The 57671-nt window shown below is 53.3% G+C and carries 48 protein-coding genes (2 of these 48 only partly in view); 20 read left to right on the top strand and 28 right to left on the bottom strand.

Going from position 1 to position 57671, the window contains the following annotated elements; translation table 11 throughout:
* From trpS to RYZ59_RS05875, 12 genes are all read right to left on the bottom strand, one after another.
* Nucleotides 1-617, bottom strand: partial view of a tryptophan--tRNA ligase gene (gene trpS, locus RYZ59_RS05930; protein WP_148361397.1) — the 5' portion only. 388 nt of this gene lie to the left of the window's left edge; only the first 617 of its 1005 coding nucleotides appear in the window; the start codon lies at nt 615-617; the stop codon falls past the left edge of the window.
* A complete protein-coding gene (gene gph, locus RYZ59_RS05925) occupies nt 610-1368 on the bottom strand; it encodes a phosphoglycolate phosphatase (RefSeq protein ID WP_318045288.1) in 759 nt (252 codons plus the stop codon). The genes trpS and gph overlap by 8 nt, the downstream gene beginning before the upstream one ends.
* The gene (gene rpe, locus RYZ59_RS05920; RefSeq protein WP_040231743.1) at nt 1361-2038 is read right to left on the bottom strand and encodes a ribulose-phosphate 3-epimerase; all 678 of its coding nucleotides are present in this window, start codon (nt 2036-2038) and stop codon (nt 1361-1363) included. Before rpe ends, gph begins: the two co-directional genes overlap by 8 nt.
* A 17-nt stretch (nt 2039-2055) precedes the next feature.
* Entirely contained in the window at nt 2056-2892 is an 837-nt protein-coding gene (gene dam, locus RYZ59_RS05915; protein ID WP_137361508.1) for an adenine-specific DNA-methyltransferase, read from the bottom strand.
* Nucleotides 2893-3009: 117 nt separating this feature from the next.
* Nucleotides 3010-4314, bottom strand: a complete 1305-nt coding sequence (gene damX / locus RYZ59_RS05910; protein WP_202037568.1) for a cell division protein DamX — start codon at nt 4312-4314, stop codon at nt 3010-3012.
* Nucleotides 4315-4410: 96 nt separating this feature from the next.
* Nucleotides 4411-5499: a 3-dehydroquinate synthase gene (gene aroB / locus RYZ59_RS05905; RefSeq protein WP_318045294.1), complete on the bottom strand. Its 1089-nt coding sequence runs from the start codon at nt 5497-5499 to the stop codon at nt 4411-4413.
* A 57-nt stretch (nt 5500-5556) separates the two neighbouring features.
* Entirely contained in the window at nt 5557-6078 is a 522-nt protein-coding gene (gene aroK, locus RYZ59_RS05900; protein WP_003023552.1) for a shikimate kinase AroK, read from the bottom strand.
* Nucleotides 6079-6482: 404 nt separating this feature from the next.
* The gene (gene hofQ, locus RYZ59_RS05895) at nt 6483-7721 is read right to left on the bottom strand and encodes a DNA uptake porin HofQ (protein WP_318045296.1); all 1239 of its coding nucleotides are present in this window, start codon (nt 7719-7721) and stop codon (nt 6483-6485) included.
* Nucleotides 7633-8037 carry a HofP DNA utilization family protein gene (locus RYZ59_RS05890; protein ID WP_318045298.1) on the bottom strand — a complete coding sequence of 135 codons (405 nt, stop codon included), beginning with the start codon at nt 8035-8037 and terminating at the stop codon, nt 7633-7635. The genes hofQ and RYZ59_RS05890 overlap by 89 nt, the downstream gene beginning before the upstream one ends.
* Nucleotides 8027-8494, bottom strand: a complete 468-nt coding sequence (locus RYZ59_RS05885; protein ID WP_318045300.1) for a hypothetical protein — start codon at nt 8492-8494, stop codon at nt 8027-8029. The genes RYZ59_RS05890 and RYZ59_RS05885 overlap by 11 nt, the downstream gene beginning before the upstream one ends.
* Nucleotides 8478-9017, bottom strand: a complete 540-nt coding sequence (locus RYZ59_RS05880) for a PilN domain-containing protein (RefSeq protein WP_318045303.1) — start codon at nt 9015-9017, stop codon at nt 8478-8480. Before RYZ59_RS05880 ends, RYZ59_RS05885 begins: the two co-directional genes overlap by 17 nt.
* Complete coding sequence (locus tag RYZ59_RS05875) at nt 9017-9796, bottom strand: DNA utilization protein HofM (RefSeq protein WP_318045306.1); 780 nt, start codon at nt 9794-9796, stop codon at nt 9017-9019. Before RYZ59_RS05875 ends, RYZ59_RS05880 begins: the two co-directional genes overlap by 1 nt.
* A gap of 120 nt (nt 9797-9916) precedes the next feature.
* Between RYZ59_RS05875 and mrcA the strand changes: the two genes are divergently transcribed.
* Nucleotides 9917-12469 carry a peptidoglycan glycosyltransferase/peptidoglycan DD-transpeptidase MrcA gene (gene mrcA / locus RYZ59_RS05870; protein WP_202037561.1) on the top strand — a complete coding sequence of 851 codons (2553 nt, stop codon included), beginning with the start codon at nt 9917-9919 and terminating at the stop codon, nt 12467-12469.
* A 112-nt stretch (nt 12470-12581) separates the two neighbouring features.
* Here the strand turns inward: mrcA and nudE are convergent, their stop codons facing one another.
* Nucleotides 12582-13142, bottom strand: coding sequence for an ADP compounds hydrolase NudE (nudE, locus tag RYZ59_RS05865; RefSeq protein WP_115602375.1), 561 nt, complete (start codon nt 13140-13142; stop codon nt 12582-12584).
* Between the two features lie 322 nt (nt 13143-13464).
* On the opposite strand from nudE, the gene igaA reads away from it, so the two are divergent.
* The 4 genes from igaA (at nt 13465) to hslO (ending at nt 17646) form a co-directional block, all read left to right on the top strand.
* Nucleotides 13465-15600, top strand: a complete 2136-nt coding sequence (gene igaA / locus RYZ59_RS05860) for an intracellular growth attenuator protein IgaA (protein ID WP_318045311.1) — start codon at nt 13465-13467, stop codon at nt 15598-15600.
* A gap of 62 nt (nt 15601-15662) precedes the next feature.
* On the top strand, nt 15663-16331 hold the full coding sequence (yrfG, locus tag RYZ59_RS05855; RefSeq protein ID WP_048213552.1) for a GMP/IMP nucleotidase: 669 nt from the start codon (nt 15663-15665) through the stop codon (nt 16329-16331).
* A 10-nt stretch (nt 16332-16341) separates the two neighbouring features.
* Nucleotides 16342-16743 carry a ribosome-associated heat shock protein Hsp15 gene (gene hslR / locus RYZ59_RS05850; RefSeq protein WP_048213553.1) on the top strand — a complete coding sequence of 134 codons (402 nt, stop codon included), beginning with the start codon at nt 16342-16344 and terminating at the stop codon, nt 16741-16743.
* Nucleotides 16744-16767: 24 nt separating this feature from the next.
* The gene (gene hslO, locus RYZ59_RS05845; protein WP_005121631.1) at nt 16768-17646 is read left to right on the top strand and encodes an Hsp33 family molecular chaperone HslO; all 879 of its coding nucleotides are present in this window, start codon (nt 16768-16770) and stop codon (nt 17644-17646) included.
* Between the two features lie 93 nt (nt 17647-17739).
* Here the strand turns inward: hslO and RYZ59_RS05840 are convergent, their stop codons facing one another.
* Nucleotides 17740-19458 carry a DUF4153 domain-containing protein gene (locus RYZ59_RS05840; RefSeq protein WP_318045318.1) on the bottom strand — a complete coding sequence of 573 codons (1719 nt, stop codon included), beginning with the start codon at nt 19456-19458 and terminating at the stop codon, nt 17740-17742.
* A gap of 378 nt (nt 19459-19836) precedes the next feature.
* Here RYZ59_RS05840 and pckA point away from each other — a divergent pair, with 378 nt between their 5' ends.
* The 3 genes from pckA (at nt 19837) to nadS (ending at nt 22248) form a co-directional block, all read left to right on the top strand.
* Entirely contained in the window at nt 19837-21459 is a 1623-nt protein-coding gene (gene pckA, locus RYZ59_RS05835; RefSeq protein ID WP_318045321.1) for a phosphoenolpyruvate carboxykinase (ATP), read from the top strand.
* 122 nt (nt 21460-21581) lie between these two features.
* On the top strand, nt 21582-21899 hold the full coding sequence (locus RYZ59_RS05830) for a type II toxin-antitoxin system RelE/ParE family toxin (RefSeq protein ID WP_318045324.1): 318 nt from the start codon (nt 21582-21584) through the stop codon (nt 21897-21899).
* A gap of 52 nt (nt 21900-21951) precedes the next feature.
* On the top strand, nt 21952-22248 hold the full coding sequence (nadS, locus tag RYZ59_RS05825) for a NadS family protein (RefSeq protein WP_003837894.1): 297 nt from the start codon (nt 21952-21954) through the stop codon (nt 22246-22248).
* A gap of 60 nt (nt 22249-22308) precedes the next feature.
* On the opposite strand, the gene envZ is transcribed toward nadS, so the two are convergent.
* On the bottom strand, nt 22309-23661 hold the full coding sequence (envZ, locus tag RYZ59_RS05820) for a two-component system sensor histidine kinase EnvZ (protein WP_137383523.1): 1353 nt from the start codon (nt 23659-23661) through the stop codon (nt 22309-22311).
* Complete coding sequence (ompR, locus tag RYZ59_RS05815; protein ID WP_001157751.1) at nt 23658-24377, bottom strand: two-component system response regulator OmpR; 720 nt, start codon at nt 24375-24377, stop codon at nt 23658-23660. The genes envZ and ompR overlap by 4 nt, the downstream gene beginning before the upstream one ends.
* 225 nt (nt 24378-24602) lie before the next feature.
* Between ompR and greB the strand changes: the two genes are divergently transcribed.
* The 7 genes from greB to RYZ59_RS05780 all read left to right on the top strand — a co-directional run bounded on the left by greB (nt 24603) and on the right by RYZ59_RS05780 (nt 31937).
* Complete coding sequence (gene greB, locus RYZ59_RS05810; RefSeq protein ID WP_137383524.1) at nt 24603-25076, top strand: transcription elongation factor GreB; 474 nt, start codon at nt 24603-24605, stop codon at nt 25074-25076.
* Between the two features lie 98 nt (nt 25077-25174).
* On the top strand, nt 25175-27505 hold the full coding sequence (locus RYZ59_RS05805) for a Tex family protein (RefSeq protein WP_137383525.1): 2331 nt from the start codon (nt 25175-25177) through the stop codon (nt 27503-27505).
* 431 nt (nt 27506-27936) lie between these two features.
* Nucleotides 27937-28164: a ferrous iron transporter A gene (gene feoA / locus RYZ59_RS05800; protein WP_115257296.1), complete on the top strand. Its 228-nt coding sequence runs from the start codon at nt 27937-27939 to the stop codon at nt 28162-28164.
* A gap of 18 nt (nt 28165-28182) precedes the next feature.
* Nucleotides 28183-30501: a Fe(2+) transporter permease subunit FeoB gene (feoB, locus tag RYZ59_RS05795; protein WP_318045333.1), complete on the top strand. Its 2319-nt coding sequence runs from the start codon at nt 28183-28185 to the stop codon at nt 30499-30501.
* 11 nt (nt 30502-30512) lie between these two features.
* Nucleotides 30513-30749: a [Fe-S]-dependent transcriptional repressor FeoC gene (gene feoC / locus RYZ59_RS05790; protein ID WP_038634895.1), complete on the top strand. Its 237-nt coding sequence runs from the start codon at nt 30513-30515 to the stop codon at nt 30747-30749.
* A gap of 38 nt (nt 30750-30787) precedes the next feature.
* A complete protein-coding gene (locus RYZ59_RS05785) occupies nt 30788-30997 on the top strand; it encodes a hypothetical protein (RefSeq protein WP_202037554.1) in 210 nt (69 codons plus the stop codon).
* Entirely contained in the window at nt 30987-31937 is a 951-nt protein-coding gene (locus tag RYZ59_RS05780) for an Rpn family recombination-promoting nuclease/putative transposase (RefSeq protein WP_318045337.1), read from the top strand. The genes RYZ59_RS05785 and RYZ59_RS05780 overlap by 11 nt, the downstream gene beginning before the upstream one ends.
* A gap of 44 nt (nt 31938-31981) precedes the next feature.
* On the opposite strand, the gene bioH is transcribed toward RYZ59_RS05780, so the two are convergent.
* Nucleotides 31982-32752, bottom strand: a complete 771-nt coding sequence (gene bioH / locus RYZ59_RS05775; protein WP_318045339.1) for a pimeloyl-ACP methyl ester esterase BioH — start codon at nt 32750-32752, stop codon at nt 31982-31984.
* Nucleotides 32753-32789: 37 nt separating this feature from the next.
* On the opposite strand from bioH, the gene gntX reads away from it, so the two are divergent.
* The 3 genes from gntX to gntT all read left to right on the top strand — a co-directional run bounded on the left by gntX (nt 32790) and on the right by gntT (nt 35812).
* Nucleotides 32790-33473 (top strand): DNA utilization protein GntX, encoded by a 684-nt coding sequence (gene gntX, locus RYZ59_RS05770; RefSeq protein WP_318045341.1) that lies wholly within the window; start codon nt 32790-32792, stop codon nt 33471-33473.
* Between the two features lie 58 nt (nt 33474-33531).
* Complete coding sequence (nfuA, locus tag RYZ59_RS05765; RefSeq protein ID WP_271448667.1) at nt 33532-34107, top strand: Fe-S biogenesis protein NfuA; 576 nt, start codon at nt 33532-33534, stop codon at nt 34105-34107.
* Nucleotides 34108-34495: 388 nt separating this feature from the next.
* Nucleotides 34496-35812 carry a gluconate transporter gene (gene gntT / locus RYZ59_RS05760; protein WP_003023507.1) on the top strand — a complete coding sequence of 439 codons (1317 nt, stop codon included), beginning with the start codon at nt 34496-34498 and terminating at the stop codon, nt 35810-35812.
* A 124-nt stretch (nt 35813-35936) separates the two neighbouring features.
* Here gntT and malQ read toward each other — a convergent pair whose 3' ends face one another.
* Nucleotides 35937-38024 (bottom strand): 4-alpha-glucanotransferase, encoded by a 2088-nt coding sequence (malQ, locus tag RYZ59_RS05755; RefSeq protein WP_318045343.1) that lies wholly within the window; start codon nt 38022-38024, stop codon nt 35937-35939.
* A 9-nt stretch (nt 38025-38033) separates the two neighbouring features.
* A complete protein-coding gene (gene malP, locus RYZ59_RS05750) occupies nt 38034-40427 on the bottom strand; it encodes a maltodextrin phosphorylase (RefSeq protein ID WP_318045344.1) in 2394 nt (797 codons plus the stop codon).
* A gap of 629 nt (nt 40428-41056) precedes the next feature.
* Here malP and malT point away from each other — a divergent pair.
* Complete coding sequence (malT, locus tag RYZ59_RS05745) at nt 41057-43762, top strand: HTH-type transcriptional regulator MalT (RefSeq protein WP_202037548.1); 2706 nt, start codon at nt 41057-41059, stop codon at nt 43760-43762.
* Nucleotides 43763-43803: 41 nt separating this feature from the next.
* Here the strand turns inward: malT and RYZ59_RS05740 are convergent, their stop codons facing one another.
* The 3 genes from RYZ59_RS05740 to glpE all read right to left on the bottom strand — a co-directional run bounded on the left by RYZ59_RS05740 (nt 43804) and on the right by glpE (nt 45838).
* Nucleotides 43804-44562: a DeoR/GlpR family transcriptional regulator gene (locus tag RYZ59_RS05740; protein WP_003023499.1), complete on the bottom strand. Its 759-nt coding sequence runs from the start codon at nt 44560-44562 to the stop codon at nt 43804-43806.
* Nucleotides 44563-44577: 15 nt separating this feature from the next.
* Nucleotides 44578-45408, bottom strand: coding sequence for a rhomboid family intramembrane serine protease GlpG (glpG, locus tag RYZ59_RS05735; protein WP_202037547.1), 831 nt, complete (start codon nt 45406-45408; stop codon nt 44578-44580).
* Between the two features lie 103 nt (nt 45409-45511).
* Nucleotides 45512-45838 (bottom strand): thiosulfate sulfurtransferase GlpE, encoded by a 327-nt coding sequence (glpE, locus tag RYZ59_RS05730; protein ID WP_005121614.1) that lies wholly within the window; start codon nt 45836-45838, stop codon nt 45512-45514.
* 202 nt (nt 45839-46040) lie between these two features.
* On the opposite strand from glpE, the gene glpD reads away from it, so the two are divergent.
* On the top strand, nt 46041-47549 hold the full coding sequence (gene glpD / locus RYZ59_RS05725; protein WP_318045349.1) for a glycerol-3-phosphate dehydrogenase: 1509 nt from the start codon (nt 46041-46043) through the stop codon (nt 47547-47549).
* A gap of 91 nt (nt 47550-47640) precedes the next feature.
* On the opposite strand, the gene glgP is transcribed toward glpD, so the two are convergent.
* The 6 genes from glgP to asd all read right to left on the bottom strand — a co-directional run.
* Nucleotides 47641-50088, bottom strand: coding sequence for a glycogen phosphorylase (glgP, locus tag RYZ59_RS05720; protein ID WP_318045351.1), 2448 nt, complete (start codon nt 50086-50088; stop codon nt 47641-47643).
* A 19-nt stretch (nt 50089-50107) separates the two neighbouring features.
* Complete coding sequence (gene glgA, locus RYZ59_RS05715; protein WP_318045353.1) at nt 50108-51541, bottom strand: glycogen synthase GlgA; 1434 nt, start codon at nt 51539-51541, stop codon at nt 50108-50110.
* The gene (glgC, locus tag RYZ59_RS05710) at nt 51541-52836 is read right to left on the bottom strand and encodes a glucose-1-phosphate adenylyltransferase (protein ID WP_202037544.1); all 1296 of its coding nucleotides are present in this window, start codon (nt 52834-52836) and stop codon (nt 51541-51543) included. The genes glgA and glgC overlap by 1 nt, the downstream gene beginning before the upstream one ends.
* Before the next feature lie 14 nt (nt 52837-52850).
* Nucleotides 52851-54827 (bottom strand): glycogen debranching protein GlgX, encoded by a 1977-nt coding sequence (glgX, locus tag RYZ59_RS05705; RefSeq protein WP_318045355.1) that lies wholly within the window; start codon nt 54825-54827, stop codon nt 52851-52853.
* Complete coding sequence (gene glgB, locus RYZ59_RS05700; RefSeq protein ID WP_318045357.1) at nt 54827-57010, bottom strand: 1,4-alpha-glucan branching enzyme; 2184 nt, start codon at nt 57008-57010, stop codon at nt 54827-54829. Before glgB ends, glgX begins: the two co-directional genes overlap by 1 nt.
* Nucleotides 57011-57280: 270 nt before the next feature.
* Nucleotides 57281-57671, bottom strand: the final stretch of a protein-coding gene (gene asd / locus RYZ59_RS05695) for an aspartate-semialdehyde dehydrogenase (RefSeq protein ID WP_137381955.1). Its footprint extends 716 nt past the window's final position; the window shows 391 of its 1107 coding nt (coding positions 717-1107); its start codon lies off the right edge, out of view; its stop codon occupies nt 57281-57283.

The raw sequence follows: 57671 nt of genomic DNA, 5'->3' as shown, positions 1-57671 counted from the left end.
ACGTTGTTGCGGTTGTCATCCGACTTGGACATTTTCTTCGTCGGCTCCAGCAACGACATCACGCGCGCGCCGGATTTCGGAATGAACGGCTCAGGCACTTTGAAGATGTCGCCATACAGGGCGTTGAAGCGCTGGGCGATATCGCGGCTCAGTTCCAGATGCTGTTTCTGATCTTCACCAACCGGTACCTGGTTGGTCTGATACAACAGAATATCCGCCGCCATCAGCACCGGGTAATCAAACAACCCAGCGTTGATGTTCTCTGCATAACGTGCGGATTTGTCTTTGAACTGGGTCATACGGCTCAGTTCACCGAAATAAGTGTAGCAGTTCAGCGCCCAGCCTAACTGTGCATGTTCCGGCACGTGCGACTGGACGAAGATGGTGCTTTTTTCAGGATCGATACCACACGCCAGGTACAGCGCCAGCGTATCCAACGTGGCTTTACGCAGTTGCTGGGCATCCTGACGAACGGTGATAGCATGTTGGTCAACGATGCAATAAATGCAATGGTAGTCATCCTGCATGCTCACCCACTGACGCAGCGCACCCATATAGTTGCCAATGGTCAATTCACCTGAGGGCTGTGCGCCACTAAAAACGATGGGCTTAGTCATTTTTTGATTCCTGATTTTCGCTATGCGGAAGCCCGAGAGCGGGCAGTAGTTCATTAATACGGTCGTAAATAACGTCGGGCTGGCTCAGCGCGATCGACTCACCGTAGTTGTAGCCATAGGTCAGGCCAACGGACGGACAGCCAGCAGCTTTTGCCGCCTGAATATCATTGCGTGAATCCCCTACGAAGAGCATTTGCTCAGGCTTGATGCCAAGCTTGCTTGCCACCAGCAGCAGCGGGTCCGGATGCGGTTTTTTGTTCTGTACGTCATCACCACCGATGACCACGCTAAAGTATTTGGCAATATCCAGCGCATCAAGTAACGGCGCGACAAACGGCGTCGGTTTGTTGGTCACCAGACCCAGCGGCAATCCGTTGGCATGCAGTGCGCCCAACGTGTCGGCGACATCAGGGAACAGGAACGTCCCCTCTTCGGCGACATCGCCGTAATATCTGTCGAACAGCTTGCGCAGAATTCGCACCTGTTCCTCGGCGGGAATATCATCATCAACGGGCGGTTTACCCATCGTTTTACGTAAGGTCGCACGCTCCTGACGAGACCAGGCAAGCGCACGCTCCATCAACACATCGGCACCGTTGCCAATCCAGGTGATAACGCGTTCTTCACCGGCAACCGGCAGTTCCAGCGCATACAGCGCCATATCCACCGCAGCGGCTAATCCCGGCGCGCTGTCGACCAGCGTGCCGTCGAGGTCAAATGCTACGCCTCGAATGTCCTGAAAGTTATCCATGACTTACCTTCGCCAGTTCATTGCGCATTTCATCAATGACTTTTTTGTAGTCTGGTTGGTCGAAAATAGCAGAGCCTGCGACAAACATATCCGCACCGGCAGCCGCAATTTCACCAATGTTGTTCACCTTGACGCCGCCATCCACTTCCAGACGAATGTCATAGCCAGACTCATCAATACGACGACGTACTTCGCGCAGCTTATCCAGCGTTTGCGGGATAAAGGACTGTCCACCAAAACCTGGGTTAACAGACATCAGCAGGATCACATCCAGCTTATCCATGACATAGTCCAGATAGCTCAGCGGAGTGGCCGGGTTGAACACCAGCCCCGCTTTACAGCCATGCTCTTTGATCAGCTGCAAAGTACGATCGACGTGTTCGGAGGCTTCCGGGTGAAAAGTAATGATGCTGGCACCGGCCGCTGCGAAGTCAGGGACAATACGATCGACCGGCTTCACCATCAGATGAACATCAATCGGAGCGGTGATACCATATTTACGCAGCGATTTCAGTACCATCGGGCCGATGGTCAGGTTTGGCACGTAGTGGTTGTCCATGACGTCGAAGTGAACGACATCAGCACCTGCGGTCAGCGCTTTCGCGGTGTCCTCACCCAGGCGGGCAAAATCAGCCGACAGAATTGAGGGGGCAATCAAATACTGTTTCATCCGCTTCTCCTTGAGAATTATTTTTTCGCAGGCGTTGCGACTCCTGGTTTGTACAGCGCCAGCAGTTCGTTCACCTTTTTACGTGTGCCGCCGTTGCTGCTTATACTGCGCCGCACTTTGACCTGAAAATGTTTCGCCGCTCGATACCATTCACGGGTATCCGGCGTGTCATGATTCGAAATTAACACCGGGATCTGCTTACTGACCAGCTTTTCTGCCATCTCGGCCAGGTGCGCCTGCTCTTTCGGGCTAAAGCTGTTGGTATGATACGCGGTGAAATTTGCCGTCGCCGAGAGCGGTGCATATGGCGGGTCACAGTAGACCACAGAGTTGGTATCCGCACGATCCATGCACTCTTCATAGGAGAGGCAATGGAACTCTGCATTTTGCGCTTTTTCGGCAAAATGGTACAACTCGGCTTCCGGGAAGTAGGGTTTTTTATAACGACCAAAGGGGACATTAAACTCACCGCGTAGGTTATAACGGCATAACCCGTTATAGCCAAAACGGTTGAGATATAAGAACAGCACTGCACGTCGGAACGGGTCCTGGCAGGCATTAAATTCTTCCCGGAACTGGTAGTACACCTCAGCCTGATTCGTTTCAGGCATAAACAGCTCACGTGAAGCCTGCACGTACTCATCGGTACGCGTCTTCACGATGTTATAGAGACTGATAAGGTCGCTGTTGATATCGGCAAGAATATAACGAGAAAAGTCGGTGTTGAGAAACACCGACCCGGCACCCACGAAGGGTTCAATCAGGCACTCACCCTGAGGTAAATGCCGTTTGATATCATCAAGCAGGGGGTATTTCCCCCCTGCCCATTTCAAAAAAGCGCGATTTTTTTTCATGCTGACTAACTAATTACACCTTCTCCGGCTGTGGAGAAAGCTCCGACAGCATCCTGCGCTTTAGTCTTTGTCCCGCAATTGGGCGAAACAGCAAACCATTGCAGAACATATCCTATCTTACTTCAAATCGGCCTGAACCTGGTGCAGCGGTTTTGCCCACGGGTTTTTCGCCTGAATGTCGGCGGGTAACGTAGACACTGCACGTTTCGCATCTTCTTTAGACGCATACACACCCGTCACCAGAACATACCACGGTTGACCGTTACGCGTCGTCTGGTACACCACGTAGTTCTTCAGGTTCTCTTTCTTCGCCCAACCATTCAGGTTGTCGTAGTTAGAGGAACTGCTGAGCTGCAGCGTGTAGTGACTGGATGGCGCTGATTTTAACGCACCAACGTTCCCTGCACTTTTCGCACCACCCGCAACCGGTGTTGCTGTCGTTGGTGCAGGTGTTGCAGTCTGCTGAGCTGGCGCGGTGCTTGCCGTTGCTTTTGGCTCAGTTGACGCTTTAGGTGTAGCGGTTACCACTGGCGCTTTCGTTGTTGTCGTCGGCGCGGTCGCAGTCACAGTCGGTTTCGCCTGAGCGACAGGTTTCGGCTCTGCCGGCGTCGCTTTTACCGTGGTCTGCGGCTTGCTCTTCGGCTCAATAACAGCCTGTTTGCGTTCCTGATGTGCAGCTGCGGTACGTTCTGCTGGCTCAGTCTTCGCCGTCTGACGCCCTGCATTGCCATTGCGAACGGGTGCTACGGTAGCAGGTTCAGTTGGCAGCGTAGAGTTGACGACGACGTTGTTAACCTGTGCCTGACCTTGCGGCTGCGTCAGCGCATTGTTCAGATCGCCCTGAACTTCAACGCGCTGCTGACCTTCTGCTGTGGCAGGCGCCTGGCCTTGAGTCGGGGTAGAGGAAATCGGCGGCAGAGAAACATCCTGCTGCGTATTGCCAGCGGTCTGCTCAGCACCCGTCGCAGGCATTGTGGTGTTCGCCTGATCCGTCGCATTGCTGCCAGAAAGATCGATGCTCTTCTCACCAGACGCAGCCTGCTCGCTGGAAGAGGAAGATGAGGGGGCCTTCAGTGCGGAACCGATACCGACAATCAGCAGCAGCAGTACCAGAACACCCACACCCATCATAATGTACTGACGGGAGGCTGGTTTACTGACCGCTTTTTTACGCTTGCGTGGGCGACGTTCTACACGTTCTTCATCCACAACATCGTCATCAGATTCATAGTCTTCTTCAATGTCCTGCTCTTCATCACGCTCTTTACGTGCGCGCGCAGGACGGCGATCGTCGGCATCCAGATCAACATCATCAAAATTGATTTGCGGCTCATTATCGCGTTCAGACGATTGACGAGAACGACCAGTACGACGATCGCTGGGATCGGGTTTCAGCTCGTCTTCTGGTTTGAATTCATCCATTTAACACCCCACTCAAAGGTTAATGCTTACGACTTTGCACATAACCTGAAGCTAAAAGACTTACGCTTTACAACGCAAGCCTGACCTTTCTTGTTGTTACGCCTGCTGGCAATCAGCAATCGCGTTAAGAACCACCTCGTGCGACACTCCGCCGCGGACTTCACTCTTCCCTATTGCCTGCGGAAGCACTAAACGAATCTCTCCCGCCAACACTTTTTTATCTCGCAGCATGTGCGGCAAATAAGCCTGTGTAGACATTTCACGCGGCCCATTTACCGGTAAACCTGCGCGCTGCAACAGCGTAATAATGCGCTGCGTTTCAGCGGAGGTAAACTGGCCCAAACGTTCTGACGTGCGGGCAGCCATTACCATACCTGCTGCGACAGCTTCACCATGTAACCAATTGCCATAACCCATTTCAGCTTCGATAGCATGGCCAAACGTGTGTCCCAGATTCAGTAAAGCACGTAAGCCCATTTCGCGCTCGTCCGCTGCGACGACTTCTGCTTTCAGCTCACAACAACGGCGAATACAGTACGCCATTGCCAGACCATCCAGACGTAATAATGCGTCCAGATTTTCTTCCAGCCAGCTGAAAAATTCACCGTCAAGGATGATGCCGTATTTGATAACCTCCGCCAGGCCCGATGCCAATTCACGCGCAGGAAGCGTTTTCAGACAGTCGAGATCCACCACCACGGAAGCCGGTTGGTAAAACGCGCCAATCATGTTTTTACCGAGGGGATGGTTTACAGCGGTTTTACCGCCGACGGAGGAGTCAACCTGCGACAACAGCGTTGTCGGGACTTGAATAAAACGAACACCACGCTGATAGCTGGCTGCTGCAAAACCGGTAAGATCGCCAATCACGCCGCCGCCAAGTGCGACCAGCGTGGTATCGCGACCATGCGGTTTTTGCAGTAACGCAGTGAAGACCGTATCCAGCACCGTCAGGCTTTTATACTGCTCGCCATCGGGAAGGATTACGCTATCAACGTTAACACCCGTCTGTTCAAGTACGCCGCGAACCTTATCGAGATAAAGGGGAGCCAGGGTTTCGTTGGTCACCAACATAACCTGATCGCCCGATTTCAGCGGTAAGAATGAAGCTGGCTCATTAAACAAACCAGCCGCGATGGTGATAGGGTAACTACGTTCCCCGAGAGTGACTGTAATCCTCTCCATTACGCGACATCCACCTTAGTTACTTGTACCCGCAGACGAGTGTGTATTCAGCCAGAATTAGTTGCTTTCCAACATATGAATAATCTGGTTTGCTACGACTTTCGCGCTCTGATCGTCGGTGCGAATGGTCACGTCGGCAATCTCTTCATACAGAGGATTGCGTTCGTCAGCCAATGCTTCCAGAACTTCACGCGGCGGCGATTCTACCTGCAGCAGCGGGCGTTTCTTGTCACGTTGAGTACGTGCAAGTTGTTTTTCAATTGTCGTTTCAAGATAGACCACGACGCCACGCGCGGAAAGACGGTTACGTGTTTCACGTGATTTTACAGAGCCACCGCCAGTTGCCAGCACAATACCCTGTTTTTCCGTCAACTCGTTGATGACTTTTTCTTCGCGATCACGGAAGCCGTCTTCACCTTCTACATCGAAGACCCAGCCCACATCAGCTCCGGTTCGTTTCTCAATCTCTTGATCAGAATCGTAAAATTCCATATTGAGTTGTTGAGCTAACTGGCGCCCAATAGTGCTTTTTCCGGCACCCATAGGCCCAACCAGAAAGATATTGCGTTTCTCTGCCATTTTTTCGGTACTACTAAGACTATTCGTTAATGGTAAACCCGCTTCGCAGACACCCAGCGCAGCAGGACATGAACTGAAACCTCATAAGATATTGCGAGAGTCAGACTGAAAATTATCTCAATACTCAAGCGGGTTTGGCAACTGAATAAATCACCAAACCTTACGCATTTCTGGTCGTGGCAGGCATGCTACCCTGCAAACATCTGACCTGACGACGTGTCGTGTAGCCAAATGACGCCAAATAAGCCTATGACACACCACCGGAAAGGCGAAGCGTATTCACTGCTGCATAAGTAAAGAAAAGTCCCGACACTCAAATCGGTACTCCTTGTATGCTAAATACACCCGCACGTCAAATCCCTGAAACGTGTTCAGCGCAAAAACAACGGGTTTTCATGCATAAGTTATTGTGTTGGGACCAGTCTGGGCGTGATAAAAACCACTAACTCACGCCGCTCATCTTCTTTACCATCATGACGAAAAAAATGGCCGAGCAACGGAATGTCGCCGAGTAACGGCACACTGTCAGCTGCTGATTTATTTTTATGTGAAAAAATCCCGCCCAACGCGATCGTTTCACCGCTCTTAACCTCTACCAGGGTTTCAATTTCCTGCTTATCGATGGCCAGCACTTCGCCATCCGCTTGCTGTAGCACCTGTCCGGGAACATTCTGGCTAATATGCAGCTTCAGTCTGATCCGCCCTTTCTGCAGCACGGTCGGCGTTACCTCCATCCCCAGCACCGCTTCTTTAAATTCGACGGAAGTCGCGCCGCTTTCACCGCTGGAGACCTGATACGGGATTTCACTGCCCTGCTTAATACTGGCAGGTTGCAGATGAGAAGCCAGTAATCGAGGACTGGCAATAATATCAAGCTGCTGTTTTTGCTCCAGTGCGGACAACTCAAGCTCCAGCAAACGACCATTAATGCGGCCAATATTAAATCCCACCCGCGATGTTGCAGTAGACACGGCAAGATCGCTGGCAAGCGTGGTGACATTCCCCACAGCCCCTGGCTGCTGCACATCTGCCAGCGACCACTTCACCCCCAGCTCACGCAAACTTTTTTCATTAATCGTGACGATATGCGCCGCCAACTCGACCTGTTCAACGGGCAAGTCCATTTGCGCCACCCACTGTTCCAGTATGTTTAGCGCAACAGGGTTGTCTCGCAGCAGTAGGCGGTTGGTTCGTTTATCGACCGTTATACTTCCTTTAGCACTCAGCAGTTTTTCACCGGCTTTTGCCAGCTCCGTAGCATCTGCGTATTGCAAAATTATACTGCGATGTTCCAGCGGCAAGCCGGCCTGAATCCGCGCTTGTTCACTCTCCTGACGGGCTGTATTTTCGTTTTGCCAGCGTACAGTATGCACATGCAGGATGTTTCCCTCCTGGCGTAACACCAGTCCGGCGCTTTTGACCACCGTCTGCAATGCCTGTTTCCACGGCACATCCGTCAGATGCAATGACAGCACGCCACTGACATCCGGTGACACCACCAGATTTTTCTTCTCCTGCACCGCCAGCGCCTGCAGCACCTGGACAACGGGAACATCATCCACCACCAGCGTCACGTTTTGTGCCTTCCCGGCCAGCACGCTGGGTATTACGGTCATCAGCACGATGACTATCCACCGCTTCATTCGCCTCTCCTTGTCGTTGCCACTGCCACCGTGATGGCTCGCAATCGTTCCCTGTATCGATAGTTACGCTTTGGGCTGTCACCTGAGATACCCTCCAGATGCTATTCAGTACATCTCGCTGCTCGACCCTCCGCCATTTGTGTTGACCATCCTGCATAAAACCAATTGAGCGTCCCCCCTGGATCACCGCCCCCTGATAACGCCATGCCGACAACTCAGTCATCCGGCAGTGATCCTCTGGCGGCTGAAAGGGATTGCGCATGCCGGTCAGCAGCAGCACGCTAAAACACGCGAACAGCCAGCGCTTAGTCATCATTCAGACGCTCCAGCTGTATCGTCAACAACACATCAGCATCTTCTGTACTAAGAGAAAACTGGCTCGTACTCATCCCCTGTTCCGCCAGTTGGGTAAACATCTGTGGGACCGTATCCCACGCAGTTTTCAGCGCCAGTTCGCCTCCCCGTACGGAGGGCTGCCAGTGGATCAGACGTGTAAGAGAGCTTTGATAGACCAATGGGGAAAAAGGAACCGGCCTCGCTTCAGTGGGAGAAAAGGGTTTCCCAACCGATGACGCCAACAGATACAGATTGCGCCATTGATCTTGAATCGCCACGCGTTGGCGGACTAATGCTGCCTGCTGCGCTTTCCGTTGCTGCTCTACAGGATAAAGGCACAACAGCGCAGCCGCGATCAGGACCAATATCCAGCCGCCCCAGCACAAAAGTCGAAACCGCGGCGTCTGCGCTAACCAGCCATCACAAAGCGTCTGCATGCATAACGCTCCGTATCAGACGATAGTGAAACTGCCAGCGTCCCTGCGCATCTTGTCGCGTTTCCCCTGAGCTTCCCAACTGAAACCCAGGGTGTTTACGTAATTGCGTCTCCAGTCGATGAAGCGCAGCAACGTTCAGCGTCAGCCCCGTCAGCTCCAGCGTATCCTGCTGCCAGGTCATTCCTGTTAACCACGCCTGTTCTGGCAGTAACGCGGCCATCCCTTGTAAAACAGACTGCCAGCTTCGCATCTGTTCACGCCGTTTTTCTCTTTGTTGCGCCTTCTGCCATTGTTGTTGACGCTGTTGCAGGCGCGGCTTGAGTGCTATCAGGGTTTCAGCCCGTATTTTTTCGGCATCAGCCAACAGTAATTCGACCCTATTATCTACGCGAGAAAGCGCGTAATAACCCAATGCGATGCCCACAATAACCAGTAAAGATCCACTCAATAACGCTCCCCACCATTGCAGACAGGCATACCGCCGCGACTGACGCCAGGGCAAAAGATTGATGGTCGCCGTCATCAGTACACACCTCCCATCGCCAGCCCAAGCGCAACAGCAAAGTTGTGGCTTTCCGTAGGAATCGGTGGCTGGCGGACGGACACCGCATTTAAGGGATCAAAGCCACCGGCGTCACATAGCGCAATATCCGCAGGGTAAAGAGATAATGCCGCGGCAAGCGCACCGATATCGTCAATTTCCCCCGTCGATTTACGTCCCCATGCCGTGCGGCTCGCCCAGAGCCATTGGGTATCGTCACGCCATGCCAGACATGATTGATGCTTGGGTAAATAAGGAATTAATCGCTGCAAGGCGCTGGCATCCGGCGTAATGGCCGTAACTTGTACCTTCAGGGGATGCATCAGCGTCAGGAGTGCCGATATTTCTTTGCTTTGTGCCGCCGTCACGTTGAACGCCGGGCTTAGCGTGTCTTCGCTATAATCAAACTGCAGCGCATCCTGCTCCATATCCAGTTCGCGAGCCATTGCCCCAGACAACCATGCCGTTTGCTCTGGTTCGCGCAGGGTCATTGCTGGACGGGGTAACTTTTTTTGTAACGTCCTGTTGGCAGGAAAAGAAAGGTGAATATGGTGCCTGTGCGGTAGCTCACGGCTCCACGGCAGGAGCACCGCAGTAAGCTGTTCCGGCTCACGAATGTGGCCATCGACGATAACCTGATGTGCCAGCGGCATACGCCACCAGCGTTGTAGCACCCAACCGGACGCGTCACGAACGATAGCGACAGCCAGCACGTCATGTAGCTGAATATGCAGACCAATTTTCCATATACGAAAAGCCATTGCTGATGATCTCCTTATCACCCGTTCCTTCAACGGGTATATCAATGCGTCTGGCTTGCCTTTATACTACCGCGCGTTTGTTTATAAACTGCCCAAATGCCACTAAATGGGAAATCTCCAGTGAAGTTCGTAAAGTATTTATTAATCCTTGCAGTATGTTGCATCCTGCTGGGAGCAGGCTCGATCTATGGCCTCTATCGCTATATCGAGCCACAATTACCTGACGTCGCGACGCTAAAAGATGTGCGTCTGCAGATCCCAATGCAGGTTTACAGTGCTGATGGCGAACTCATCGCGCAATATGGCGAGAAACGTCGAATTCCGGTTACGCTGGATCAAATGCCGCCGGTAATGGTTAAAGCCTTTATCGCTACAGAAGACAGCCGCTTCTATGAGCACCACGGGGTGGACCCGGTGGGGATCTTCCGTGCGGCCAGCGTCGCGTTGTTCTCCGGCCACGCCTCACAAGGGGCAAGTACCATTACCCAGCAGTTGGCGAGAAACTTCTTCCTGAGTCCGGAACGGACGCTGATGCGTAAGATTAAAGAAGTGTTCCTGGCTATCCGTATTGAGCAATTGCTGAGTAAAGACGAGATCCTCGAGCTTTATCTGAACAAGATCTATCTGGGGTATCGCGCCTATGGCGTGGGTGCTGCCGCGCAGGTCTATTTCGGCAAGACCGTTGATCAACTCAGCTTAAGTGAAATCGCAGTGATCGCCGGTCTGCCAAAAGCGCCGTCAACCTTCAACCCGCTCTATTCGATGGACCGGGCAACTGCGCGCCGTAACGTTGTACTGTCGCGTATGTTGAGCGAAAACTACATCACTCAGGCCCAATACGATCAGGCGCGTAGTGAAGCGATCGATGCCAACTATCACGCGCCGGAAATCGCTTTCTCAGCCCCTTATCTGTCTGAGATGGTGCGCCAGGAGATGTATAACCGTTATGGTGAAAAAGCCTATGAAGACGGGTATCGCATCACCACCACCATTACGCGTAAAGTCCAGCAGGCCGCCCAGCAGGCGGTACGTAACAACGTGATGGATTACGACATGCGCCACGGCTACCGCGGCCCATCTAACGTGTTGTGGAAAGTGGGTGAAAGCAGTTGGGACAGCAAAAAAATCACCGATACGCTGAAAGCGCTGCCGACTTATGGTCCGCTACTGCCGGCGGTTGTTACCAGCGCTAACCCACAGGAAGCGACCGCAGCGTTGGCGGATGGAACCTCGGTCTCATTACGTATGGAAGGCATGCGCTGGGCGCGTCCTTATCGTTCGGATACGCAGCAAGGCCCGACGCCGCGTAAAGTAACCGATGTGGTTCAGGCCGGTCAGCAAATATGGGTACGCCAGGTTGGCGACGCCTGGTGGCTGGCGCAAGTGCCGGACGTTAACTCCGCACTGGTTTCGATTAATCCGCAAAACGGCGCAGTGCTGGCACTGGTGGGTGGTTTTGATTTCAACCAGAGCAAATTTAACCGTGCGACCCAGGCATTACGCCAGGTAGGTTCGAACATCAAACCCTTCCTCTATACCGCCGCGATGGATAAAGGCCTGACGCTGGCAAGTATGCTGAATGACGTACCGATTTCCCGTTGGGATGCCGGTGCAGGTTCTGACTGGCAGCCGAAAAACTCACCGCCGCAATATGCTGGCCCTATCCGCTTACGTCAGGGTCTGGGTCAGTCGAAAAACGTGGTGATGGTTCGTGCCATGCGCGCAATGGGTGTGGATTATGCGGCAGAGTATCTGCAGCGTTTCGGCTTCCCGGCACAGAACATTGTGCATACTGAATCACTGGCGCTGGGTTCAGCCTCGTTCACTCCGCTGCAGGTTGCTCGCGGTTACGCGGTAATGGCAAACGGCGGATTCCTGGTCGACCCGTATTTCATCAGTAAGATTGAAAGCGATATGGGTGGCGTTATCTTTGAGGCGAAGCCAAAAATTGCCTGCCCGGAATGTGATATCCCGGTAATTTATGGCGATACGCAGAAGTCTAACGTGCTGGAAAACAGTAACGTTGAAGATGTTGCGGTATCTCAGGAACAACAAAACGCCGCCGTGCCAATGCCACAGCTGGAACAAGCTAACCAGGCGCTGGTCGCACAAAGCGGAACGCAAGAATACGCACCACACGTCATCAACACGCCGTTGGCCTTCCTGATCAAGAGCGCGTTGAACACCAATATCTTTGGTGAGCCAGGCTGGATGGGAACCGGCTGGCGTGCCGGACGTGATTTACAGCGCCATGACATCGGCGGGAAAACCGGGACAACCAACAGCTCGAAAGATGCATGGTTCTCCGGCTATGGCCCAGGGGTTGTGACCTCGGTATGGATCGGGTTTGATGATCATCGTCGCGATCTCGGACATACGACGGCATCCGGCGCGATCAAGGACCAAATCTCCGGCTACGAGGGCGGTGCGAAGAGTGCACAACCTGCGTGGGATGCCTACATGAAGAGTGTATTAGAAGGTGTCCCTGAGCAGCCGCTGACGCCACCACCGGGTATCGTTACCGTCAATATCGATCGTAGCACCGGCCAACTGGCGAACGGTGGTAACAGCCGTGCGGAGTATTTCATTGAAGGTACTCAGCCAACGCAACAGGCGGTACATGAGGTGGGGACAACCATTATCGATAATGGTGAGACGCACGAGTTGTTCTAATCTTTTGCCGGATGACGCTTCGCTTATCCGGCCTACATTTTCGGCGCAATCATTTGATATTGCTGGATGTTGTAGGTCGGATAAGGCGTCAGCCGACATTCGGCAACATAAACTACAATCGCCCTTGCCCTTTCAGCCATTCACGAACCAGGAACAGCGCGCTGACATTACGCGCTTCGTGGAAGTCAGGGTCTTCTAACAGATCCATCAAATGCGCCAGCGGCCAGCGCACCTGTGGCAATGGCTCGGGCTCATCACCTTCCAGCGACTCAGGATAAAGATCCTCTGCGACCACAATATTCATCTTGCTGGAGAAATAGGAAGGCGCCATGCTGAGTTTTTTCAAAAACGTCAGGTCCTTCGCACCGTAGCCCACTTCTTCTTTCAATTCCCGGTTAGCCGCTTCAAACACGCTTTCACCGGGATCGATTAACCCTTTGGAAAAACCAAGTTCGTAGGATTCGGTTCCGACCGCATATTCGCGAATGAGGATCAGGTGGTCATCCACAATCGGCACAATCATTACCGCTTCGCGCGTGGATGGGCGCATACGCTCATAAACACGACGTACGCCGTTGCTGAACTCAAGGTCCACGCTTTCGACTTTAAATAGCCGGGATTGTGCGACGGTTTCCACTTTCAAAATCGTGGGTTTTTGTAATGATTTGCTCATCATGAGGATCTTTGCTGTGAAATCTGGGGTTATTGTGCGATATACAGCACGGTTTCGGCAATGTGAATTGCCGTTTATTTACATTTATGTAACGTACTAAAAGTTAATCCCTATTTCAAATTAAAAGTCAATAGGTTGAAATAACTCCAGGAATTTGCTGATATTCCATTTTTGGTGATTTTGCTATTATTCGCATTTATTGGGCTGTACTTAAAGATGCTCAAGTTCAACTCCACACTTGCCGATAGCCAACCACAGAATCACGAATATTGAACAGGGTGCGACTGACCACGCCTGACAGACTAAGTAAGATGGGGAAAGCATGAGCACCATTCTGATTTTTTTAGCTGCTTTGCTGGCCTGCTCATTGCTTGCAGGGTGGCGATTCAGATCAAAATTCAGACAACAAAAATTACCGTTGAGCAACGTCTTCTCTGACGCCTCTAAGCGTAAACTAACACCCGAAGAACGTGGTGCGGTCGAAAACTATCTCGAAAACCTCAGTCAAATTCAGCAGGTGCCTGGCCCAACAGGTGCCAGTTCGGCACCGGTATCGTTAACCCTGAATGCCCAAAGTAATAGCGTCATCATACTGACGCATTCCATTACGCGCTATGGCATCACCACCGACGATCCGAACAAATGGCGCTACTATCTCGACTCCGTCGAAGTCCATTTGCCTCCCTTCTGGGAACAATACATCAATGATGAAAACAGCGTTGAGCTGATCCACACCAATACGCTGCCGCTGGTTATCTCGTTGAACGGTCACACGCTGAAAGAGTATATGCAGGAAGCGCGTGGCTATGCGCTACAGCATACCGCGTCTACCCAGGCGTCCATACGCGGTGAAGAAAGCGAGCAGATTGAACTGCTGAATATTCGCCAGGAAACGCATGAAGAATATGCGCTCAGCCGCCCGTCGGGATTGCGCGAAGCGTTACTGATTGCCGCATCATTCCTGCTGTTCTTTTTCTGTTTAATCATGCCAGACACGTTCGTACCGTGGACCGCCGGTGGCGCAGTATTGCTGCTGGCTGCGGGTCTGTGGGGCCTGTTTGCACCACCGTCTAAAACGGCTCTACGAGAAATCCACTGTCTGCGTGGCACTCCACGCCGCTGGGGGTTGTTTGGTGAAAACGATCAGGAGCAAATTAATAATATCTCCCTGGGTATTATTGACCTGATTTATCCACCACACTGGCAGCCTTACATTGCACAGGACCTTGGCCAGCAAACGGATATTGATATCTATCTGGATCGCCATGTTGTCCGCCAGGGGCGTTTTTTATCGTTGCATGACGAGGTGAAAAACTTCCCGTTGCAGCACTGGCTACGCAGCGCCGTCATTGCCAGCGGTTCGTTGCTGGTATTGCTAATGCTGCTGTTTTGGGTCCCGTTGGATATGCCGATTAAACTTACGCTTTCCTGGATGAAAGGGGCGCAAACTATTGAGGCCACCAGCGTTAAGCAACTGGAAAAGGCAGGCGTACGCGTGGGCGATACGCTGCATCTGAGTGGCACGGGGATGTGTAACATCCATACTCAGGGGAGCTGGAATGCACAACCTGCGACACCTTTTATGCCATTTGATTGTTCGCAGATTATCTGGAATGACGCGCGCGCCCTGCCGCTGCCCGAGTCCGACCTGGTCAATAAGGCAACCGCGCTGACCCAAAGTGTTAACCGCCAACTGCACCCCAAACCCGACGATGACTCTCGCGTCAGCTCATCGTTACGCTCAGCCATTCAGAAGTCCGGCATGGTGTTGCTGGATGATTTTGGCGATATTGTCCTGAAAACCGCCGATCTGTGTGCCGCCGAAGATGAATGCGTACGCCTGAAAAATGCCCTGGTTAACCTGGGTAACAGTAAAGACTGGAACGCTCTCGTTAAGCGAGCAAACGCCGGGAAACTGGATGGTGTAAATGTGCTGTTGCGCCCGGTAAGCGCCGAATCACTGGATAACCTGGTGAATACCTCTACGGCACCGTTCATTTCACGCGAGACCGCCCGGGCGGCTCAGGCACTGAATAGCCCTGCCCCCGGTGGTTTCCTGATTATCAGTGACGAAGGCAGCGACCTGGTTGATCAGCCCTGGCCGGCGACCTCGTTGTACGACTATCCGCCGCAAGAACAATGGAACGCCTTCCAGCGCCTTGCCCAGATGCTTATGCAAACGCCATTTCGCGCTGAAGGGATTGTCACCAACATCTCGACCGACGCCAACGGTACCCAGCACATTGGCCTGCACCGAATCCCGGATCGTTCTGGTTTATGGCGCTACCTTGGCACCACGCTGCTGATGCTCTCCATGTTGGGATGTGCTATCTACAACAGCGTTCAGGCATTCAGACGTTACCAGCGTCATCGTTCACGCATCACGGAAATTCAGGAATATTACGAGAGTTGCCTGAATCCAACGCTGATTGAGACCCCAGAAAGCCTGATTCGATAACACGCCCGCGCGACGGAATATGCTACCCTGTCGCGCATCTTGTTTTCCTCTGGGGAGTTTCCATGCACATAGATATTGCCTGGCAGGACGTCGACACCGTTCTGCTGGATATGGACGGTACGCTGCTCGATCTGGCATTCGATAACTATTTCTGGCAAAAACTGGTGCCGGAGACCTACGGCGCGCAACAGGGTATCTCTCCCCAGGAAGCCCAGGAATTTATTCGTCAGCAGTATCATGCCGTACAGCATACGCTAAACTGGTACTGCCTGGATTACTGGAGTGAACGCCTGGGTCTGGATATATGCGCCATGACAACCGCACAGGGACCGCGCGCCGTACTGCGTGAAGATACGGTACCGTTCCTTGATGCCCTGAAAGCCAGCGGCAAACGTCGTATTTTGCTCACCAATGCGCATCCGCATAACCTGGCGGTGAAGCTTCAGCATACCGGTCTGGCCTCACACCTTGATTTATTACTTTCCACCCACACATTTGGTTATCCCAAAGAGGATCAGCGGTTATGGCACGCTGTCGCTGAAGAAACGGGAATGAGTGCAGAGAAGACGTTGTTTATTGACGACAGCGAACCCATTCTCGACGCCGCTGCTCAATTCGGCATTCGTTACTGCCTCGGCGTAACCAATCCCGACTCCGGTACAGCGGAAAAACAGTATGCACGTCATCCGTCATTGAATGACTACCGCCGACTGATCCCCTCACTGATGTGAAGGAGACGCCATGAAAGAGAAGCCCCCTGTCGAAGTCAGGCTGGATAAATGGCTGTGGGCAGCACGCTTTTATAAAACGCGCGCAGTCGCCCGCGAAATGGTTGAAGGCGGTAAGGTGCATTACAACGGGCAGCGCAGCAAGCCGAGTAAGATTGTCGAGCTAAATGCCACCCTCACCCTGCGCCAGGGAAATGACGAACGGACGGTCATTATTAAAGCCATTAGCGAGCAGCGTCGCCCGGCAACTGAAGCCGTTATGCTGTATGAAGAAACCGCGGAAAGCGTGGAAAAACGCGAAAAAATGGCGCTGGCGCGTAAACTTAACGCGTTAACCATGCCGCACCCGGACAGGCGACCGGACAAAAAAGAGCGCCGCGACCTGTTACGATTTAAACACGGCGACAGCGAGTGACTGTCACCTGCAAGAGAGATGATTATGCCGCAACATGACCAATTACATCGTTATCTGTTTGAAAACTTTGCCGTGCGCGGCGAACTGGTAACCGTTTCACAAACCCTGCAACAGATCCTCGAAAATCATACTTACCCACAGCCGGTCAAAACCGTGCTGGCGGAGCTGCTGGTTGCCACCAGTCTGCTGACCGCGACGCTGAAGTTTGCCGGTGATATCACCGTTCAACTGCAAGGCGACGGCCCGTTGAGCCTGGCGGTAATTAACGGCAACAACAACCAGCAAATGCGCGGAGTGGCTCGTATACAGGGCGATATCCCTGAAGATGCCGATCTGAAAACACTGGTTGGCAACGGCTACCTGGTGATCACCATTACACCGGAAGAAGGCGAACGCTATCAGGGCGTGGTCGGTCTGGAAGGTGACACGCTGGCGGCCTGCCTGGAAGATTACTTCATGCGTTCTGAACAGCTGCCGACGCGTCTGTTTATCCGTACTGGCGACGTCGACGGCAAACCTGCTGCTGGCGGTATGCTGTTACAGGTCATGCCAGCGCAAAACGCACAGGCAGATGATTTCGATCACCTTGCAGCACTGACAGAAACCATCAAAGCCGAAGAGTTGCTGACGCTGCCAGCCAACGAAGTTCTGTGGCGTTTGTACCACGAAGAAGAAGTCACCCTCTACGATCCGCAGGATGTTGAGTTCAAATGTACCTGTTCACGCGAACGCTGCGCAGGCGCTCTGAAAACGCTGCCGGATGAAGAAGTTGACAGCATTCTGGCAGAAGAAGGTGAGATCGATATGCACTGCGATTATTGCGGTAGCCACTATCTGTTTAACGCCATGGATATTGCAGAGATCCGCAGCAACGCCTCCCCTGCCGATCCACAGGTGCATTAATCCCCGTTTTGCCCGGTGGCGCGCAGCTTTAAGGCCTACGGTAAAACTGTTGTCGGCCGGATACGGCGCTCGCGCCGCCATCCGGCAACAGATTTACTCATTGTGATAAGTCATCAGCAGTCGTTTGCCATTAATGGTGATATCCCGCCAGACTCTGGGAGCCGAATCCAGTTGATGATTCGCCAGCGCCTGCAGCAGTTGCTCTTTATTGAATCCCTCCGGTAGCCGGGCTGTCGCAATCAACACCCATTTGTTCTCCTTAACGCCAAAGACCAGACTCTCCCCATCACCAAAGGCATACAATACGTGCTCGGGCTGCCCATCCGCGTTGAGATCCTGATCCACCAACACACATGCATCCTGCTCGATACAGGAGGCGATCCGGTAGCGTTGTCCCTTTAAAAACGTCCAAAACGCGTCATCGGGCTTCTTGCTTCCCGGTGCAATCATCACCTTCGGCGCTAACTGCGTTGCCGTCAGCTCATTTACCGGATCGCGATGCCCTCGCAGAATGGCATTTAAATCACGCCTGCGTTTGCTGTCTTTGTTGAACGCATCATCTTTTTGTAATGCTTCCAGTGCGGCGCGACCGGGTTTTCCGCTGTGATCCAGCATATACAGGCTGACCTGGTCCGCCGTAATTTTCCCGCTGTAGTAGCGTCCCATATGGCTGTTGACGCTAATACGCCAGACATCAATGACCGGCGACGTCAGCAGAATCAACAGTCCCAATGTCAGGAGCGAAACGCCAAGAATGACCTTTCCCTGAATATCGAGCGGGTTGCCTCCCGCGCGCAAAATACTGACCAGATAGCCGAGGGACCACACCAGTAATACAAAGACCACCAATGCGCCATACAAACGCTCAGGCGTCCAGCCATACTGATGAATTCTCAGCCACATTGCCCAACCGGCAATCAGCATATAGAGAGGAGCAACAACCAGTGAAGCGTTAATCAAATAACGTAATGCACCAGGATAAGGTAACGCCTCTTTGCGCGGCTCGCGCACAATGGCCATCAGCGACAGGAAGATCAGCGTCAACGTGGACATCAGGCCCGCCGCTGACACGCGCCGTGAGATAGCGTCCAGTCCGGTGAAAGGCAGGGTCAGCATAAACATCAGCACTAACAGTGCAACCAGCGGGAGTAAACCTGTGGCGAGGAACGTCAGCAACTTTTGCACCGCAGCAACCAGGCGCGACTGCGTACGCGCCAGCACCACTGCCAGTGCGGTGATCAGGCCAAGCGCCAGATAGACAAACCAGTCAGTCTCAAAGAAAAGCGTGTTGAAGAAGGTGATTCCGACCAGTTGAAACATTTCACTCCACAGCAGGAGCACCAGCCAGAACAGGCCGTTAGCCACAACAGCGATTAGCAACGTCAGCGAATTAAGCCACAGGTAGGTATAAAACTGCGGATAGCGAGCCTGTTCACGACGTGCGTGAAGTTGATATTGCATCCACGGCAAAGCCAGCATCGCCATCAACAATAAGCGCCAGCCGTAGGCAAAAAAAATGTCATCCTGTCGCCATCTGTCACTGTCCGCCACACTCCACTTCAGCCACACACTCATCGCCAGCACAACCACGCAGATCAGCGCCATCCAGCACCATAGCGCACGTTGCTTAAATGAGACGACAGTCAGCAAAAGCGCAGAGGAGAACGCAATCGTTACAGGCATCCCGTAGAACAGCCAGTCACTGTTCTGCGGGGCAAGATACGCCATCAGCAGGTAGCACAGACCCCCCTGTAGCAGTCCGATAAAGACCATGCCCCAGCGGGTCGTTGGTGAAAGTTCAACACTGTCCATGTCGTTTTCCAGAAAGTAGAGAAAATCTAATTATCGCATCAACTTCACAAATATGAGTATTTGTCGGTCCATTTCGGACCCCAACTGCGCGAGGTGAATCGATATTGTTTATGTTTGAGTTACGTTTCTTTCTTACATGAATGCGATTACACTCACAAGATTCCCGCCAAAAACACTCTCTATTAACGTTTTAAGAACATTTTCCACAACAAAAAAGGGTTTCCTGCCATAATATCCGCCTCTTTGTGACAGGAGTCGCAGCGTATTCGGTTATTCGTGGAATTACCGGATGCGTAAATCTATGAGCCTTGTCGCGGTTAGCAATCCCTAAAAAACCTTACTATTCCAGGTAATACATATTGGCTAAGGAGCAGTGAAATGCGTGCGAACAACAGTTTAACCCCGCAAGATCTCAAGGCTTATGGTATCAATGACGTTCAGGATATCGTTTACAACCCAGACTACGACACGCTTTATCAGGAAGAACTTGATCCAAACCTGGAAGGCTACGAGCGTGGCGTGTTAACGAATCTGGGCGCCGTTGCAGTTGATACCGGTATCTTTACCGGACGTTCGCCAAAGGATAAGTACATTGTCCGTGACGACACCACACGAGACACACTCTGGTGGTCAGACAAAGGTAAAGGTAAGAACGACAACAAACCGCTTTCCCAGGAAACCTGGGAGCATTTGAAAGGGTTAGTCACCCATCAACTCTCCGGTAAACGTCTGTTTATCATTGATGCTTTCTGCGGTGCTAATGCGGATACCCGCCTTTCCGTGCGCTTCATTACCGAAGTCGCCTGGCAAGCACATTTTGTTAAAAACATGTTCATCCGCCCGAGCGACGAAGAACTGGTTGATTTCAAACCTGATTTCATCGTGATGAACGGTGCTAAATGCACTAACCCACAGTGGAAAGAACAGGGTCTGAACTCCGAAAACTTCGTGGCGTTCAACCTGACTGAACGCATTCAGTTAATCGGCGGCACCTGGTACGGCGGCGAGATGAAGAAAGGTATGTTCTCCGTCATGAACTACCTGCTGCCGCTGAAAGGCATTGCATCGATGCACTGCTCAGCAAACGTCGGTGAAAAAGGTGATGTGGCGGTCTTCTTTGGCTTATCCGGTACCGGTAAAACCACGCTGTCTACCGATCCGAAACGCCGCCTGATTGGCGATGACGAGCATGGCTGGGATGACGACGGCGTGTTTAACTTCGAAGGCGGTTGCTACGCGAAGACCATCAAACTGTCTAAAGATGCTGAGCCGGAAATCTACAACGCGATCCGCCGTGATGCCCTGCTGGAAAACGTCACCGTGCGCGCAGATGGCTCCATCGATTTCGATGATGGTTCCAAAACCGAGAACACCCGCGTTTCCTACCCGATTTATCACATCGACAATATCGTTAAGCCGGTGTCAAAAGCGGGTCATGCAACCAAAGTCATCTTCCTGACCGCCGACGCATTTGGCGTACTGCCACCGGTTTCTCGCCTGACGGCCGATCAAACGCAGTATCACTTCCTGTCTGGCTTTACCGCCAAACTGGCTGGCACCGAGCGTGGCGTTACTGAGCCAACGCCAACCTTCTCTGCCTGTTTCGGCGCAGCATTCCTGTCACTGCACCCAACGCAGTACGCAGAAGTGCTGGTGAAACGCATGCAGGCGGCTGGCGCACAGGCTTATCTGGTTAACACCGGCTGGAACGGCACCGGCAAACGTATCTCAATCAAAGATACCCGTGCCATTATCGATGCCATCCTGAACGGGTCGCTGGATGACGCAGAAACATTCCGTCTGCCGATGTTTGACCTGGCAATCCCAACCGAACTGCCGGGCGTGGATACACGTATTCTCGATCCGCGTAATACCTACGCATCCCCGGAGCAGTGGCAGGAAAAAGCCAATGCTCTGGCGAAACTGTTTATTGAGAACTTCGAGAAGTACACCGACACCCCTGCGGGCGCCGCGTTAGTCAGCGCCGGTCCGAAGCTGTAATTTTTGATCCGTTATATAGCCCCTTATCCGAAAGGATAAGGGTTTTTTTATTGTGCACACCTTTTAAAATGTACTCGGTACACCTATAATCTGCACTATCAGCCCCATGCGCAGGACGCGCCATGTTCACATTTATTGAGCTACAGGGATTTAGTAAACGCCGTCCGTTACTTTTGCCTGACGATGAGTTTCGCGCCTTTCAAGAGGCGCTTATAGAGAACCCTGAGGCTGGAGATACTATCGCTGGTACCGGTGGATTCAAAAAAATTCGCTGGAGTCGCTCTGGTATGGGCAAACGCAGCGGTATTCGGGTTATCTATTACAACGTGACGCGCAAAGGCCGAATCTATCTCGCTTTGCTCTATCCTAAAAATGAACAGGATGATTTAACCGAAGAGCAAAAAAGAGTTTTAATGCACTTATCCGATATGCTGATTTAATCATGGGAATTTTATTCATCAGGACACCGCGATCCGGTGTGGTGAGGCCAAAATGAAAGACGAATTATTTGCCGATTTGCTGGCCAGCGCAGAAGAAATGGTGCGTATAGAGAAAGGTGAAGAAACACCTAAGCCTGAACATGTACATACCTTCAGCGAAATTGATGTTAAAGCCATCCGCGAAGCAACAGGGTTACGCCAACAGGATTTTGCCATAGCTGTTGGCGTGAGTTATGACCTGGTTAAAAGCTGGGAAACGAAACGACGTCAGCCCACTGGGGCACCAAGAAAACTGCTTTTATTAATTCAAAAAAATCCATTTATAATTAATCAATTAAAAGCAATTTAAGCCAGTAGGTTTACTCTTTATCCTGTAAGTAAAAAGGGAGGCATTTAGCCTCCCTTTTTTCTACGCGTCTTTCGTTGTCCCCTGCGCACGCGTGAATGGAACCGGAAGCCAGGCGCGTATCGACAGCCCGCCCCGCTCACTGGTCCCAATTTCTAGCATACCGTTATGGTTATCGATAATACGCTGCACAATCGCCAGCCCCAGGCCCGTGCCGCTGGTGCTACGCGCGCTGTCACCGCGTACAAACGGCTGGAACAGGTGTTGACGCTGTTCCGGTTTGATACCCGGCCCGTCATCTTCGACTTGGAACCAGGCGCGATGCGCTTCCATACCGCTACTGACCTTAATCCAGCCATTACCGTAGCGGGCAGCGTTAACCACCATATTAGCAACCGCGCGTTTGATAGACAGTGGGTGCATCTTCACCTGAATGACGCCAGGAAGTAATGCAGTATCAATTTCACGCTCGTAACCACTTTCTGCCGCGATCACTTCACCTAATACCGAGTTCAGATCGGCCATTTCCATCGGCATCTCCTGACCCGTTCGCAGATAATCGATGAACTGTTCGATAATGGCATTACACTCTTCGATGTCCTTGTTGATGGACTCCGCGAGGTAGCCGTCTTCTTCACCCATCATTTCCGTCGCCAGACGGATACGCGTAAGCGGGGTGCGTAAATCATGGCTCACGCCCGCCATTAACAGCGTACGGTCATCGGCCAGCTGTTTTACGCCGGCGGCCATATGGTTGAAGGCTCGGGTCACAGAGCGCACCTCAGAGGCGCCATACTCGCGCAGCGGCGGCGGAATAATACCTTTCCCCACCTGTAACGCCGCATGTTCAAGATCCACCAACGGCCGGTTCTGAATACGGATAAATAGCCACGCGCCACCAATAGCCAGCAGCATGATCGCCAGCGTATAGCGGAACAGCGGTGAGAAGTCACCCTGATGGATTTCAGTGAGCGGTACGCGTACCCAGATGTTGGGCGACAGCCAGGTTTTCAGCCAGACGACAGGCGAGCTCTTGTTGACCTCAACACGTACTTCCGTTGGGCCACCCAACTGCTGCGCCATCTGATGGCTTAAGAATTCATAGTGTTGCGCCCAACGCAGACCTGCTTCTTCAGCGGCTTCGTTGGAGTAGAGGGAAATACCGAGCTCACGGTAAATTTCCCGACGAAATGCAGGTGGCACTACCAGTTGCGTACCGTCCTCCAGCTGCAGTTTATCAGTCATCAGCATACGGACTTCGTAGGCCAGGACCTTATTAAACTGCTGGAGGCTCGGCAGAATCGCGAAGTTCAGCACCACAAGGTAGGTCGTCACCAGGCTTGCAAACAGCAAGGTGACGATAAGCAATAACGTGCGAGCAAACGAACTTCGTGGCGAGAAGCGCATTCGCCTCATGCTTTAGAACCGTCCGGAACAAAAACGTAGCCCAGACCCCATACGGTCTGAATATAACGAGGATGAGCCGGGTCTTCTTCCACCATACGACGCAGACGAGAAATCTGCACGTCGATGGAACGTTCCATCGCAGAGTACTCACGCCCACGGGCCAGGTTCATCAGTTTATCGCGGGATAGCGGTTCACGTGGGTGGCTTACCAACGCTTTCAGCACCGCAAATTCACCGCTGGTGAGCGGCATAGGCTCATCTTCGCGGAACATTTCACGCGTCCCCAGGTTCAGCTTAAACTTACCGAAAGCGATAACCGCTTCTTCCTGAGAAGGCGCGCCCGGCAGTTCGTTCGCCTGACGACGCAACACCGCGCGAATACGCGCCAGCAGTTCACGCGGGTTAAAAGGTTTCGGGATGTAATCGTCAGCACCGATTTCCAGCCCAACGATACGGTCAACCTCTTCGCCCTTCGCTGTGACCATAATGATCGGCATCGGGTTGCTTTGACTGCGCAGGCGGCGGCAAATTGACAGGCCATCTTCTCCTGGCAGCATTAAATCCAGCACCATCAGGTGGAAGGACTCACGGGTCAGCAGACGATCCATCTGCTCAGCGTTTGCGACGCTTCGAACCTGGAAGCCCTGCTCGGTCAGATAACGTTCCAGAAGCGCACGCAAGCGCATGTCGTCATCGACCACCAGAATCTTATAGTTCTCTTGCATTGTTATTACTCCCAAAGGTTCGCAACAATTAAGTGTATATTCTTAAGAAAGCTCGCGTGAGTCACCAGCGAATTCTGGTATGAATTCCAGGCTAAATTGTTACAAAGCATATTAAACAGCAGCTTAAGTATACAATGTTTCTCGCAATACATTATTTATTCTGTTGATATGCTCACGTAATACTAATTGTGCGCATCATCACAGAGTCGAAGGTAAAACAATAAGATGAAAACGCCCCTGATAACCCGTGAAGGGTATGAAAAACTTAAACAAGAGCTCAATTATCTCTGGCGTGAAGAGCGCCCGGAAGTCACCAAAAAAGTTACCTGGGCCGCAAGCCTGGGCGACCGCAGCGAAAATGCCGACTACCAGTATAATAAAAAGCGCCTGCGCGAGATCGACCGCCGCGTCCGTTATTTGACCAAGTGCATGGAGAACCTGAAAATCGTCGACTACTCCCCGCAACAGGAAGGCAAAGTCTTCTTTGGCGCGTGGGTCGAGATTGAAAACGACAATGGCGACATCCGCAAATTCCGTATTGTTGGTTATGATGAGATCTTCGGTCGTAAAGATTACATCTCTATCGATTCCCCCATGGCGCGTGCCCTGCTGAAAAAAGAGGTCGGCGATCTCGCGGTGGTGAACACCCCTGCCGGGGAAGCCAGCTGGTACGTCAATGAGATCGAATACGTGAAGTGAGACCGGAACAATCCGAAGCCCCTGTAGATGACTGGCATTTTTGCCAGTCAATCCGTATAACTATCCCCTGATTTTTTATCCTATAGACGAAGCTATCCATGATGAATGATTCTTTCTGCCGCATTATCGCAGGTGAAATTCAGGCTCGTGCTGAACAGGTAGAAGCTGCCGTTCGCCTGCTTGACGAAGGGAACACCGTGCCGTTTATCGCACGTTATCGTAAGGAAATCACCGGCGGTCTGGATGATACGCAACTGCGTAATCTGGAGACCCGTCTGGGGTATCTGCGTGAACTGGAAGACCGCCGTCAGGCGATCCTGAAATCTATCGGCGAGCAAGGCAAACTAACCGACGACCTGGCGAACGCGATCAACGGCACATTAAGTAAGACCGAACTCGAAGATCTCTATCTGCCGTACAAACCTAAACGCCGCACCCGTGGGCAGATCGCTATTGAGGCCGGACTGGAGCCGCTGGCAGACCTGTTGTGGAACGAGCCGTCTCACCACCCGGAAACGGAAGCCGCTAAATATCTCAATGCCGACAACGGCGTGGCGGATACCAAAGCCGCCCTCGACGGCGCACGTTACATCCTGATGGAACGCTTCGCTGAAGATGCCGCGCTGCTGGCGAAAGTGCGTGACTACCTGTGGAAGAACGCGCATCTGGTTTCCACCGTGGTAAGCGGTAAAGAAGAGGAAGGCGCGAAATTCCGCGACTACTTCGATCACCACGAACCGATTTCTACCGTGCCGTCTCACCGTGCGCTGGCCATGTTCCGCGGCCGTAACGAAGGCATTTTACAGCTGTCCCTGAATGCCGATCCGCAGTTCGATGAGCCGCCGAAAGAGAGCCACGGCGAGCAAATCATTCAGGATCACCTTGGCCTGCGACTGAACAACGCACCGGCAGACAGCTGGCGTAAAGGCGTTGTCAGCTGGACATGGCGCATTAAGGTGCTGATGCACCTCGAAACCGAACTGATGGGCACCGTGCGCGAACGCGCAGAAGATGAAGCAATCAACGTCTTTGCCCGCAACCTGCACGACCTGCTGATGGCGGCGCCCGCCGGGCTGCGCGCCACCATGGGTCTCGATCCGGGCCTGCGTACCGGTGTAAAAGTGGCGGTTGTTGACGGGACAGGCAAGCTGGTCGCCACCGACACCATTTATCCGCATACCGGACAGGCTGCCAAAGCCGCCGTTGCCGTTGCGGCGTTATGTGAGAAATACAACGTTGAGCTGGTGGCAATTGGTAACGGTACGGCGTCGCGCGAAACCGAGCGTTTCTTCCTCGACGTACAGAAGCAATTCCCGCAAGTGAGCGCACAGAAAGTGATCGTCAGTGAAGCCGGGGCATCGGTTTACTCTGCCTCTGAACTGGCGGCGCTGGAGTTCCCGGACCTCGATGTGTCGCTGCGTGGCGCAGTATCTATTGCTCGCCGTCTGCAGGACCCACTGGCTGAACTGGTGAAAATCGATCCGAAATCTATCGGTGTGGGCCAGTATCAGCACGACGTTAGCCAGACCCAGCTGGCGCGTAAGCTGGATGCGGTAGTGGAAGACTGTGTGAACGCCGTCGGCGTCGATCTGAACACCGCCTCCGTACCGCTGCTGACCCGCGTTGCCGGCCTGACGCGCATGATGGCGCAAAACATCGTCGCCTGGCGCGATGAGAACGGTCAGTTCCAGAACCGCCAGCAGTTGCTAAAAGTCAGTCGTCTGGGGCCAAAAGCCTTTGAACAGTGCGCGGGCTTCCTGCGTATCAACCACGGCGATAACCCGCTGGATGCCTCTACCGTTCACCCGGAAGCCTACCCGATAGTGGAACGCATTCTGGCAGCAACCGAGCAATCGCTGCGTGACCTGATGGGCAACAGCGACGCACTGCGTCATCTCAAAGCGTCCGACTTCACCGACGAACGCTTCGGGGTGCCAACCGTCACCGACATCATCAAAGAGCTGGAAAAACCAGGTCGTGACCCACGTCCTGAATTCAAAACCGCACAGTTTGCTGACGGCGTAGAAACCATGAACGACCTGCTGCCTGGCATGATTTTGGAAGGCGCAGTCACCAACGTCACCAACTTTGGTGCGTTTGTCGATATCGGCGTTCATCAGGACGGTCTGGTGCATATCTCCTCTCTGTCGAACAAATTTGTTGAAGATCCACACACCGTGGTGAAAGCGGGCGACATTGTGAAGGTGAAAGTGCTGGAAGTGGACCTGCAACGTAAGCGTATCGCCCTGACCATGCGTCTGGACGAACAGCCGGGCGAAACCAATGCGCGTCGCGGCGGCGGCAACGATCGCAATCAGGGCAACCGCCCGGCCCCGAAAGCCGCAAAACCACGCGGACGTGACGCGCAGCCTGCGGGCAACAGCGCGATGATGGATGCGCTGGCGGCGGCAATGGGTAAAAAACGTTAAGTTTTAATCTTGTGCCGGATAACGGTATAAACACCTTATCCGGCCAGGTTGTCGTAATTAATGTGTATGTCGGATAAGGCGCTTAAACATCGCCATCCGGCATATTTACTCTATTTCCCGCTTTTTCTTACAATATATTTATCACTTTATTAACAGCTGAAACCTTAATTAAACATTAAGAAAATCCAATAATTTCTCCCTCGAATCATTCGTGTCAGACCAGAATAAATATTGAGCCATATCAAAATTGACTCAAATTATTTTTCAATCCAACATCCCGTCACATTTATTCTATTGATGATAGAAACCATTCTCATTATCATTGTTTTGTTGATTATTTACTCTTTCCTTCGTTGGCTAATCATCTGGTCTCATGCCGCCTTTCGCCCCATGAGGTAATCATCCAGTTAGCGAGATATAAGTAGGTCCCTATGCAATTCACTCCAGACACTGCGTGGAAAATTACCGGTTTTTCTCGTGATATCAGTCCGGCGTACCGGCAGAAGCTGTTGTCGCTCGGCATGCTGCCAGGCTCCTCCTTCAACGTGGTACGCGTCGCCCCGTTAGGCGATCCTATCCATATTGAAACACGCCGAGTCAGCCTGGTGTTGCGGAAAAAAGATCTGGCGTTATTAGAAGTGGAAGCGGTTTCCTGTTAATACAGTGAGTCTATAAAAATGAAAAAACTAACCATTGGTTTAATTGGTAATCCTAATTCCGGCAAGACAACCTTATTCAATCAGCTTACCGGTGCACGCCAGCGTGTGGGTAACTGGGCTGGTGTGACCGTCGAGCGTAAAGAAGGTCATTTCGCGACCACAGACCATCAGGTCACGCTGGTCGATTTACCCGGCACCTATTCTCTGACGACAATCTCATCCCAAACCTCTCTCGATGAGCAGATTGCCTGCCACTACATTTTAAGCGGTGATGCGGATCTGTTGATCAACGTGGTCGATGCGTCAAACCTTGAGCGCAACCTCTACCTGACGTTGCAACTGCTTGAGCTGGGCATCCCCTGCATCGTCGCGCTGAACATGCTGGATATTGCTGAGAAGCAGCAGGTCCGTATTGAGATCGATGCCCTTTCCGCCCGCCTGGGCTGTCCGGTAGTACCGCTGGTTTCTACCCGTGGCCGCGGGATTGAAGCCCTGAAGCTGGCTATCGATCGCTACAAGGAAAACGACACCGTCGAGCTGGTGCATTATGCCCAACCGCTGCTGCGTGAAGCCGACGCTCTGGCAGACGCGATGGCCAAAGAGATGCCGCTGCAACAGCGTCGCTGGCTGGGCCTGCAGATGCTGGAAGGCGATATTTACAGCCGCGCTTACGCCGGTGATGCCGCGCAAAACCTGGATGCTGCCGTTGCTCGTCTGAGCGAAACGATGGACGATCCGGCGCTGCATATTGCCGATGCCCGTTACCAGTGCATTGCCGCTATCTGCGATACCGTCAGCAACACTCTGACCGCAGAACCGAGCCGCTTCACTACCGCGGTTGACAAAATCATCCTCAACCGCTTCCTCGGGTTGCCGATTTTCCTGTTCGTGATGTACCTGATGTTCCTGCTCGCCATCAACATCGGTGGTGCGCTGCAGCCGTTATTTGACGTCGGCTCCGTGGCGCTCTTTATCCATGGTATTCAGTGGATTGGCTACACCCTGCACTTCCCGGACTGGCTGACCATCTTCCTGGCACAGGGTCTTGGCGGCGGGATTAACACCGTCCTGCCGCTGGTACCGCAAATCGGCATGATGTATCTGTTCCTCTCGTTCCTCGAAGACTCCGGCTATATGGCGCGTGCTGCGTTTGTGATGGACCGTTTGATGCAGGCGCTGGGATTACCAGGTAAATCGTTTGTCCCGCTAATTGTCGGCTTCGGCTGTAACGTACCGTCAGTAATGGGCGCACGTACGCTGGACGCCCCGCGTGAGCGTCTGATGACCATTATGATGGCGCCGTTTATGTCCTGCGGCGCACGCCTGGCGATTTTCGCCGTCTTTGCCGCGGCTTTCTTTGGTCAGAACGGCGCACTGGCGGTCTTCTCGCTGTACGTACTAGGTATCGTTATGGCGGTACTGACCGGCCTGATGCTCAAGCACACCATTATGCGCGGCGAAGCCACGCCGTTTGTGATGGAGCTGCCGGTGTACCACGTGCCGCACATTAAGAGTCTGATCATTCAGACCTGGCAGCGTCTGAAAGGCTTTGTCCTGCGTGCCGGTAAAGTCATTATCATCGTCAGCATTTTCCTCAGCGCATTCAACAGCTTCTCGCTGAGCGGGAAAATCGTCGACAACATTAACGATTCTGCTCTGGCCTCCGTCAGCCGCGTCATTACCCCAGTCTTCAAGCCGATTGGCGTTCACGAAGATAACTGGCAGGCAACCGTCGGTCTGTTCACCGGTGCGATGGCAAAAGAAGTGGTTGTTGGGACACTTAACACGCTCTATACCGCAGAAAATATTCAGGAAGAAGAGTTCAATCCGGCAGATTTCCACCTCGGTGACGAGCTGCTCGGTGCGGTGGATGAAACCTGGCAAAGCCTGAAAGACACCTTCAGCCTGAGCGTGCTGGCCAACCCTATCGAAGCCAGTAAAGGTGACGGTGAGATGGCAACTGGCGCGATGGGCGTGATGGGCGAGAAATTCGGCAGCGCTGCTGCGGCATACAGCTATCTGATTTTCGTGCTGCTGTATGTACCGTGCATTTCTGTGATGGGCGCCATCGCACGTGAGTCCAGCCGCGGCTGGATGAGCTTCTCGATTCTGTGGGGTCTGAACATTGCCTACTCTCTGTCGACGTTGTTTTATCAGACGGTCAGCTACAAAGAGCACCCGACCTACAGTCTGGTGTGCATTTTAGCGGTCATCTTGTTTAACATCGTGTTGCTGGGCCTGCTGCGTCGTGCCCGTAGTCGGGTGGATCTCGCGCTGCTGGCGACCAACAGGACGGCGAGTTCTTGCTGTTCCAGCACCACTGGCGATTGCCACTAAGGTTATAGACGATGGCATCGCTTATTCAGGTTCGTGATTTACTGGCTCTGCGGGGGCGCATGGAGGCGAAGCAAATTAGCCACACGCTGCATACCCCGCAGCCAATGATTGACGCCATGCTGAATCAGTTAGAAAAGATGGGCAAAGCGGTGCGGATTCAGGAGGATGCCGATGGGTGTCTGTCCGGAAGCTGCAAAAGCTGCCCGGAAGGCAAAGCCTGCCTGCGCGAGTGGTGGGCTTTACGCTAGTTCGATGCCGGATGGCGCGACGCTTATCCGGCCTACAAATGATGCAAACGTCCAGGCCGGATAAAGCGTTTACGCTGATATCCGGCTTTTTGCGTAATGGATTCCACGAAGAGATCTCTGTTTCAGCAAAACAGATCTATCTTTCAGCCTACCGCGCACCATTATTAATTCGTGGATGCTTACTGGCGACCAGGAAAGTAGAGTCTCGTCATCTTGTTTCTCAGGTGACGGATCGCCATGAATACTGACACTTCTACTACGCCACATGACGCGATTTTCAAAACGTTCTTAAACCACCCAGCGACCGCACGTGACTTTCTTCAGCTCCATCTTCCAGCCTCTTTGCAAAAACTGTGCGATCTGAAAACGCTACAACTGGAATCGGGCAGCTTTATTGAGGACGATTTGCGCGCATACTACTCTGATGTGCTGTGGTCGTTAAAAACATGCGAAGGCGATGGCTATATTTACACCATCATTGAGCATCAGAGTACCGCCGATGCCCATATGGCGTTTCGGCTAATGCGTTATGCCATTGCGGTAATGCATCGTCATTTGGCTGCAGGCCACAAGAAACTCCCGCTGGTGATACCTATGCTTTTTTATCATGGCTCAGCAAGCCCATACCCCTACTCACTTTGTTGGCTGGACGAGTTTGATGACCCAAAATCCGCCAGACAACTTTATAGCACCGCGTTTCCACTGATCGATATCACCGTCGTGCCCGATGACGAGATCATGCAGCATCGCCGGATGGCGCTGCTGGAACTTATCCAAAAACATATTCGTAAACGCGATTTGATGGGGCTGGTAGAAAAACTGGCCATCCTGCTTGTTAAAGGACACGCTAATGACAACCAGTTGAAAGCCTTGTTTAATTATTTAATGCAGGCCGGGAACACCACACATTTTGGCGAATTTCTTCATGAAGTCGCCGAACGTTTACCCCAACATAAGGAAAAGTTGATGACTATCGCCGAAAGATTACGTCAGGAAGGGCACCTTAATGGTCTTCAGGAAGGTCATAGAAAAGGGTTACAAGAGGGGTTACAAACAGGTCTGCAACAAGGTAAACGAGAGGAAGCTTTACGTATTGCATCAACCATGCAGGCTGATGGTATAGACCCGCTGACCATCTTCAGAATTACCGGTCTGACCGCTGAGGATCTGGCTACGCGTAGCCATTAATCTCAGGCCCGGCAAGCGTGGCTGTGCCGGGCAACGCAACGGATTTATAACCGCTGTTTTAACGCCACCAGCGCTGCGCAGAACTCGGCAGGATGTGAGATAAACGGCGCATGAGCGGCTTTAGCAAACACCAGTGACTCACTCTGCGGCCACAGAGCATCCAGCATTGGCACCACTTTACGCGGGACCAGGCCATCAAGATAACCGTATAAACGCAGGAACGGCAGGTTCAACGCACACAACGGTTCACGCAGATCGACCGTTTTCAGGATCTCCAGCCCGCCATTGAGCACCTCGACATCCGGCATGGGGAGCGCCAGTACCGTTTTTTTCAACGCCCGAGCATCCTGACGCGCGGTTTCCGTGCCCATCGTCTGCAATGCCAGAAAACGCTCTACCGTTTTCTGGAAGTCTGCGCTTAGCTGCTGCTGGAAGCCAGCCAGTACCTCCGGTTTAATGCCCGGCCACGTTTCGTGCGCACTAAAGCAGGGAGAAGAGGCAACGGTCACCAGCGCCTGAACGCGCTCAGGATGGGTCAATGCGACCTGGCTCGCCACCAGACCGCCCAGACTCCAGCCGAGCCAGACGGCTTTCCCCGGAACCTGTCTTAATACCCGTTCGGTCATCTCTTCCAGCGACATCGCGCCAAAACCCTGACTACGGCCAAATCCCGGTAAGTCGACAAGATGCAGCGTAAAATGCGAGCTCAGTTCCTCGCTTATGCAATTCCACACCTCTGCATTCAGTCCCCATCCGTGCAGCAGCACAAGATGGCAATTTCCCGAACCCTGGGTCTGCCACCAGATGTCATTCATCAGTTACTGTTCTCTTTTAGCTAACAAGGATGTCTCTATGCTAACAGTACCCGGATTATGCTGGCTATGCCGAATGCCGCTGAGGTTGGGGCACTGGGGGATTTGCTCTGTGTGCACACAAGCTATACGCCAGCATGACAGCCTGTGCCCGCAGTGCGGGCTACCGGCCATTCACACCTCGGTTCCCTGTGGTCGTTGCCTACAAAAACCACCGCCGTGGCAGCGCCTGGTTTCAGTCAGCGATTATATTCCGCCAGTAAGCGGGCTTATCCACCAGCTTAAATTTTCACAACACAGCGAAATAGCCCCTGCGCTGGCACGTCTGCTGTTGCTGGAGGTATTGCAGGCCCGGCGCGTCAGCGGTCTTCCTCTGCCAGACAGGCTCATCAGCGTACCGCTCTGGCAACGCCGTCATTGGCGCAGGGGATTTAATCAAAGCGACTTGCTATGCCGTCCTTTGGCACGTTGGCTGGGCTGTGACTGGAACAGCCGGGCCATAACACGGGTGCGGGCGACCGCCACACAACACCATCTCAGCGCCCGGTTACGCAAACGTAACCTGAAAAACGCCTTTTGCCTTGAATTGCCGGTGCAGGGACTCCATATGGTTATTGTGGATGATGTCGTCACTACCGGAAGTACCGTCGCGGAAATCGCGCAGCTGCTTTTACGCAACGGCGCGGCGACTGTCCAGGTATGGTGCCTGTGTCGAACCTTGTAGAGCCTCGATGATGGGCGTATTATAACCAAGTAAAATAGTCAACTATTAGGCCATTACTATGATCCATATTTCCGATGCTGCACAAGCGCACTTTGCCAAACTGCTGGCAAATCAGGAAGAAGGGACACAAATCCGCGTATTTGTGATCAATCCCGGCACGCCTAACGCTGAATGTGGCGTTTCTTATTGTCCGCCGGACGCCGTGGAAGCAACCGACACCGCCATTAAATTTTCTCTGCTGACCGCATATGTTGATGAACTGAGCGCACCGTATCTGGAAGATGCAGAAATCGATTTCGTCACTGACCAATTAGGTTCTCAGCTGACCCTGAAAGCACCGAACGCGAAAATGCGCAAAGTTGCCGATGATGCGCCGCTGATGGAACGCGTGGAGTACATGCTGCAATCGCAGATCAACCCACAGCTGGCTGGCCACGGTGGTCGTGTCTCTCTGATGGAAATTACCGATGAAGGCTTCGCCATTCTGCAGTTTGGCGGCGGCTGTAACGGCTGTTCAATGGTCGACGTTACGCTGAAAGAAGGTATCGAGAAACAGCTATTGGCTGAATTCCCCGAACTGAAAGGCGTTCGTGATTTAACCGAACACCAGCGTGGCGAGCACTCTTACTACTAACGACCAGACAAGTAGAGTATTCGCAGCCCCGATAAGACGCATCAGCGTCGTCATCGGGCATTGATGCCGGATAGTTGCGTTAAGGCGTTATCCGGCCCTCGACCTAACCGGGCCAACATTCCTCTGTTACATTTCTGCAATAAAACCCTCCATAATTTGACCCGCTTCTCATAATTTAAATTTTGCCTGCCCAGGTGATTTTCAAGTGCGGTATGTTACCCGTATCATTCGTATCAGCACCCAAGACGCACATAACAGCCAGCTAAACTGATTAGTTTTACAGGCAATCAGCATTGGTGCTGTGAATACTCTGTTCCCGGTCGGGACAATCGGAATTTGTCATCTAAACACTGACGTTACCCATAACAAAGTAAAGGCCAGGTAAATCATGCCATTAGTCATCGTTGCTATCGGTGTAATCTTGTTACTCCTCCTGATGATCCGTTTCAAAATGAACGGTTTCATCGCTCTCGTCCTGGTGGCGCTTGCTGTCGGATTGATGCAAGGGATGCCACTGGATAAAGTCATTGGTTCTATTAAAGCCGGTGTCGGCGGAACCCTTGGCAGCCTCGCCCTGATTATGGGTTTTGGCGCCATGCTGGGCAAAATGTTGGCGGACTGCGGCGGTGCGCAGCGCATTGCGACCACGCTGATTGCTAAATTCGGCAAAAAACACATTCAATGGGCGGTGGTCTTAACCGGCTTCACCGTTGGTTTTGCCCTGTTCTACGAAGTCGGCTTCGTGCTGATGCTGCCGCTGGTATTCACCATCGCTGCTGCTGCGAATATTCCGCTGCTGTACGTGGGTGTGCCGATGGCCGCTGCGCTGTCCGTAACTCACGGCTTCCTGCCGCCGCACCCGGGCCCGACCGCTATCGCGACCATTTTCCACGCCGATATGGGTAAAACCCTGCTGTTTGGTACGATTCTGGCAATCCCGACCGTCATTCTCGCAGGTCCGGTCTACGCACGTTTCCTGAAAGGCATCGATAAGCCGATCCCGGAAGGCCTGTACAGCGCGAAAACCTTCACTGAAGAAGAAATGCCAGGCTTTGGCGTCAGCGTCTGGACCTCTCTGGTACCGGTCATTCTGATGGCCATGCGCGCCGTGGCAGAGATGATCCTGCCAAAAGGCCATGCTTTCCTGACGGTTGCGGAATTCCTCGGCGACCCGGTCATGGCGACGCTTATCGCGGTGCTGATTGCGATGTTCACGTTTGGTCTGAACCGTGGACGTTCGATGGATCAGATTAACGACACGCTGGTGTCCTCAATCAAAATCATCGCGATGATGCTGTTGATCATCGGTGGTGGTGGTGCCTTCAAACAGGTCCTGGTGGATAGCGGCGTCGACAAATACATCGCTTCAATGATGCACGGCTCTAACGTGTCTCCGCTGCTGATGGCATGGTCTATTGCTGCGGTACTGCGTATCGCCCTGGGTTCTGCAACCGTTGCAGCAATTACTGCAGGCGGGATTGTGGCGCCGCTGATTGCGACCACCGGCGTAAGCCCGGAGCTGATGGTTATTGCAGTGGGTTCCGGTTCCGTCATTTTCTCCCACGTGAACGATCCTGGCTTCTGGCTGTTCAAGGAGTACTTCAACCTGACCATCGGTGAAACCATCAAGTCATGGTCAATGCTGGAAACCATTATCTCCGTCTGCGGTCTGGTAGGGTGTCTGCTGCTGGGTATGGTGGTTTAATCGAGACGGCTTGTAGGCCAGATAAGGCAAAGCCGCCATCCGGCAGCCTGATGGCGCTACGCTTATCAGGCCTACGTACTACCAGCTATCACCATAAAAAAGCCGGGGGAAATCCCCGGCTTTTTTACTTCTTCTTCGCGGCTGCTTTTCGGCGCTTATCCAAATCCTTAATCAGCTTGTTCACGCCCTCATCGGCAAACATCTGCTCCAGCGTGGCGGTGAGTTTACGTCGCCAGTTTTTGTACTGATCGCTGGTGCCCGGAATATTGACCGGTTCCGCCATATCCAGCCAGTCTTCAGGCTGTAGACCCAGGAGTGCACTGTTGCTGTCGGCGATATAACGCTGCATCCCGCGATTGAGGATCGGCGTCATCGACATCAGCGATGCCTTATGCCCGGCACGTTTTGGCAGACAACCGTACTTGTGCAGCGCATCCAGCAACCCCTGCTTGGCCAGTTCCCGGTCCTGATACAACCCTCGCAGCACAACTTCATCCGGATACAGCCCCAGCGCTTTACCCAACGTCAGGTCGCCGCTGTCCCAATAGCCTTTAAGCGTAGGAAGGTCATGCGTCGCCGCGACTGCCATTGATTGTTCCGGGTACGCTTTTGGCGCGCGGAAATTCTTCTCATGGTCGTTCTCAAAATAGAGCACCTTGTAGGAATAGACACCGCTATCACGCAGCTTGCTGACGATCTCTACCGGCACAGTACCCAAATCTTCACCAATCACCATGCAGTGATGGCGTTGACTTTCCAGCGCCAGTATGGAGAGCAGGTCATCAACCGGGTAATGGACGTAGGCGCCGTGATCGGCAGTCTCTCCGTAGGGGATCCACCACAGGCGCAGCATCGACATCACATGATCGATGCGTAACGCGCCGCAGTTCTGCATATTGGCGCGCAGCAGTTCGATAAACGGTTCGTAGGCCCGTGCCGTGATGATGTGCGGATCCATCGGCGGCAGCCCCCAGTTTTGCCCAAGCGGCCCAAGAATATCCGGCGGCGCACCAACGGAGGCTTTCAGACAATACAGTTCACGGTCACACCAGGTCTCTGACCCACCTTCTGCCACACCAACCGCCAGATCGCGATACAACCCAATCGGCATGGCAAAGCCCTGACTGGTTTCCCAGCAATCTGCAAATTGGGTATACGCCAGCCACTGCAGCCACAGGTAGAAATCCACCTCGTCACGATGCTCTGCGCAGAACTGTTTGACCTCCGGCGAATCTACCGACTGGAAAGCTTCCGGCCATACCGGCCATCCCCAGCGCAATGCGTCCTCTTTCACCTGATGCGCATGCAGCGCATCAAAGGCTGCCTGCCAGTAGAGGCTATCCCCTTCCTGAGCCACAAACTGGCGAAATGCCGCCATCTGCTCATCATCACGCGCAGAGAAGCTTTTCCACGCCATACGTAGCGCCGTCATCTTCAGTGCGGTAACAGCAGAATAATCAACCCACTCTGCATCGCGCGCGCGTTGCAGAGCTTGCTGAGTCGCAGGTTTCTGCCACCACGCCTGCGCCTCTTTACTCAGACGGAAATCATCAACTGCGTTCACATCAATATAAATAATGTTCAGCCAGCGGCGTGACGACGGGCTGTACGGGCTGGCGCTCTCCGGATTCGCCGGATACAGCGCGTGAATCGGATTAAGCCCGATAAACGCGCCGCCGCGTTGCGCCACATCCACCAGCATGGTGCGGAGATCGCCAAAATCGCCGATCCCCCAGTTCTTTTCCGATCGCAGGGTGTAGAGCTGAACACATGCCCCCCACAGCTTCTGCCCGGCTAACAACGCCTGCGGTTCGTAGCAGCGCTTTGGCGCCACGATGATACGACAATGGGTACGCAGCTCGCCCTGGATCAGGGTCAACGTGTGATACCCCTCCGGCAGCTTCGCCGGAAGGTTAAAAGATTTACCGCCGACGGTATGCCCTTTGTGCTGCACGCCCTCTTCGGTGGTCAGCAGCCAGTTAAACTCTCCGCTTCCCTCAACCGCCAGCGGCATTTTCTTGCCAGCGGTATAGACCATGACGTTCGGCACCGGGGTTACCGCCACCTGCGTGGCAGCGGTGGTGCGATGCATGGCGTCAAGCAAACGCCGTTTGGTTTCGGCACCAATAGACTGCGGTTTACCGTGGGCATTAATGTAATTGGGGCTGATCCCCGCCGCCAGCGCGGCATTATCCAGACGTTTGCTTTCCATCGCGATTCCTTAACGTTTCGCCTGCCAGATACGAGCCTGATAATCGCGGATGGAGCGATCCGAGCTGAACATGCCGCAACGCGCGGTATTCAGAATCGCCGCCCGGGTCCAGGCGTCCTGGTCACGATACAACACGTCAACCTGCTTCTGAGCTTCAACGTAGGCCGCGAAGTCCGCCATCACCAGATACGGATCGCCGCCCTGCTTGCCGATACTGTGCAGCATCTGGTCAAAGGCATGCTTGTCGCCGTCGCTGTATTTCCCGCTTTCCAGCTCTTTCAGGACAGCATCCAGCACTTTGTCTTTCTTACGCCATTTCACCGGGTCGTAGCCTTTGGCTTTGAGCGCCTTCACCTCTTCCACGGTATGACCAAAGATAAAGATATTCTCGTCACCCACCTTCTCAGCGATTTCGACGTTTGCGCCATCCAGCGTACCAACGGTTAACGCGCCGTTCAGCGCCAGCTTCATGTTACCGGTGCCGGAAGCCTCTTTCCCTGCGGTTGAAATTTGCTCAGAGATATCCGCCGCCGGGATCAGCATTTCCGCCGCCGATACACAATAATCCGGCAGGAAGACGACCTTCAGTTTGTCACCCACTTGCGGGTCGTTATTGATGGTTTGCGCAACCTTGTTGATGGCGAAGATGATATTTTTCGCCAGGTAGTAACCCGGTGCCGCTTTTGCGCCAAACAGGAATACGCGCGGCACGCGATCTGCCTGCGGGTTCTCACGGATTTCTTTGTACAATGCCAGAATATGCAGCAGGTTCAGGTGCTGGCGTTTGTACTCATGCAGGCGCTTGATCTGAATATCAAAGATAGCGTTAGTCGTTATCTCAATACCGGTACGCGCTTTAATAAACTTCACCAGTCGCGCTTTGTTCGCCAGCTTGATGTCGCGGTACTGCTGACGGAATTTCGCATCGTCTGCGTATTTTTCCAGGTTAATCAGTTGGTCTAAATCGTTGGCCCACTCTTTTTTCAGCGACTTATCCAGCAGCGCTGCAAGCGCCGGGTTGCACTGCTTGATCCAACGACGCGGGGTAATTCCGTTAGTCACGTTATGGAATTTGTTCGGCCACAGCTGGTGGTATTCAGGGAACAGATCTTTCACCACCAGATCAGAGTGCAGCGCTGCCACACCATTAACCGCAAAGCCGCTGACTACGCACATATTCGCCATGCGCACTTGTTTGTTGTGCACCACCGCCAGTTTCGCCCAGACGGCGGCATCGCCCGGCCAGGTTTTATCGACCAGTTTCTTAAAGCGGTCATTTATCTCTTTGATGATTTGCATATGACGCGGCAGCAGCGCCTTCACCAGCTTCTCATCCCAGCACTCAAGCGCTTCGGGCATCAGAGTATGGTTGGTGTAAGCAAACGTCTTGCTGGTGATCGCCCATGCATCGTCCCAGCTCATCTGGTGCTCATCAATCAGCACGCGCAGCAGTTCAGGGATCGCAATAGTCGGGTGGGTGTCGTTCAGTTGAATAACTTCGTAGTCGGCCAGTTCGTGCAGTTTACGTCCTGCCAGATGATGACGGCGCAGAATGTCTGCCACGGAGCAGGCACACTGGAAGTACTGCTGCATCAGGCGCAGCTTTTTACCTGCCGTATGGTTATCGTTCGGGTACAACACTTTCGTCAGTTTTTCAGCGTCGATCCCCTGCTGCTCCGCACGCAGGAAATCACCGTCATTAAATTTGGTCAGGTTAAACGGGTGCACATGAGTGGCCTGCCACAGGCGGAGCGGTTGTGCCACGCCGTTGCGGTAGCCCAGTACTGGCAGGTCCCAGGCCTGACCGGTGATGGTGAATCCCAGCTCCCAGTGACCCTCTTTGGTAACTTTACCGCCAATCCCGACTTGCACATCCAGTGCTTCATTGTGGCGGAACCACGGGTAGCTGCCGCGATGCCAGTCATCCGGCGCTTCCATCTGTTGACCATCAGCAAATGACTGACGAAACAAACCGTACTGATAGTTGAGGCCGTAACCCGTCGCCGACTGGCCAACCGTCGCCATCGAGTCGAGGAAACACGCAGCCAGACGACCCAGCCCTCCGTTCCCCAACGCCGGATCGGTTTCTTCTTCCAGTAAGTCGGTCAGGTTGATGTCGTGTGCTTTCAGCTCGTCGCTCACCGCCTGATACCAGCCCAGGTTGAGCAAGTTGTTCCCCGTCAGACGGCCAATCAAAAACTCCATCGAGATGTAGTTAACGTGACGCTGATTTTTTGCCGGTTTCACCGCTGGCTGGGCGCTGAGTAACTCAGCCAATGCCCCACTCACGGCCTGCCACCACTGGCGCGACGTCATTTCGTGAGCCGACGATAAACCGAAGCGCTGCCACTGACGTGTCAGGGCAGCCTGAAATTGATCTTTGTTGAAAGTAGGCTGTGACATAGGGATTCCAGGTCCTTAGGTAATAAACAACGTTATCGCTAGTTTGCCAGGCTCGTTGTTGACCTTCCTCATCCTGGCAGGGATTAGGCAGGGAGGAGGAGCGGGGATGAGCGTTAAAATGTGATCGCCGCCACTTTAAGAGGGGGTGTTATGGCCGATAAATACGCAGGTTATCCGCATACCCTCTGAAATGCATCGCGGTTTTCGCATTAATCAAAAGAGATTATCCAGACAATATCAAACAGGAAGATGACATTTAGAAAAAATATGTAAACGGAGAAATAGTTTCTAACCTGAAATACACATTCTGCTTGAGATATTTCACATGAAAGTTTTAAGTCGAGCACAAAATTCATCGACTTTTATTCATCGTTACAGTAACCACATAAAAAAAGAGGAGTTATTCCACCCTGTAAAAATAACGCTGGAACCAGTCACCATGCCTGTTGCGACTCTTTAAAACAATTATTGCAATAGATGTATAGATTTGTGACATAGTGCAAAATCAGACACACAAAAAGCCCGCTTAGCTTGCAATAAATCCCGATCTGGCCGACCTTATATCTATTAATTACGAAGCGCAAAAAAAATCATTTTTCCCCATTTTCACACAGTGAAGTGACTAACTTATGTTGATTCCGTCTAAATTAAGTCGTCCGGTTCGACTCGACCATACGGTGGTTCGTGAGCGCCTGCTGGCTAAACTTTCCGGCGCGAACAATTTCAGGCTTGCCCTGATAACAAGTCCTGCTGGTTATGGAAAAACAACGCTTGTTTCACAATGGGCGGCGGGGAAGAACGAATTAGGCTGGTACTCCCTGGATGAAGGCGATAACCAGCAAGAGCGCTTCGCCAGCTATTTGATTGCGGCAATCCAACAGGCGACCGGTGGGCACTGCACCACCAGCGAAGCCATGGTGCAAAAACGCCAGTATGCCAGCCTGACCTCACTGTTTGCCCAGCTGTTCATTGAACTGGCGGAGTGGCATCGTCCACTCTATCTGGTCGTGGATGATTATCATCTGATCTCCAATCCAGCCATCCACGAAGCAATGCGTTTTTTCCTGCGCCATCAGCCGGAAAATCTGACGTTAGTCGTGCTGTCGCGTAACCTACCGCAACTGGGCATTGCCAACCTGCGCGTACGCGATCAACTGCTGGAAATCGGCAGCCAGCAGTTGGCCTTTAACCACCAGGAAGCCAAACAATTTTTTGACCGCCGCCTGTCCTCCCCAATTGAAGCTGCGGAAAGTAGTCGCATGTGCGATGACGTTGCAGGCTGGGCCACAGCGTTACAACTGATCGCCCTATCTGCCCGTCAGAACAACCATTCCGCCCACCAGTCGGCACGACGTCTGGCCGGTATCAACGCCAGCCATTTATCCGATTATCTGGTCGATGAAGTCCTGGACAGCGTCGATATCGGAACCCGTCATTTCCTGCTAAAAAGCGCTATCCTGCGCTCGATGAATGATGCGCTGATTGTTCGGGTCACGGGCGAAGAAAACGGCCAAATGCGGCTGGAGGAAATTGAGCGCCAGGGATTATTCCTGCAGCGGATGGATGATGTCGGCGAATGGTTTAGCTATCACCCGCTATTTGGCAGCTTTTTACGCCAGCGTTGCCAGTGGGAGTTAGCTACCGAACTTCCCGAAATACACCGCGCTGCCGCTGAAAGCTGGATGGCGCAAGGTTTTCCGACCGAAGCCATCCACCACGCGCTGGCGGCAGGTGACGCCCATATGCTGCGCGACATTCTGCTGAACCATGCATGGGGACTGTTTAACCACAGCGAACTGGCATTACTTGAAGAGTCATTGAAAGCTCTGCCGTGGGAAAGCCTGCTGGAAAATCCACGCCTGGTGCTGCTACAGGCCTGGCTGATGCAAAGCCAACACCGCTACAGCGAAGTTAACACCCTGCTGGCTCGCGCAGAGCAGGAAATGAAAGGCGATATGGAACAGACGCTACATGCCGAATTTAACGCTTTGCGTGCGCAGGTAGCGATTAACGACGGCAACCCGGACGAGGCAGAGCGTCTGGCAAAACTGGCGCTGGATGAATTACCGATTGCCTGGTTTTATAGTCGTATCGTTGCCACGTCAGTGCACGGTGAAGTCCTGCACTGTAAAGGCGATCTCACGCGTTCTCTGGCGTTGATGCAGCAAACAGAGCAAATGGCGCGTCATCATGACGTCTGGCATTACGCGCTGTGGAGTCTGATCCAACAAAGCGAAATTTTATTTGCCCAGGGCTTTTTACAGGCCGCCTGGGAGACGCAGGAAAAAGCGTTCCAGCTGATTAAAGAGCAGCATCTGGAACAGCTGCCGATGCACGAATTTCTGGTGCGTATACGGGCGCAACTCCTGTGGGCATGGGCGCGTCTGGATGAATCAGAGGCCTCTGCCCGTAGCGGCATTGAACTGCTTGCAACCTTCCAGCCGCAGCAACAGCTTCAGTGCCTGGCGCTGCTGGTTCAGTGTTCACTGGCGCGGGGCGATCTTGATAACGCTCGCAGCCTGCTCAACCGTCTGGAAAACCTGCTGGGCAACGGCCACTATCACAGCGACTGGATCTCCAACGCCGATAAGGTGCGCGTCATTTACTGGCAAATGGTCGGTGACAAAAATTCCGCCGCCAACTGGCTGCGCCACACGCCGAAACCAGAATTCGCTAACAACCACTTCCTGCAAAGCCAGTGGCGTAACATTGCCCGCGCGCAGATCCTGCTGGGTGAGTTTGAACCGGCAGAAATTGTGCTGGAAGAACTAAACGAAAATGCGCGTAACCTGCGCCTGATGAGCGATCTTAACCGTAACCTGCTGCTGCTTAACCAGTTGTACTGGCAGGCGGGGCGTAAAAATGACGCACAGCGGGTGTTGCTCGACGCCCTGCAACTGGCGAACCGCACCGGGTTCATCAGCCACTTTGTGATCGAAGGCGAGGCCATGGCGCAGCAGTTACGCCAGCTGATTCAGCTCAACACATTACCGGAACTTGAGCAGCATCGTGCGCAGCGTATTTTGCGCGAGATTAACCAGCATCACCGCCACAAATTCGCCCACTTTGATGAAGGGTTCGTTGAACGCCTGCTCACCCACCCGGACGTCCCGGAGCTGATCCGTACCAGCCCGCTGACCCAGCGTGAATGGCAGGTTCTCGGTCTGATTTATTCCGGCTACAGCAACGAGCAGATTGCCGGTGAGCTGGCTGTTGCCGCGACGACCATTAAGACGCATATCCGCAACTTGTACCAAAAGCTTGGCGTGGCGCACCGCCAGGATGCGGTGCAACATGCGCAGAAGCTGCTGAAAATGATGGGGTATGGCGTTTAGTTAACGCCTGATACGCTACGCGTATCAGGCCAGGAATTCGCTTAGCACAGCTCTAACTGGATATGATGGTCAGCAATGACCTGCATCACGCCAGCAGGCGGCAGCGTGTCGGTATATACCGCATCGACCATGCTGATACTGCCCATATTCACCATCGCGTTACGACCAAACTTCGAATGATCCACCACCAGCATCACATGACGTGAATTCTCAATAATGGCGCGTTTGGTGCGAACTTCGTGATAATCAAACTCCAGCAGCGAACCATCGCTGTCGATACCGCTTATCCCTAAGATGCCAAAGTCCAGACGGAACTGTGAAATAAAGTCGAGGGTCGCTTCGCCCATAATCCCACCATCGCGGCTTCGCAGTTCGCCACCGGCCAGAATAATGCGGAAGTCCTCTTTTGCCATCAGCGTATTCGCCACATTGAGGTTGTTGGTCACAATGCGCAGGTTGCTGTGATTAAGCAGCGCATGAGCGACCGCTTCCGGCGTGGTGCCAATGTCGATAAACAGCGTGGAGCCGTTCGGGATCTGCGTGGCAACTTTACGGGCAATACGCTCTTTTTCCGCCGTCTGTGTCGCCTTACGGTCATGCCACGGGGTATTCACAGAGCTGGACGGCAACGCTGCGCCGCCGTGATGGCGCAGAATCATGTTCTGATCGGCCAGATCGTTGAGATCCCGGCGAATCGTTTGTGGGCTGACGGAGAAATGCTCCACCAGCTCTTCGGTGCTGACATATCCCTGTTTTTTTACCAGCTCGATGATCGCGTCATGTCGTTGTGTTTGCTTCATTATTGTTCCCTGAAATTACGTTCGTTTTCGCACATGAATAGTATCGGCAAATGCCATTGCCAGACCGACAGCCAGCCCGGCGATATGCGCGCCGTTCGCCATCGACATGCCGAACAAATCAAACCAGCCGGCAACAATCCACATCAACGCAAAGATAATCAAACCACGCTGCAGGAAAATGCCGCTTTGCGGATCGCGCTCGCCGCGCAACCACACGTAGCCCATCAGGGCGTACACTACGCCGGAAAGTCCACCGAACCACGGGCCGCTAAATTTTTGCTGCACATAGCCGCTCAACAGCGCGCTAATCACGGTAATGACGATCAGTTTTCCGCTGCCGAGTCGTTTTTCCACCGCGCCGCCGAGATACCACCACCACAGCAGGTTGAAGAGAATGTGCATCAGTGAGAAGTGCATAAACGCGTGGGTGAAATAACGCCAGAATTCAAATTTCAGCGTAGGATCAAACGGCCATGCCAGCCAGAGCATCACCGCCTGGTCGCCCAGCACGTTCATCGCGATAAACACCAGCACACACGCGGCCATCACCGCCCAGGTCACCGGACCCGCACGTTCGCGTAACGTGGCAAGAAACGGATAGCGTTGATAGCGCAAACCGCTGTCGGTCTGCCCCGACTGCCAGCTTGCCGCCAGATAACGCGGATCGCCCGGATTCTCCAGAAAACGCGCCAGTTCAGCCCGCACGCGCTCGGCCTGGGACTCATCCGCCAGCCAGACATCCGTTTGCTGATGTTGTTGAATCGTCAGGATAACGCCCTGTGTCGCCATGTAATCAACAAACGCCTGCGCCACGCGGGGGTTAGCAAAAGAGGTAATCATCAACATTGTTGCTGTCGCTTATTCCACACAAAAGAGGACAGTATATAGACCCTGCCTGTTTCAGGCTGCATCTTTGTTATACCCGCCATACTTCAATGAAGGGTATAGCTTACGAACCAAACGTCACTTCTGCCGGAAAATGTCGATGCCAGGCGTCAAAGCCGCCGTCGACGCTGTAAACCGCATCATAACCTTGCTGAAGCAGATACTGCGCCGCACCTTTACTGCTGTTGCCGTGGTAGCACATCACCATCACGGCGGTATCGAAATCATGGTCACGCATAAACGTCCCCAGCGTATCGTTCGTCAGATGAAACGCCTGGGGCGCGTGACCCATCGCATAACTTTGCGGATCGCGAATATCCACCAGCACCGCCATTCCGTGCAGTAGTTTCTGATGGGCTTCTTCGACATTGATACATTCAAACTGATCCATGGTGTTCTCTTTTCAAGTTCTACTTATGTTCTGGCAGGTAACCAATATTACCCTCCAGTGTACGTTGCCTGAGCAGGTAAACGCCATAATGTTATATGTATCACTGTAAATTGTTTATCCGATGTTACCAATGGCGCGATTCTTTGCTATTATGCTCGATAACGAACATTAATGAGCTATAACGAAAGTGCGAGAGGCCAGCATGGAAACCAAAGATCTGATTGTGATAGGTGGAGGCATCAACGGTGCCGGTATCGCGGCAGATGCCGCTGGACGCGGTTTATCCGTGCTGATGCTGGAAGCGCAGGATTTAGCCTGTGCGACCTCCTCCGCCAGTTCCAAACTCATCCACGGTGGCCTGCGCTACCTGGAACACTACGAATTCCGTCTGGTTAGCGAAGCGCTGGCCGAACGTGAAGTGCTGTTGAAAATGGCACCGCATATCGCTTTCCCAATGCGCTTTCGCCTGCCCCATCGCCCGCACCTGCGTCCGGCATGGATGATCCGTATTGGTCTATTTATGTACGATCATCTGGGCAAACGCACCAGTTTGCCAAGTTCTACAGGTTTGCGTTTTGGCGCAGATTCCGTAATGAAACCTGAGATTGTGCGCGGTTTCGAATATTCTGACTGCTGGGTAGACGATGCACGGCTGGTTTTGGCAAACGCCCAAATGGTCGTACGCAAAGGCGGAGAAGTATTAACCCGCACTCGCGCCACCTCTGCTCGCCGTGAAAACGGGTTGTGGATTGTTGAAGCTGAAGATATCGATACCGGCAAAAAACACACCTGGCAGGCGCGTGGCCTGGTCAACGCCACCGGTCCGTGGGTGAAAGAGTTCTTCGACGATGGTATGCACCTACCATCGCCGTACGGTATTCGCCTGATCAAAGGCAGCCACATTGTGGTGCCGCGCGTGCATACCCAGAAGCAGGCTTACATCCTGCAAAACGAAGATAAACGTATTGTGTTTGTTATCCCATGGATGGATGAGTTCTCGATTATCGGGACGACCGACGTGGAGTACAAAGGCGATCCCAAAGCGGTGAAAATTGATGAAAGCGAAATCAATTACCTGCTGAAAGTCTACAACGCGCACTTTAAGAAACAGCTGGGCCGTGACGATATCGTCTGGACCTATTCAGGTGTGCGTCCGCTGTGCGATGACGAATCAGACTCACCACAGGCGATCACCCGTGATTACACGCTGGATATCCACGACGAAAACGGCAAAGCGCCGCTGCTGTCGGTCTTTGGCGGTAAGCTGACGACCTATCGTAAGCTGGCTGAACACGCGATGGAAAAACTGGCATCGTACTATCAGGGAATTGGTCCGGCGTGGACGAAAGAGTGCATTCTGCCAGGCGGTGACATTGGCGGCGATCGCGAAGATTACGCGGCCAAACTACGCCGTCGCTACCCGTTCCTGACCGAATCGCTGGCACGCCATTATTCTCGCACCTACGGCAGCAACACCGAATGGGTCATCGGCGAAGCCACCTCGCTTGCCGAGTTAGGTGAAGACTTTGGCCATGAGTTTTATGAGGCCGAGCTGAAATATCTGGTCGATCACGAATGGGTTCATCGTGCGGAAGATGCATTGTGGCGTCGTACGAAAGAAGGGATGTGGCTGAATGCCGAACAGCAGTCCCGCATGACACAGTGGCTGGCAGAGTACGTTGAGAAACACCAGCTGTCTCTGGCCTCCTGATAAAAATGCCGGATGGCGGCTAACAACTTCTCCGGCCTACGAGAGTATATAAACGTAGGCCGGGCAATCGAAGCGCCCCCGGCATCGAGTGTTACAACCGCACCGAATCAATATGCCAGATGTTCTCGGCGTATTCTTTGATTGTCCTGTCCGATGAGAAGTAGCCCATATTGGCGATATTTATCATCGACCTGGTGGTCCACTCTTCCGGATGGCGATACAGTTCGTCAACTTTGTCCTGGCAATCAACGTAGCTGCGATAGTCCGCCAGCACCTGATAGTGGTCACCAAAGTTGATCAGTGAGTCCACCAGGTCACGGTAGCGTCCCGGCTCCTCGGGGCTGAATACGCCACTGCCAATTTGCGTCAGCACCTGGTGCAGCTCTTCATCTTTCTCGTAATACTCACGCGGCTTGTAGCCCCGGCTACGCAGCGCCTCGACCTCTTCCGCCGTATTCCCGAAGATAAAGATATTTTCTGCGCCCACATGCTCCAGCATCTCAACGTTAGCGCCGTCCAGCGTCCCGATGGTCAGCGCACCGTTGAGAGCAAATTTCATATTACTGGTCCCGGAGGCTTCGGTCCCGGCCAGTGAGATTTGCTCAGACAGGTCGGCGGCAGGAATAATCACCTGCGCCAGGCTGACGCTGTAGTTAGGAATAAACACCACCTTCAGCTTATCGCCAATTTGCGGATCGTTGTTGATCACCTTCGCGATGTCGTTGATCAGGTGAATGATATGTTTCGCCATGTAATAAGCGGAAGCCGCTTTACCGGCGAAGATATTCACACGCGGCACCCACTCGGCGTCAGGATCGGCCTTAATGCGGTTGTAGCGGGTGATCACATGCAGCACGTTCATCAACTGGCGTTTGTATTCGTGAATACGCTTTATCTGCACATCAAACAGCGATTTCGGGTTCACCACCACGTTAAGCTGCTGGGCAATGAGCGTGGCCAGACGCTTTTTATTCTCCAGCTTCGCACGGCGCACCGCTTGATTCACCAGCGGGTAATCGCAGTGCTGTTCAAGCTCGCTGAGCTGGCTGAGATCGGTTCGCCAGGTGCGGCCAATATTCTCATCCAGCACTTCAGAGAGCGACGGGTTGGCCAGCGCCAGCCAACGGCGCGGCGTCACGCCGTTGGTGACGTTGCAGAAGCGAGTCGGGAAAATCTTCGCAAAATCAGCAAACAGCGACTGCACCATCAGGTTGGAGTGCAGCTCGGAAACGCCGTTAACCTTGTGGCTCACCACGACGGCCAGCCACGCCATACGCACACGACGGCCATTCGACTCATCAATGATCGAAGTGCGCCCCAACAGACCCGTATCGTTCGGATACTGCTCCTGCAGCGTTTTCAGGAAGTAATCGTTAATCTCAAAGATGATTTGCAGGTGGCGCGGCAGAATTTTACCCAACATATCCACCGGCCAGGTTTCCAGCGCTTCGCTCATCAAGGTGTGGTTGGTATACGAGAAGACCTGGCAGCAGACCTCAAACGCATCGTCCCAGCTGAACTTATGCTCATCGATCAGCAGTCGCATCAGTTCAGGGATCGACAGCACCGGATGGGTGTCGTTGAGGTGAATGGCGATTTTATCCGCCAGGTTGTCGTAGGTTTTGTGCAGCTGGTAATGACGGCTCAGAATGTCCTGCACCGTGGAGGAGACCAGGAAATACTCCTGACGCAAGCGCAGTTCGCGTCCTGAATAGGTGGAGTCGTCCGGGTACAGTACGCGGGAGACGTTCTCGGAGTGGTTTTTATCTTCCACCGCCGCAAAATAGTCGCCCTGGTTAAATTTACCGAGGTTGATCTCGCTACTGGCCTGGGCATTCCACAGGCGCAGCGTGTTGGTGGCGTCGGTGTCGTAACCGGGGATAATCTGATCGTAAGCGACCGCGAGGATCTCTTCGGTTTCTATCCAGCGCGTTTTCTTGCCTTCCTGCTGAATACGCCCGCCAAAGCGCACTTTGTAGCGCGTATTGTGGCGTTTGAATTCCCACGGGTTACCGTATTCCAGCCAGTAGTCCGGCGACTCTTTCTGTCGGCCATCAACAATGTTCTGTTTGAACATCCCGTAGTCATAGCGAATACCGTAACCGCGTCCCGGCAGACCCAGCGTTGCCAGTGAGTCAAGGAAGCAGGCCGCCAGGCGACCGAGACCACCGTTACCAAGACCAGGGTCGTTTTCTTCGTCGATCAGATCTTCAAGATCCAGCCCCATACCTTCCAGCGCATTTTTGACATCATCATAAATACCCAATGATAACAGTGCATTGGAAAGCGTGCGGCCAATCAGGAACTCCATAGACAGGTAATAGACCTGGCGGGTTTCCTGGGATAATTGCGCACGATTAGAACGCAGCCAGCGCTCCACGAGACGATCGCGCACCGCGAACAATGTGGCGTTCAGCCACTCATGTTTATTGGCAATGACCGGGTCTTTACCAATCGTGAACATCAGCTTGTAGGCAATAGAATGCTTAAGTGCCTCTACGCTGAGTGTGGGCGATGCATAAGTAAATGGAGCATTCATATAGGTGATTCCTGGATATCTATTTCAAGCGATAGTAAAGCTCACGGTAAGACTTCGCCGCGACTTGCCAGCTAAAATCCATGGTCATGGCCTGGCGTTGTACGAACCGCCAAAGCGAAGGCCGGGACCACAACACGAAAGCACGCCGGATCGCCCGTAGCAGCGACCAGGCATTACTATCTTCAAATACAAACCCACTGGCGATACCGTCCGCCAGATTCTCCAGCGAACTATCAGACACCGTATCAGCCAGCCCACCGGTACGCCGCACCAGCGGCAACGTACCGTACTTCAGTCCATACAATTGCGTTAATCCGCACGGCTCAAAACGGCTGGGCACCAATATCACATCGGCCCCGCCCATGATGCGGTGCGAGAAGGCCTCGTGATAACCAATCTGCACGCCAACCTGGCCTGGATGTTCCGCAGCCGCCGCTAAGAACCCTTCCTGCAATACCGGATCGCCCGCGCCGAGCAACGCCAGTTGTCCACCCTGCTCTAACAACCCAGGCAGCGCTTCCAGCACCAGATCCAGCCCTTTTTGACTGGTCAGACGGCTCACAACAGCAAAAAGCGGCACTTTATCGTTGACCTTAAGTCCCATCGCAATCTGTAGTTGCCGTTTGTTCTCGCCCTTCTCTTCCAGCGAGTCACGGGTATACCGCGATGCCAATAACAGATCGGTTTCCGGGCTCCAGATTTTTTCATCAACGCCGTTCAGCACGCCGGAAAGACGTCCTTCACGATGACGTTGCTGCAACAGACCTTCCATCCCGTAGGCAAACTGCGGCTCGGTAATTTCCCGCGCGTAGGTTGGACTCACCGCCGTAATGTGGTCGGCGTAGTACAACCCTGCCTTCAGAAACGAAATCTGCCCGTTAAACTCCAGTCCATGCACATTAAAGAACGACCATGGCAATTGGATGTCATCCATATGCTTTGCATAAAACATGCCTTGATACGCCAGGTTGTGTACGGTGAACACCGATTTCGCCGGATGGCCGCGCGCCGCCAGATACGCCGGCGCCAGGCCAGCATGCCAGTCATGCGCATGCACCACATCCGGGCGCCAGAATGGATCAAGGCCGCAGGCCATTTCGCATCCGACCCAGCCGAGCAGCGCAAAACGTTGTACGTTATCGGAGTAAGCAAACAGGTTCGTATCGTGATACGGGCTCCCGGGACGGTCGTAGAGGTGCGGCGCATCAATCAGGTAAATACCGACGCCGTTGTAATGGCCGAACAACAGCGTTATCCGTCCGGCGAAGGTATCGCGACGCGTCACGACCTGCGCATCAGGAATGCCGCGACGAATATCAGGAAACGCCGGAAGCAACACGCGGGCATCCACACCGTCCGCAATTTGTGCCGCAGGTAACGCCCCGATAACATCCGCCAGTCCCCCGGTTTTTAACAGGGGGAACATCTCTGAACAAACGTGTAAAACCTGCATTATCGCTCCTGTTTGATTTGCAGTTTGCGTAGCATCTCACGCGTGACCAGCACAATGCCTTCCTCTGAGCGGTAGAAGCGACGAGCATCTTCTTCCGCATTTTCGCCAATCACCATGCCCTCAGGAATGATGCAGGCGCGATCGATAATGCAACGACGTAAGCGGCATGAACGTCCCACCCACACTTCAGGTAACAACACTGCCGAATCAATGTTACAGAAAGAATTCACCCGCACTCGCGGGAACAGTACGGACTGCACCACCACCGAACCGGAAATAATACAGCCACCGGAAACCAGCGAGTTCAGCGTCATTCCGTGGCTACCGGAACGGTCCTGCACGAATTTCGCTGGCGGCAGTGATTCCATATGCGTACGGATTGGCCAGTTCTGGTCATACATGTCCAGTTCAGGCGTCACCGAGGCCAGATCGAGGTTCGCCTTCCAGTAGGCTTCCAGCGTTCCCACGTCACGCCAGTACGGCTCGGATTCCGGATCAGACTGCACGCAGGACAACGGGAAGGGATGTGCATACGCCATGCCAGCTTCGGTGATTTTCGGGATAATGTCTTTACCGAAATCGTGACTGGAGTTTTCATCGAGGTCATCTTCCGCCAGCAATTCATACAGATAATCGGCGTTGAAAACGTAGATCCCCATACTGGCGAGAGATTTAGTAGGGTCACCTGGCATAGCAGGAGGATTCGCGGGTTTTTCAACGAACTCGATAATTTTATCGGTGTCGTCCACGTCCATCACGCCAAACGCACTGGCTTCTTCGATAGGCACTGGCATACAGGCGACGGTGCAACGTGCGCCTTTCTCAACGTGGTCGATCAGCATGCGCGAGTAGTCTTGCTTATAAATATGATCGCCTGCGAGGATCACCACATATTCCGCTTTGTAGCGTCGAATGATGTCAAGGTTTTGGGTCACCGCATCCGCCGTGCCGCGATACCAATTTTCACCCTGCATCCTTTGCTGGGCGGGCAGCAGATCGACAAACTCGTTCATCTCTTCGCTAAAGAATGACCAACCGCGCTGAATATGCTGTACCAGGGTATGTGACTGGTACTGCGTGATCACGCCAATACGACGGATCCCGGAGTTAATGCAGTTGGATAAGGCAAAATCAATAATGCGGAATTTACCGCCAAAGTGCACGGCAGGCTTGGCACGTTTGTTGGTTAGATCTTTCAGGCGGGTACCGCGGCCACCGGCCAGGATCAGGGCAACAGATTTTAATGGCAGCTGGCGCGCCAACATTACACGATCGTTCTTCTCTAAACTCACCATGACTAACTCCTTTTTTATCTTCTCTGGAACACACACAGTCCGTGCGCAGGTCCCTGCCAGACAGCCGTAAGCACCGGATTGTCCTCTCCGGCAAATGGGGGAACGGCGTGCCATTCCCCTTCAGGTAAAACGATATCTGTCACCTCAAGCGTGGCGTTTATTGCAATCAGGAAACGGTCCGAAAGCAGGATTTGCATCTGTTTCGGGCCGTTTTGCCACTCATCCGCACTTAAGGGTTGTGCGTACTTATTCAGCCAGCGGACATTGCCGTCGCCTTCTTCCCACCAGCAATCTCCAGTGAGGGCCGGGATTTGCTGGCGGAGATGAATCAGGGCTGCGGTAAATGTCGTTAGCCCATTGTTTGCCTGCTGCCAGTCCAGCCAGGTTAACGCGTTATCCTGGCAGTAAGCGTTATTGTTACCGTGCTGGCTATGACCATGCTCATCGCCTGCCAGCAACATCGGCGTCCCCTGGGAGAGCAACAGCGTGGTTAACAGCGCGTGAATGCTGTCACGCCGCCGTTCAATCAGGTCCAGCGAGCCGCCTAATCCTTCTTTACCATGATTGTCGCTGTAGTTATTGCTAGTGCCGTCCCGATTTTCCTCACCATTCGCTTCATTGTGCTTATTTGTGAAGCACACACAGTCGCGCAGCGTAAAACCGTCATGCGCGGTCACCAGATTGACGGTAGCGCTGGGTTTGCGGCCATTGCGTTTAAACACATCGCTGGATGCGGCGAAACGTCCGGCAAACTCGCCCAAAGACAGATTACGCTGAAGCCAGAAGCGTCGACTTGCATCACGAAAATGGTCATTCCACTCGGCAAACGGCGGCGGGAAATTACCCACCTGATATCCGCCCTCACCAATATCCCACGGTTCCGCAATCAGTTTGACGCGAGAGAGCAGCGGACAGTTTTGGATCGCGGTAAACAGAGGGGCATCCTGACGAAACGCAGGCGTACGCCCCATGACGGCAGCTAAATCAAAACGAAAACCATCGACGTGGCAGGTTTCAACCCAGTAACGCAGGCATTCACAGGCATACTCCACGACACCAGGATGGCTCAGATTGAGGGTGTTCCCACAACCGGTCCAGTTGTAGTAATCACCATCGTCCCTGATCCAATAATAGCTACGGTTATCAATTCCGCGCAGCGAGAAGACCGGTCCCTCAAGATCCAGTTCGGCGCTGTGGTTCAACACGATATCGAGAATGACTTCAATACCCGCTTTATGCAGTGCTTTTACCGCATCACGAAACTCATCCAGCGCACTCTCTGGCGAGCAGGCATAGGCAGGATGCAATGCAAACATCGCCACCGGGTTGTACCCCCAGTAGTTCGACAATCCCAACCGCTGAAGGCGCGGTTCGTTGGCGAAATGTGCGACGGGCAACAGCTCCAGCGCGGTAATGCCCAGACGCTTGAAATAGTCGAGCATCACCGGATGACCGAGCGCTTTGTAGGTACCGCGCATCTCTTCGGGGATATCAGGATGCAGATACGTCAGCCCTTTGACATGCGCTTCGTAAATCACGGTATTGCCCCACGGCGTGCGTGGCGGGGTATCGTCTTCCCAGTCATACCGATCTGACACCACCACGCTTTTCAGGGCGATGGCGGCATTATCGTGATGATCCGGTTCATCGATCCCACCGTGCAGCAGAGGGTTATCTTTTAATTCACCTTCAACCCGACGCGCGCAAGGGTCGAGAAGCAGCTTCGCCGGATTGAAGCGGTGGCCCTGCCCGGGCTGCCACGGTCCATGCACGCGATAACCGTAGCGCAGACCTGGTCTGGCATCGGCCAAATAGCCGTGCCAGATATCCCCGCTACGCCCCGGCAGGTCATAGCGGTATTCGCAGCCTTGCTCATCGAATACGCATAACTCAACGCGTTCGGCATGGGCCGAGAAAAGGGTGAAATTGACGCCATGGCCGTCATACGTTGCACCATGGGGTGTGGCGTTGCCGGTTGCCAGTTGCGTCATTACCCCTCCCGAACCAGCCAAATCGTTGCCAGCGGCGGCAACGTGAGGCTCAGTGAGTGTTGACGCCCATGGCTGGCGATTTCATCACTGTGCACCGCACCACCGTTGCCGGTATTGCTGCCGTGGTAATGCATCGAGTCGGTATTGAGGATCTCACGCCATTTGCCCGGTTGATTGATGCCGAAACGGTAGCCATGGCGCGGCACAGGCGTGAAGTTACTGGCGACGATAATTTCATTACCGACCTTGTCTCGGCGGACAAAAATCAGCACCGACCGTTCGTTGTCATCCACCACCAGCCACTCAAAGCCATAGGCATCAAAATCAAGCTCATGCAACGCTTTATGATGACGATAGGTGTGGTTCAGGTCACGTACCAGTCGCTGTACACCGTGGTGCCAGTTGTCGCCCCCTTCCAGCAAATGCCAGTCAAGGCTGGCGTCGTGGTTCCACTCGCGTCCCTGAGCAAATTCGTTGCCCATAAACAGCAGTTTCTTACCGGGGAAGGCCCACATCCAGCCGTAATAGGCACGCAGGTTAGCAAATTTCTGCCATGCGTCTCCCGGCATGCGGTCGAGAATCGATTTCTTACCGTGCACGACTTCATCATGTGACAGTGGCAGAACAAAGTTTTCGGTGTAGTTGTACAGCATGCCGAAGGTCAGCTTATCGTGGTGATACTGACGATGAACCGGGTCCAGCTTCATGTAATCCAGCGTGTCGTGCATCCAGCCCAGGTTCCACTTGTACCAGAAACCTAAACCGCCCATATCCTGCGGTCTGGAGACACCGGCAAAATCGGTAGACTCTTCCGCCATGCTCACCGCACCTGGAACCTGTTCGCCAAGAATACGGTTGGTATTGCGCAAGAACTCAATGGCTTCAAGGTTTTCGCGACCACCAAATTCATTCGGGATCCATTCCCCTTCTTTACGGCTGTAGTCGCGATAAATCATGGATGCCACGGCATCCACGCGCAGCGCATCGATACCAAAGCGCTCAATCCAGTACAGGGCGTTGCCCACCAGATAGTTGCTGACTTCACGGCGGCCGTAGTTGTAGATCAGCGTATTCCAGTCCTGGTGATAGCCTTCACGCGGGTCGCTGTGTTCATACAAACTGGTGCCATCAAACTGAGCCAGACCAAAGTCGTCCGACGGGAAATGACCCGGAACCCAGTCGAGGATCACGTTCAGCCCCGCCTGATGGGCGGCATTGACAAAATAGCGGAAGTCATCGCGCGTGCCGAAGCGGCGGGTCGGCGCATACATGCCGGTCGGCTGGTAGCCCCAGCTGCCGTCAAACGGGTGCTCGTTAATCGGCAACAGCTCGAGATGGGTAAAGCCCATCCACTTCACGTAAGGGATCAGCTGATCCGCCAGCTCACGATAGCTCAGCCAGAAGTTGTTATCGGTATGACGACGCCATGACCCCAGATGCACTTCATAGATAGAGATCGGCGCATCAAACTGGTTAGCTCTTTTGCGCTCCTCAGTTTGCACCACTTTTTCCGGCAAACCGCAGATAAGCGACGCCGTTTCCGGGCGCATTTGCGCTTCAAAGGCATACGGGTCGGCTTTGACACGTAAATGACCGTTGGCATCGATCATCTCGTATTTGTACAGCTGTCCCTGCTGTGCGCCGGGGATAAACAACTCCCAGATACCGCTCTCTTTTCGCAGGCGCATGGGGTGGCGGCGACCATCCCAGTAGTTAAACTGTCCCACTACCGAGACGCGTCGTGCATTGGGTGCCCAGACGGAAAAACGCGTACCGGTCACTCCGTCCATGGTATCCGCATGTGCGCCCAGCGTTTCGTACGGGCGCAGATGCGTCCCTTCGGACAACAGCCAGGCATCCATATCCTGGATTAGCGGGCCAAAACGATAAGGGTCATCAATCAGATTCTGCTGTCCATGCCAGACAACGGCCAACTGATAGCGAAAGAAATTTTTACGGCGGGGAAGTACAGCACAAAAAAAACCGCGAGAGTCGAGGCAATCCAGCTTGCCCACTTTGCGTCCGGTTTTTGGTTCGATCACCCACACTTCGGTGGCATCGGGTAATAGGGCGCGGACTTCAAGTCCGGCTTCAGTTTGGTGCATACCCAGTACGGAAAAAGGATCCGCAAAATGGCCTGCAATTAGCGCATTAATCACGTCTCTATCGATACGAACGGACATGGTTGTCTTCCTGTTTTATGGTGTCACCCCTTCCAACTGATTTTCGACATCAGGTGCGACACTTCTTTGACCTGAACGGCGCAGCACAATTGTGCATCCTCTCTGCGTCGTCCCACCTTCAGGCAACAACTTAATACCTCCGGTACTAAGTCACCCTTAAAGAATAGCCAATGCTTTATCTTACTCCCGGTAAAAAATGAAACATCTGCGCTTACTCCTGTATTACGCAAAAAAAAGGGTGATTCCTCACCCTTGATCGTTAACAAATTATTACGCCAGCTGACGCAGCATACGGCGCAGTGGCTCTGCGGCACCCCAGAGCAGTTGGTCGCCTACGGTAAAGGCTGACAGGAACTCCGGTCCCATATTCAGCTTACGCAGACGGCCTACTGGCGTGGTCAACGTACCGGTAACGGCCGCTGGGGTTAACTCACGCATAGTGATATCCCGATCGTTTGGTACAACTTTGGCCCACGGATTGTGCGCCGCCAGCAGTTCTTCCACGGTCGGAATAGACACATCTTTTTTCAGTTTAATGGTGAACGCCTGGCTGTGGCAGCGCAGCGCGCCGACGCGCACGCACAGACCATCAACCGGGATCACGGAAGACGTGTTGAGAATTTTGTTGGTTTCCGCCTGTCCCTTCCACTCTTCACGGCTC

It is taken from the genome of Citrobacter sp. HN-141 (genome assembly GCF_033341895.1).
GTDB lineage: Bacteria > Pseudomonadota > Gammaproteobacteria > Enterobacterales > Enterobacteriaceae > Citrobacter.
This window is presented reverse-complemented; position numbering and strand designations above follow the sequence as displayed.

Coding starts and splice junctions, on each gene's coding strand:
- glgB (WP_318045357.1), bottom strand. CDS start 57,010: ATGTCCGTTCGTATCGATAGAGACGTGATTAATGCGCTAATTGCAGGC.
- hslR (WP_048213553.1), top strand. CDS start 16,342: ATGAAAGAGAAGCCCCCTGTCGAAGTCAGGCTGGATAAATGGCTGTGG.
- feoC (WP_038634895.1), top strand. CDS start 30,513: ATGGCATCGCTTATTCAGGTTCGTGATTTACTGGCTCTGCGGGGGCGC.
- ompR (WP_001157751.1), bottom strand. CDS start 24,377: ATGCAAGAGAACTATAAGATTCTGGTGGTCGATGACGACATGCGCTTG.
- glgX (WP_318045355.1), bottom strand. CDS start 54,827: ATGACGCAACTGGCAACCGGCAACGCCACACCCCATGGTGCAACGTAT.
- dam (WP_137361508.1), bottom strand. CDS start 2,892: ATGAAAAAAAATCGCGCTTTTTTGAAATGGGCAGGGGGGAAATACCCC.
- gph (WP_318045288.1), bottom strand. CDS start 1,368: ATGGATAACTTTCAGGACATTCGAGGCGTAGCATTTGACCTCGACGGC.
- glpD (WP_318045349.1), top strand. CDS start 46,041: ATGGAAACCAAAGATCTGATTGTGATAGGTGGAGGCATCAACGGTGCC.
- hslO (WP_005121631.1), top strand. CDS start 16,768: ATGCCGCAACATGACCAATTACATCGTTATCTGTTTGAAAACTTTGCC.
- yrfG (WP_048213552.1), top strand. CDS start 15,663: ATGCACATAGATATTGCCTGGCAGGACGTCGACACCGTTCTGCTGGAT.
- glpG (WP_202037547.1), bottom strand. CDS start 45,408: ATGTTGATGATTACCTCTTTTGCTAACCCCCGCGTGGCGCAGGCGTTT.
- envZ (WP_137383523.1), bottom strand. CDS start 23,661: ATGAGGCGAATGCGCTTCTCGCCACGAAGTTCGTTTGCTCGCACGTTA.
- nadS (WP_003837894.1), top strand. CDS start 21,952: ATGAAAGACGAATTATTTGCCGATTTGCTGGCCAGCGCAGAAGAAATG.
- gntT (WP_003023507.1), top strand. CDS start 34,496: ATGCCATTAGTCATCGTTGCTATCGGTGTAATCTTGTTACTCCTCCTG.
- gntX (WP_318045341.1), top strand. CDS start 32,790: ATGCTAACAGTACCCGGATTATGCTGGCTATGCCGAATGCCGCTGAGG.
- feoA (WP_115257296.1), top strand. CDS start 27,937: ATGCAATTCACTCCAGACACTGCGTGGAAAATTACCGGTTTTTCTCGT.
- RYZ59_RS05880 (WP_318045303.1), bottom strand. CDS start 9,017: ATGACGGCGACCATCAATCTTTTGCCCTGGCGTCAGTCGCGGCGGTAT.
- nfuA (WP_271448667.1), top strand. CDS start 33,532: ATGATCCATATTTCCGATGCTGCACAAGCGCACTTTGCCAAACTGCTG.
- RYZ59_RS05740 (WP_003023499.1), bottom strand. CDS start 44,562: ATGAAGCAAACACAACGACATGACGCGATCATCGAGCTGGTAAAAAAA.
- aroK (WP_003023552.1), bottom strand. CDS start 6,078: ATGGCAGAGAAACGCAATATCTTTCTGGTTGGGCCTATGGGTGCCGGA.
- RYZ59_RS05830 (WP_318045324.1), top strand. CDS start 21,582: ATGTTCACATTTATTGAGCTACAGGGATTTAGTAAACGCCGTCCGTTA.
- aroB (WP_318045294.1), bottom strand. CDS start 5,499: ATGGAGAGGATTACAGTCACTCTCGGGGAACGTAGTTACCCTATCACC.
- bioH (WP_318045339.1), bottom strand. CDS start 32,752: ATGAATGACATCTGGTGGCAGACCCAGGGTTCGGGAAATTGCCATCTT.
- RYZ59_RS05890 (WP_318045298.1), bottom strand. CDS start 8,037: ATGATGACTAAGCGCTGGCTGTTCGCGTGTTTTAGCGTGCTGCTGCTG.
- feoB (WP_318045333.1), top strand. CDS start 28,183: ATGAAAAAACTAACCATTGGTTTAATTGGTAATCCTAATTCCGGCAAG.
- RYZ59_RS05785 (WP_202037554.1), top strand. CDS start 30,788: ATGATGCAAACGTCCAGGCCGGATAAAGCGTTTACGCTGATATCCGGC.
- rpe (WP_040231743.1), bottom strand. CDS start 2,038: ATGAAACAGTATTTGATTGCCCCCTCAATTCTGTCGGCTGATTTTGCC.
- nudE (WP_115602375.1), bottom strand. CDS start 13,142: ATGAGCAAATCATTACAAAAACCCACGATTTTGAAAGTGGAAACCGTC.
- malT (WP_202037548.1), top strand. CDS start 41,057: ATGTTGATTCCGTCTAAATTAAGTCGTCCGGTTCGACTCGACCATACG.
- RYZ59_RS05805 (WP_137383525.1), top strand. CDS start 25,175: ATGATGAATGATTCTTTCTGCCGCATTATCGCAGGTGAAATTCAGGCT.
- glgC (WP_202037544.1), bottom strand. CDS start 52,836: ATGGTGAGTTTAGAGAAGAACGATCGTGTAATGTTGGCGCGCCAGCTG.
- damX (WP_202037568.1), bottom strand. CDS start 4,314: ATGGATGAATTCAAACCAGAAGACGAGCTGAAACCCGATCCCAGCGAT.
- glgP (WP_318045351.1), bottom strand. CDS start 50,088: ATGAATGCTCCATTTACTTATGCATCGCCCACACTCAGCGTAGAGGCA.
- greB (WP_137383524.1), top strand. CDS start 24,603: ATGAAAACGCCCCTGATAACCCGTGAAGGGTATGAAAAACTTAAACAA.
- malQ (WP_318045343.1), bottom strand. CDS start 38,024: ATGGAAAGCAAACGTCTGGATAATGCCGCGCTGGCGGCGGGGATCAGC.
- glpE (WP_005121614.1), bottom strand. CDS start 45,838: ATGGATCAGTTTGAATGTATCAATGTCGAAGAAGCCCATCAGAAACTA.
- RYZ59_RS05780 (WP_318045337.1), top strand. CDS start 30,987: ATGAATACTGACACTTCTACTACGCCACATGACGCGATTTTCAAAACG.
- igaA (WP_318045311.1), top strand. CDS start 13,465: ATGAGCACCATTCTGATTTTTTTAGCTGCTTTGCTGGCCTGCTCATTG.
- RYZ59_RS05840 (WP_318045318.1), bottom strand. CDS start 19,458: ATGGACAGTGTTGAACTTTCACCAACGACCCGCTGGGGCATGGTCTTT.
- RYZ59_RS05875 (WP_318045306.1), bottom strand. CDS start 9,796: ATGGCTTTTCGTATATGGAAAATTGGTCTGCATATTCAGCTACATGAC.
- glgA (WP_318045353.1), bottom strand. CDS start 51,541: ATGCAGGTTTTACACGTTTGTTCAGAGATGTTCCCCCTGTTAAAAACC.
- malP (WP_318045344.1), bottom strand. CDS start 40,427: ATGTCACAGCCTACTTTCAACAAAGATCAATTTCAGGCTGCCCTGACA.
- pckA (WP_318045321.1), top strand. CDS start 19,837: ATGCGTGCGAACAACAGTTTAACCCCGCAAGATCTCAAGGCTTATGGT.
- hofQ (WP_318045296.1), bottom strand. CDS start 7,721: ATGAAGCGGTGGATAGTCATCGTGCTGATGACCGTAATACCCAGCGTG.
- RYZ59_RS05885 (WP_318045300.1), bottom strand. CDS start 8,494: ATGCAGACGCTTTGTGATGGCTGGTTAGCGCAGACGCCGCGGTTTCGA.